This is a genomic window from Pontivivens nitratireducens (genome assembly GCF_014235845.1).
Lineage (GTDB): Bacteria > Pseudomonadota > Alphaproteobacteria > Rhodobacterales > Rhodobacteraceae > Pontivivens > Pontivivens nitratireducens.
In genome coordinates, this window is the sequence record NZ_JACJUQ010000009.1 from 1 (window position 1) to 57,671 (window position 57,671).

18 protein-coding genes and 1 pseudogene (1 of these 19 running past the window's edge) are annotated in these 57,671 nt (G+C 64.8%); 5 read left to right on the plus strand and 14 right to left on the minus strand.

Features of this window, described 5'->3' with window-relative positions; translation table 11 throughout:
• From H1S03_RS11200 to H1S03_RS11210, 3 genes and pseudogenes are all read right to left on the minus strand, one after another.
• Positions 1–256, minus strand: a pseudogene (locus H1S03_RS11200) (TRAP transporter small permease subunit); the annotation flags it as partial.
• Between the two features lie 9 nt (positions 257–265).
• On the minus strand, positions 266–1,579 hold the full coding sequence (locus H1S03_RS11205) for a TRAP transporter large permease (protein WP_185804523.1): 1,314 nt from the start codon (positions 1,577–1,579) through the stop codon (positions 266–268).
• A gap of 149 nt (positions 1,580–1,728) precedes the next feature.
• Positions 1,729–2,403, minus strand: a complete 675-nt coding sequence (locus tag H1S03_RS11210) for a type 2 periplasmic-binding domain-containing protein (RefSeq protein ID WP_185804524.1) — start codon at positions 2,401–2,403, stop codon at positions 1,729–1,731.
• 14 nt (positions 2,404–2,417) lie between these two features.
• On the opposite strand from H1S03_RS11210, the gene H1S03_RS11215 reads away from it, so the two are divergent.
• Positions 2,418–2,726, plus strand: coding sequence for a hypothetical protein (locus H1S03_RS11215; protein ID WP_185804525.1), 309 nt, complete (start codon positions 2,418–2,420; stop codon positions 2,724–2,726).
• Between the two features lie 26 nt (positions 2,727–2,752).
• Here the strand turns inward: H1S03_RS11215 and H1S03_RS11220 are convergent, their stop codons facing one another.
• The 11 genes from H1S03_RS11220 to H1S03_RS11270 all read right to left on the minus strand — a co-directional run bounded on the left by H1S03_RS11220 (position 2,753) and on the right by H1S03_RS11270 (position 46,557).
• Positions 2,753–3,484 (minus strand): hypothetical protein, encoded by a 732-nt coding sequence (locus tag H1S03_RS11220; RefSeq protein WP_185804526.1) that lies wholly within the window; start codon positions 3,482–3,484, stop codon positions 2,753–2,755.
• Positions 3,484–4,272, minus strand: coding sequence for an efflux RND transporter periplasmic adaptor subunit (locus H1S03_RS11225; protein WP_166194573.1), 789 nt, complete (start codon positions 4,270–4,272; stop codon positions 3,484–3,486). The genes H1S03_RS11220 and H1S03_RS11225 overlap by 1 nt, the downstream gene beginning before the upstream one ends.
• 40 nt (positions 4,273–4,312) lie before the next feature.
• Positions 4,313–6,298: a preprotein translocase subunit SecA gene (locus H1S03_RS11230; protein WP_185804527.1), complete on the minus strand. Its 1,986-nt coding sequence runs from the start codon at positions 6,296–6,298 to the stop codon at positions 4,313–4,315.
• The gene (locus tag H1S03_RS11235) at positions 6,295–8,436 is read right to left on the minus strand and encodes a PqqD family peptide modification chaperone (RefSeq protein WP_185804528.1); all 2,142 of its coding nucleotides are present in this window, start codon (positions 8,434–8,436) and stop codon (positions 6,295–6,297) included. The genes H1S03_RS11230 and H1S03_RS11235 overlap by 4 nt, the downstream gene beginning before the upstream one ends.
• Before the next feature lie 3 nt (positions 8,437–8,439).
• The gene (locus H1S03_RS11240; protein WP_185804529.1) at positions 8,440–10,296 is read right to left on the minus strand and encodes a GAF domain-containing protein; all 1,857 of its coding nucleotides are present in this window, start codon (positions 10,294–10,296) and stop codon (positions 8,440–8,442) included.
• Positions 10,293–10,574 (minus strand): DUF3467 domain-containing protein, encoded by a 282-nt coding sequence (locus tag H1S03_RS11245; RefSeq protein ID WP_185804530.1) that lies wholly within the window; start codon positions 10,572–10,574, stop codon positions 10,293–10,295. Before H1S03_RS11245 ends, H1S03_RS11240 begins: the two co-directional genes overlap by 4 nt.
• Complete coding sequence (locus H1S03_RS11250; protein ID WP_185804531.1) at positions 10,571–42,385, minus strand: LEPR-XLL domain-containing protein; 31,815 nt, start codon at positions 42,383–42,385, stop codon at positions 10,571–10,573. Before H1S03_RS11250 ends, H1S03_RS11245 begins: the two co-directional genes overlap by 4 nt.
• Positions 42,386–42,623: 238 nt before the next feature.
• Positions 42,624–43,142: an AAA family ATPase gene (locus H1S03_RS11255; protein WP_185804532.1), complete on the minus strand. Its 519-nt coding sequence runs from the start codon at positions 43,140–43,142 to the stop codon at positions 42,624–42,626.
• A complete protein-coding gene (locus H1S03_RS11260) occupies positions 43,139–44,155 on the minus strand; it encodes a methyltransferase (RefSeq protein WP_185804533.1) in 1,017 nt (338 codons plus the stop codon). The genes H1S03_RS11255 and H1S03_RS11260 overlap by 4 nt, the downstream gene beginning before the upstream one ends.
• Before the next feature lie 204 nt (positions 44,156–44,359).
• The gene (locus H1S03_RS11265; RefSeq protein ID WP_185804534.1) at positions 44,360–45,343 is read right to left on the minus strand and encodes a ParB/RepB/Spo0J family partition protein; all 984 of its coding nucleotides are present in this window, start codon (positions 45,341–45,343) and stop codon (positions 44,360–44,362) included.
• Positions 45,340–46,557 (minus strand): AAA family ATPase, encoded by a 1,218-nt coding sequence (locus tag H1S03_RS11270; protein ID WP_185804535.1) that lies wholly within the window; start codon positions 46,555–46,557, stop codon positions 45,340–45,342. The genes H1S03_RS11265 and H1S03_RS11270 overlap by 4 nt, the downstream gene beginning before the upstream one ends.
• Before the next feature lie 611 nt (positions 46,558–47,168).
• Here H1S03_RS11270 and H1S03_RS11275 point away from each other — a divergent pair.
• From H1S03_RS11275 to H1S03_RS11290, 4 genes are all read left to right on the plus strand, one after another.
• The gene (locus H1S03_RS11275) at positions 47,169–48,170 is read left to right on the plus strand and encodes a replication initiation protein (RefSeq protein ID WP_249777891.1); all 1,002 of its coding nucleotides are present in this window, start codon (positions 47,169–47,171) and stop codon (positions 48,168–48,170) included.
• A 177-nt stretch (positions 48,171–48,347) separates the two neighbouring features.
• Positions 48,348–49,892 carry a TolC family protein gene (locus tag H1S03_RS11280; RefSeq protein WP_185804537.1) on the plus strand — a complete coding sequence of 515 codons (1,545 nt, stop codon included), beginning with the start codon at positions 48,348–48,350 and terminating at the stop codon, positions 49,890–49,892.
• On the plus strand, positions 49,889–50,713 hold the full coding sequence (locus H1S03_RS11285) for an efflux RND transporter periplasmic adaptor subunit (RefSeq protein WP_185804538.1): 825 nt from the start codon (positions 49,889–49,891) through the stop codon (positions 50,711–50,713). Before H1S03_RS11280 ends, H1S03_RS11285 begins: the two co-directional genes overlap by 4 nt.
• Positions 50,714–50,779: 66 nt before the next feature.
• A protein-coding gene (locus H1S03_RS11290) for a calcium-binding protein (protein ID WP_185804539.1) crosses the window boundary here: on the plus strand, positions 50,780–57,671 show its beginning. It continues 13,223 nt past the right edge of the window; 6,892 of the gene's 20,115 nt are visible here — the first part of the coding sequence; its start codon is at positions 50,780–50,782; its stop codon lies off the right edge, out of view.

The following is a 57,671-nucleotide window of genomic DNA, read 5'->3' on the forward strand; positions in this document are numbered from 1 at the left end:
GCGGCAGCTTCTCTGCCAGAAGCTCCAGCTTGGGGAACAGCGCATCGCGATGCGCGGCAGGCAACGCCCAGAACACCAGCAGCGGGAAAATCACCCGCTCGATGATGTTGTAAGCGCCGGGGATCAGGTCGGTGTGAAACACGTAGCGCCCCATGACACTGCCGACCGAGATCAGCATCATCAGCGTCAACGCCGTTCCCGCGCCAATGGCGGCAAGGCGGTGTTCAAAAAGACCAAGACTGGATCGGAAGCTCATATCATCCCCTCACATCAAACTCGGCAGCCATGTCACGATGCCGGGGACGAAGATCATCACCAGCCCGCAGATCACCGCGGCAAACAGGGCAAAGGGAAACGCGCTGCGAAACACCGGCCCGACCGACACCTTCTCCGCCGCGGCGGCGGCATAGACGGCCAGCCCGACCGGCGGCGTCAGCAGCCCGACCGAGATCATCAGCATCGCCATGACGCCGAACCACAGCGTGTCGATCTGCGCCGCGTCGATGATCGGCATCAGGATCGGAACCATCAGCACGATGACCGCCGCACTTTCCAGGAACATGCCCGCCACGAAGACCACCAGCAGCAGCAACGCGATCAACACGCTGGGCTGATCCATCAGCGGCTCGGCAATTTCCAGAAGCATCCGGGGCACGCGCGAAAAGGACAGGAACCGGGCGAAGATCTGCGCCCCGATCACCAGCATCATCAGCATGGCGGTGACCTTCACACTCTCCGCCAGGGCCTGCCCGAAATCCTTCACCGTTACACGTCGCATGGCGAACATGCCCACGACCGACAGGAACGCGCCGAGCGCCCCGGCCTCACCCACCGTGTCGACGCCGCCGTAAATAGTGCCAAAGACCATGACCATCAGGAAAACCACGAAACCGACCGCCGTCAGGGTGCGAAGGGTGATCCGGTCATCGGTCGTGTCGCCCGCTGCCTTCGCCCCATCGACCGCGCCCGGCTGAACCTTGGCGAACAGACGCAGGCAAAGCATGTAGACGAGGATACAGACCAGCGCCGGGCCGAGCGCCCCGATGAACATGTGCCCGATGGGAACCAGCGTAAGCGAACCATAGATGATGAACACGATGCTGGGCGGGATGATCGCGGACAGCGACCCCGAAACCGCAGCCAGCGAGATCGAGAATGTCCGGGTATATCCGACCCGCTCCAGCTCCGGCCCGGCCAACGATGACAACGCGGCGGAGGACGCGGACGCGGACCCCGATACCGCCCCCAGCATTCCGCCGGTAATCAGCGTGGCGACCCCCAGCGGATAGCGGCGATACCCCACGAGGCGGTGGCCCACGCGAAACAGGTCCAGAATGACGCCCCCGCGCACCAGCATCTGCGCCATGAGCAGATAGAGCGGGATGATTGACAACGAATAGGTGGACGCCGTGTAGAACACATCCTGACCGACGATGCCCGAAAGGGCCCGGAACCCCTCGGTCCACAGGACGATCCCGACGATCCCGGCACCCAGCAGGCAACTTGCCACCGCCTGCCCAAGGACGAGGAACGACAGGAACCACCCGAGCACGAACCATATGATGACGACGTGTGACATCGACTTCCGCTTACTTGAAATGTGAGAGATCTGGCGGGCACCTATGCGCGCCCGCCGATGGGTCAGCCTCGCTCAATCGCCAAATTCCGGCGCCAAATTCCGGCGCCAAATTCGGTGCCAAACTCAGGCACCGGACTCAGGCGGCTGGCTCAGTCGGCCAGATATTCCGCCACGCCGTCCGGCAGCGCGCCGCCCTCGGCCTGAATCAGCTCGGCATAAAGCTGGGCCGTGGCGCGCGCGGGATGACCCGCCGCCTCGGTCTTCTCGATCCAGTCGACCCAGGTCTGGCGACCCGCATCCGCGATATGATCCTGCATCGCCTGCGACAGATCGTTGATCGAGACAAAGCTGCCGCCGTCATTGGTGGCGGATTCCTCCTGCACCTTGACGCCGTTCTCGTTCCACTTGTTCGCATTGAACAGCGCGATCTCGCGGGCGGTCTGGTCGAACACCTGCTGGTTTTCCTCGCTCATGCGATCCCAGGCCTCGTCGGAAATGGCCAGATAGCTTTCCCAGTGTCCGATCGACAGATCGACGATGGAATGGCGCAGCAATTCCTGGATCGAATAGGACGGCCAGTCGGAAATCGCGATGATGATGCCGTCGATGGTCTTTCGTGACAGGGCCTCATAGGCTTGCGGCCCCGGCAAGGTCACCGGTGTTGCCCCAAGGTTTTCCAACGCAATGGTGTGCAGGGCCGAGCCTGCGCGCAGCGGCGTTCCGGTGAAATCCTCCGGCTCTGCCAGAACCTTGGACGTGGTCGAGATCGAGTAAGGCCCGGTCGCGCCAAGCGCAGGGGTTTCTGGAATTCCTGCGCGACACACCGCATCTCTTCACGATGCTGCATGAGGGCGAATTTCATACCCGCGAGGGGTTTCGCCGTCACGTCGAACTGCAAACCAACAGCTATCTCGGAGCGATGCAGCGTGAAGCGCGGCTGGGTCATTTACGCTTTGAAACCAGGGACCAGCTTCACGTGGTCTGCCGGATGCTCATGTCATCGAGGGACTACATCTCTGCCCATTACTGCATGCGCGACGGCAAGGTCGTGGCACCGCCGCCGCATGTCGTGGACAGCTATATGACCTTCGTGGTCGGGGGGTTGTTCAAGAACGCCGGGAAAATCCGCACGGGTGATCTGCGCTGAAACCCCTTGGGCGTGGGTGTTCTCGCTCACAGACTACGGTTGCCTGTCGAAAACACGACAGGTCTGGCATCATGGTAGAGGGTGTAGAACGCCTCACCCCCCCGGCCCGTACCTGCCGCGATATGCCCGATACGCCTTTCGTCGGACAGCCCGCGCAGGTCCCCGAAGGCATCGGCGAGATCCCTCATCCGCCAGCCGAAATCCGCCAGGTTCAGATCCAGTGAGCGGCGCAGGGATCCCTCTTCCTCCACCAGCAGCAGCTTTATGTCGTGCAACGGTCCGGCAGACATCGCCTGTCGCATCGTCGCGGCGAACATCTCCCTGACCGGCCCCTCCGGGATCACCGTATTCACAAGCGCGAACCGGGCCTCGGCCGGCAATTCGCTCCTGTCGAAATACAGGTTCGTGCGACAATCGGTGCCGCGCCATTTCAGGGCCATGAACCGGACGCCCCCAATCGGGGAGCGTTCAGCGAATTCCAGATAAGCCTTGCATACCGGCTGCTGTCCCGGCTCGAACCCGAAATGCACATCGGTCGCCATGCCCAGATAGGGCACCAGGGCATCGACATCCGTTGCACCCAGCTCGGAACAGATCGTCTGGAAACTGCGCTTCGCTCCCGGCAGCAGCGCCCGGCGCGGCGCGGATACCAGCAATCGGCCGTCACTGACCTGATCGCCTGATATTTTTACCGACCGCTCTATCATGCATGGGCCGTCCAGACGGGCCAGCACGCGCAGGAATCCGGCTTCGTCCATCACTCCAGATCGAGCAGGCAGCGATGGCCCGCCGGCAGCACACCCTCGGGATTCGGCAGTTCCACCCGGACGCCGAACGTGCCGGAGGCCGCGTCGAACACCCGATCGCGTACCGTGACTGTCCCCTGATAGACCCCCCCGATCGGCGGCGCGGGGCGGATGGTGACGTTCTGCCCCTCCGCCACCTCAGCGAACAGTTCGACGGGCAGAAACGCCTCGACATGCAGCGGGTCCAGTTGCACGAGGCTGGTGACATAGCCGTCGGAGGTCAGATATTCGCCGCTGGTCAGGCGCCGCTCGAACACCAGCCCGTCAATGGGCGAGCGGATGATGCGCTGGTCCAGCGCCGCGCGGGCACGATCCAGCTCCCGCGCCGCGACGTCCTGCTCCAGTTCGGCCTGTGCGACAAGCGATTGCGCGGTGACCAGCTCCGCCTCGACCTCCGCCATGGCGTCCTGCGTGGTGACGCCCCGTTCCATCAATTCGCGGGTCCGCTCATATCGCCCTTGGGTCAACTCCAGCCGGGCGCGTTGCGCGTCGAGCGCGGCGTGCGAACTGGCGCGGGCCTCCAGCAAACCGATGGTCGCGACCTCGAATTCCGACGTCAGCTCCGCAATCACGTCGCCCGCCGCGATTTGCTGCCCGCGCCGCACGTTGACCTGCGCCAGCAACCCGGCGACCGGGCTGCCGACCTGGACCAGCTCCGCCGGGTCCATCACGCAGTCGAAACTCTGCTGTGCCAGGGCGGGGGTGGCGAGGATGGTGAATGTCAAAGCGAGGTATTTCATGCGCCGACCCTACTGCGCCCGTCAGGCCGAACCAAGAGCCTCATTCCAGTTCCCCGGAAACCGCCAGCGTGCGCGACAACTGCCGGTCCTGTTCCAGCAGGTCGCGGCGGGCCTCGGCGTGCAGGGCCTCGACGTTTTTTTGCCGCAGCCGCAGCACCCATCCGGCGGAGGACGCGCCCAGCAGCCGTGACATCACCTGCCCGGCGCGGCGCAGGTTGGCGGCCCCCTTGCCGCGCATCAATTCGTCTTCGAGGCTCAGGAACGCCTCCACCCGGCCCGGTTCGCCCTGCCGGCCGCACCGCCCCTCCAACTGCCTGTCCACACGACGGCTGTCGTGCCGCTCGCTCAGGATCACGGCGAGGCCACCTGCCTCCGGCACACCTGCGCCCAATTTGATGTCGGTGCCGCGCCCGGCCATGTTGGTGGCGACCGTGATGCGGCCCGCCTGCCCCGCCTCTGCGATCACCGCGGCCTCGTCCGCATCCTGCGCGGCTGACAACACCTGATGCGGCAATCCGGCCTCAGCCAAACGGGCGCTGGCCTGCTGCGACGCGGTGACGGAGCGTGTGCCGATCAGCACGGGCATCCCGGCCTCATGAAACTCCCGCGCGCGCGCGGCGATGGCCTGCCATTTGCGACTTTCCGTCGTGAACAGGCGATCCCCGGCGAAGCGTCTGATATCGGGCTTGTTCGTGGGAATCTTCGTCACGGCCAGCCGATAGACGGACCAAAGCTCCCACGCCGCATCGCGGGCCGTGCCGGTCATGCCGCCGACATGGGCATAACGGCGGAACAGGCGCTGATAGGTGATGCGGCTCAGGGTTTCGCGGGCCTTGGTGATCTCCAACCCCTCCTTCAGCTCGACCATCTGGTGCAAGCCATCGGACCAACTGCGATCCGCCATGACGCGGCCGGTATTCTCATCCACGATCTGCACCTTGCCGTCCATCACCAGATAGGCCTCACCCGAGTGATAGATGTGCAGCGCGTTCAGGGCCTGCACCACGGCATGTTCGCGGATCACCGGAATGCCGAAGGCATCCTCGCGCCCCTCCGCGATCTCATCCAGATGGTCCAGACCGGCGGGGCGCATCTCGATCCGGCGCAAACCGCGGGGGATGCGGTAATGCTCCCCCTCGATCAAGTCCGTGGCCACCTGCATCGCCTCACGAAACAGCGCCTCGTCAAAGCCGCCTTCCTCCGTTTCTCCGCCTGAAATGATCAGCGGGGTCCGGGCCTCGTCTATCAGCACGGAATCCGCCTCGTCGATGATCGCGACATGCAGCCCGCGCAGGCGCAACGGCTCGGTTCCGGGGCGCATCAGGCGGTCGATCTTTCGGCGCAGATTGCCGGGGCTGCGGCGCAGCACGGCCCGGTCGCGCAGATAGTCGAAGGCGATCTCCTTGTTGGTGCCATAGACGATATCGCTGCGGTACAACGCCCGGCGCAGGTCGGCGTCCTGCCCCTCCTGCACCACGCCGACGCTCAGCCCGAAAAAGGCGTAGAGCGGCGACATCTCCTCCGCATCGCGGGCGGTCAGATAGTCGTTCACGCTCATCACATGCACGGGGCGACCGGCCAGCGCGGCGGTGGTCACGGCCAGCGTGGCGCACAGCGTCTTGCCCTCACCGGTGCGCATTTCCGCGATCTGGCCGCGCAGCATGGCCCAGGCACCCAGCACCTGAACGTCGTAGTGACGTTTGCCAAGGACACGGTCCGAGGCCTCGCGGATCAGGGCGAAGGCCTCCCCCGTCACGCGCAGAGGCAGGCGGTTCGGCACCTCGCGCAGTTTCAATGCGACGGCACGCCCCGACGCCTGCAATTCACCCTCATCCATCGCGGCGAAGCGGTCCTGATGCCGTCGTACCGCCCGCAGAATGCCCCGCAGGCGCCACGCCCGCAGGCGCGCACCGCGTGCCATGACGCTGGCCTGCACACCGATCAGCCAGCGCTCGACCGGGCCCTCCTGAACATCCGCACGCTCGGGGTAATCCAGCGCGGCGGGCAGGCGCAGCGGCGCATTCATACCGAGAACTGCCGCAGGAACAATTGCCGAACCGCCCGCCACAAGCGCCAGCCATAAGGCTCCGTCCCGTGGTCGAAGCGGACCAGCGCCCGTTCACCGATCCGGTGCACGGGCATGTCCTGGCTGGGCGCGACCTCGAACTGAAACACGGATTGGATGGTGCCCAGTGGGCTGCTCGCCTCGGGGTTCAGGACGAACGCGCCGCCGCCCGCCGTGGACAACCCTCGGGATGGCAATTCCGCCCGGCTTTCAGGCAGTTCCGACAGCAACCGCGCCGGAATGCTCCGCTCCAGATCGCCCTGAAACCGGATGGAGACGGACCGCGTCCGACCGCGCACCAGCTCCGCACTGTCCTGCCCGACGGCCACGCGCAGGCGCAGCGGACGGTCGTCGATCAGATAGCCGATGACGGCACCCTGCTCCAACCGTTGCCCCGGCAGATCCTCGGCCCCCGGCACGACGACCGTTCCCGCGACGGGCGCGCTCATCCGCAGCGCGTCGGAGCGCACCGCCACATCTGCAAGCTGGCTTTCCAGCAGACGCACCTGTTCGCGCATCACCCCCGCCTGCACCCGGTCGAGCACCAGAACCGATTGCAGGCGCAACCGCATCTCGGCCAATCGCGCCTCGGCCAGGGCGCGTGCATTGTCCAGCGCCGGTTCGTCCATCGTGATCAGGTGCCCGCCCGCAGGCACTAGGCCCGAGGGCGCCACATCGCGCACGACGCCAGCGGTCGCGGGCCGCAACAGCGCATCGTTGTCCAGCCAGACGATGCCATGCGCCACCGTGCCATAGGGGGCAGGAACCCAGAACAGCAGCCCCCCGATCAAGCCGAGCGTAACGGCCAGCGTCCCCCACCCCTGCCAGCGCCGCGTGCGCAGATCCGGCGTCGTCGCCAGCCATTTCAGCCCCTTCCACAGCGGCGAGACGAAGGTGTTGTACAGCGCCCACAGCGCCAGGATGATCCCGATAACGAAGAATTTCGACGCGATGAACAGCGCGATCGCGAAGCTGATGAAGATGCGGTAGATGAACGCCGCGATCGCATAGCTCAGCAGCCATTTCGCCTCACCCCGCCCCGTCACCGGGTTCTTGGCGGTGTCGATCCGCAACAGGTGACGCTGCACCAGATACCAGAAATACTTGTTGGATCGCTGCCCCAGCCCCGGAATCTCGATCAGGTCCGAGAACACGAAATAGCCGTCGAAACGCAGCAGCGGATTGCCGTTGAACAGCAGGGTGGACACGCCGCCGATCAGCATGACGTTCCACGCAAAGGCCCGCGCCAACCCCGGCTCCGCGCTCAACCAGAACATCAGGGCCAGACTGGCCAGCGCCAGTTCCACCATGATCCCCGCGCCCCCCACGACCGCCCGCCGCCATTTCGAGGCAAACGCGGCGGAGGCGGAGGCATCGACATAGGGCACCGGCATGAAGACGAGGATCATCACCCCGATCTCATGCACCTCACCCCCCCAGACCTTGGACGCATAGGCGTGCCCCAGTTCGTGCACCGCCTTGACCAGAGGATAGGCCAGCACGATCAGCAGGATGTTGTCCGCCGCCAGCACCCTGTCGCCGATACTACCAGTCAGCGCGCCCCAGTTGAGTATGGCCAGCACCAACCCGGCGGCCACCAGCATCACCCACGCGATGAAGCCCGCCACGGTAAAGAACGGGCGCGCCAGCGGCAGCGTCGCCTGCAAAAAGGCATCGGGATCGAACAGCGGCAAACGCAAGGCCAGCGGATTGCGAATCCTCTGCAACATCGAGGAGCGTTCCTGCTGCGCGTGCCGCCGGCCGATCTCCTCCACGTCCGGGGTCAGATCGCTGGCGATCAGATCCGCGCCGTGCAGCTGGCTGAGCAAGCGGATCGTCTCGCCCTGCGTGGGCGGCTCATCCCCGAAGCGGGCGCAGGCCTGCTCCCAGATCTCCTGCATCCGCCTGCGGCCGTTCATCATCGACAGCATGAAATTGGCGGCAGGCGTCACCCGGTTGTATTTCCCGGTGGTGTGATCCTGAACCACGAACCAGACCTCGCCGCGAAACTGCTGGCGGTGAATGTCCACATGCCCACGCAGCCGCGGTTTCAGCGGGGCGATCCTGTACCAGTCGGCGGAGAGGAAAGATTGCGCCATGGGCTACTCCACCAGTCCCATCTGCCACAGCTTCAGCCGCGTCCAGTCGCGGATCGGGCGCGACCAGATCGCGATCACGCGGCGGTCGGTGTCGATCAGCAGACGGCCCGCCCCCTCCATCCCCGGACGCAGGGCGCTCAGATCGCCCGAGGGGGTCGCCTTGACCTCGAACACGGTCTGGCCGTCGCGGTAGCGGGCCACGGGAGTGATGGCCGTGATCTCGAACGGAAAGGTCGTCTCGGGCAGGGCGGTGACGCGCAACTCACCGGTCTGGCCGACCTCGACGTCGCGGATCTGGCGCTCGTCCACATCCAGAATGACGCGGTATTCGCCATCGGGCGCGATGGACAGCAACGGCTCCCCCCGATCCACGGCGGAGCCTATCGACTGGCTCAGATCGCCTGACACGATCAGACCGTCGAACGGGGCGCGCATCCGCGTTCGCTCGACCTGTTCGTCGATCAGCGCGATCTGCGCGTCCGCCTGTTCGATCTGACTGGCGCGGATCCGGGTTTCGGCGCGGTCGCGCGCGGCGACGGCGCTGTCGAACTCGATCTGTTGGCGCGCCCGCGCCGTGACCAGACGCAAGCGTTCCAGCGCCAGTTCCCGATCGTCGAGCCGGACCAGCAGGTCACCCTGCGCCACACGATCCCCCGGCCTGACGGGGGCCTCCGCCACGAAGCCGTCAAAGGCCGGCGCCACGATGCGCTGCACCGCCCCCTCCACCCGCGCATCCGCGCTGATGCGGTAATCGGCGCGCAACAGCCAGAAGGTCGCGACCAGCAGAACCAGTATCGCGAGCAGCGCCTTGCGCCCCAGATAGCCCGGCCCCACCAGCCGCGCGAACTGGGTGCGCACCACCTCGCCCGCCTTGGTGATGATCCAGCGATCGGCGCGGCGCTTTTCCTCCAGCACCGGCGCGATGACCGTGGCGACGGCCTCCAGCATGTCCAGTTCGTCCTGCGCGAAGGGATTGTCGACGGGCCGCTCGAACGTGATGGCCCCGACAAAGGCATCCCGCGCCCAGAGCGGCACAGTGAAGATATGGCCCGCCCCCTCCGCCTGCCCCAGCTGGGCATGGGCGCGGGTCGCCATCACGACCTCCGTCTCATCGGGCCACAGAACGGTGGCACGCTGGTCCACCGCCTCATCCATCGCTCCGGCGAGCTGCCGGATCAGGGCCATGCGGCGGGAAAACTGGGCGGAGTGGCTGACCGCCGCGACCCGCGTGCGCCCAAACCGCCGCAGCCCGAGCGAGACCCGATCGCACCCGAACCGCGTGGCAAGGTCGGTGACCGCCGCGCGGGCCGCGGTCGGAAAGGCCTCCCGCTCCGCCACCGTGACGACAGCGTTGAGCGCATGGACCGCCTGCTCATGCCGCTTCGCATCTGCGCGCGATTGCTCGGCCCGCATCGCGTCGCGCATCCAGGCGGCACCCCATTGCAGATTGCGCATCGTGTGGGACAGGATGCCCCTGTCCGCGGGTCGCATCTCCAGCCCGACCAGCCCCAGAACGGTTCCGTCAACCTCCAGCGGAACGGCGGCGGCAACGGCCCCGGCCTGTCCCTGCTCGGGCATCCTGCCCCGCACGACCGCCCTGCCCTGATCGTGGGCAGATCTGGCGGCGGAGATCATTTCGGAACCGGGGCTGCGAGCCTCGGGCGTGGTGCCGATCAATACGGGCGATCCGTCGCGCATCAGGAAAACGCTGCAGGCGACCGGGGCGGCACCGGGCATATCCTCGACCCGGGCCAGCATCAGAGCGGTCCACGCCGTGGCCGCATCGTGCAACCCCTCCGCCGTGACCAGCGCCCGCCAGGGGCTCTCGACCCCCTCCGCGATGCGGGTCTCGGCGGTCACGGTTCGTCGGCGCTCAGCGGACCGTGCCGCGTCTCGTATTCGCGCAGCACACCGGTCAGGATCGAATTGAGCCTTTTGGCCGCATGCGGTGTCAGGATCATACGGTTGGTCAGATCGACACGCACATTCGACCCATCCCCCAGATTCCAGGTCCGATTGGTGCCAAAGAACAGCTCGATCTGTTCGCGTGTGCCCTGAATGTTGACGACATTGGCGAAATTGGTCGCCATGTCGTCATCGTTCCAGTCAACCGTGCCGGCGGAAGTGCCTTCGTTCATCGCTTCGTTCGCTCCCTGCGTTGCGACGCCACCGTAACGCCCGCCGCGACAAGGGCAACACCCCCCATCGTATCCTCGATCAGCCAGTCCGCATCGTCGAGGTCCGGGGTCTCCTCCACCGGGGGGGCATCGGCGCGGGGCGCGTCCTCACCGCTGACGATCCACAAACCACCCATGTCATCGACATAGGCAAACAAGGTGCCGTCGCTGTCAAAGAATTCCAGCGCGATCTCCGCCCCACCATTGGTCGATTGAACCGGGATCTGCGTCGCCTCGAAGCGGCCAGTCTCCTCGTTGAAGACATAGGCGGGAACCGCCCCGTCCTCCCGCGTGTCGAGGGTGATATGCGCCAGTGGACCGCGCTCGATGACGGTTTCACCGGACAGCCCGCCGATAACCTCACCACCCTCTGCACCGCAGGTCGCCATCAGACCCGGATCCGCCGCGCAGATCGCATCGCTCAGCGCATCGAGGCGCGTGCCTTCGACCTCCGGTGTGGCGTGCAGCAGGTCACGGCTAAGGCCAAGGTCCAGCGCGCCGAAGCCTGAGAGCCGCTCCAGCCCGATCTCCGCGAAGGCGGTGGCCCCCATCGCAGGCTCGACCATCGGCATCAGATCGTCATAGCGGGCCTGAATTCTGGCCGCGACCGGTGCGACTGGTTGCGTGCTTGGGCCGTTGAACGACAAACGCACCATCCCCTCGGGCAGCGGATCGACATAGTCGGTCAGAGTGCTGGCCACGAACACGAAGTCTACATCGCGCCGGTCGGCCAAACGCTCCGTGCTGTCCGCCATGAAGATGCTGTCCGCCTCGACAGCCCCGCCGAGGATCGCGCGGCCCGCGCCCATGATCAGGCCCTGACCCGCGCGTGCCCCGGCATCTGCGTCGGCTATGAACTGTCCCTCATCGCCCAGAATGATGTCCGCGCCGGTTCCCGTGTCGATCAGATCGACGCCGGTGCCGCCGACGACCAGGTCGTCACCTGCCCCGACATAGATCAGGTCACCGCCGCCCAGCCCGTTCGCCGTCACACCGGCGAAGCGGACAGCCCAGCCACCAACGGTGTCGGTCGTGCGCAGCGAGACCGTTCCGGCATCACCGATCACCAGATCGCCCAGATCGGCGGCGCTGTTGCCATGCGCCTCGATATAGTCGTCGCCCATGCCGCCGATGATGATATCCGCACCCGATCCGGTGACGATCACGTCCTTCGTACCCAGCGTCTCATCTATGCTGGAGACGAGTTGCAAGGCGATGGGCACCGCATTCGCCGCGACGACACCGCTGCCGCCCCGTGCCCGGCCGTTGTCGCCCAGGATCACGTTGTCACCACCCCCGGCGGAGATATTGTCCTCACCCAGACCACCGATAATCAGGTCCGCGCCATCCCCGGTCAGCACCTGATCGTTTCCGGCGCCGGTCGTGCCGCGCGATTGTGCGTCGGTGACAATATAGCGGCCATCCACGCCCAGTGTCCGCAGGTGCAGAATGCCGGAATCCGCCAGAACCACGTTGGAGGCATCGCCCGCCGCCGTCGCATAGAGCTGCAAGACATCCGCCCCGGCCCCGCCGATCACGATATCCGCGCCATCGCCGGCGGTGACGTAATCCGCCCCGCCCAGCGAGACCTGATCGCTGATCGCCATGCTCAACCGGATCGGTGCGTTTCCGGCACCCGGTATTCCTGTCGCCTCACCCACCAGCGCGCCGGCATCGGCAAGCGCGATGTTGTCACCCGCGCCCAGGCTGATCTCATCCCCGCCAACGCCGCCGATCACCAGATCGGAGCCGCCCATGGTCATGATGACGTCACCGCCGCCCGTCTCCGGCGCGAGGGATTGCATCAGCGTCACGATGTAATCGCCGTCTGCCTCCAACGCGCGAACCTGGATACGGCCCTCATCGCCCAGAACGATATCGGCCATGTCGGCGGCGGAATAGCCGGTGATGATCCGGTCGCCATCCGCGCCCCCGATGACGATGTCACGCCCCTCACCGGTGATGATCTGGTCCGCACCACCGATCGTGAAGTCGGTGCTGCGCGCCTCGACCAGCGCGATGGAAGCACTTCCCGAATAGACCGTATCGGTCAGGCTACCGGTCAGGACGCCGCTGTCGCCGATGGCGATGTTGTCGCCCGCGCCCAGGTCCAGCTCATCCACATCGGCGCCGCCGATCACAATGTCCGATCCGGCCCCGGTCTGGATGATATCCGCCCCGCCGCGATCCGCATTCACCGTCGCGATCTCGCTCAGGATATAACGCCCGCTCCCGGTCAGGGCGCGGAAATCGAGCACGGCATTGTCACCCACGACGATGTTCGCGCCCCCGTCCGAGACCACTTCGTCCGAGTTTGAACCGCCCACCACGATATCCGAGCCAGAGCCGGTGGTGATTGTGTCCGATCCTGCATTCGCCACATCGCCGGTCACGATCCGCACCAGCGAGATCGGAGCCGCCCCCCCTCCGAGGGTCTGTGTCAGGCTGCCGGTCAAGGTGCCGGTATCGCCCAGCACGATGTTGTCGCCCTCACCCGCCGTCACGTCGTCGGAACCCGCGCCACCGATCACGATGTCCGCGCCGCCCTTCGTCACGATCACGTCGTTGCCGCCGACCGCATCTTCGAAACTGGCCGCAACGTTCAGAATATAAACCCCGCCGACCGAGGCTTCACGCAATGTCAGCACGGCATTGTCGCCCGCGACGATATCGCCCTTGTAGCTGCCGCCACCATCGGTCGAGATGAACGCATCGTCGCCCGATCCCATGATGACGATATCCGCCCCGGCACCCGCCGTGATGATATCGTTGCCCGCCAGCGAACTGCGACGGCTTTCCGCCCGCTCCAGCCGGATCGGGGCGGCACCGGACAGCGGATCCAGCGTGGTGGAGCCCGTCAGAACGCCCGCGTCACCGATGGCGATGTTGTCGCCATCACCCAGTTGGATCGTATCCTGACGCGCGCCGCCCAGAACGATATCGCCGCCTGCGCCGGTGGTGATCTCATCCACACCACCGACGGTTTCGTCCGTGGTTTCGGCAAAGGTCAGGATCGGGCGTGCGTCCGTTGCCATGTCCGTGCGGAACACCAGACGGGCATAGTCGCCCGCGACGATATCCCCCGCATCCGAGGTTGCGCCGTCGCCATCCGTCAGGATCCGGTCGGAACCCAGACCGCCCATCACGATGTCGTAGCCGCTGCCGCCTGTCAGAACGTCCGCGCCGCCGGCGGCCACATCCGTTCCCACGATGGAGGTCAGCGCCATCGGCAAACCTGCCGTCGGGGTCACGCCCGCGGTCCCCTCGATCCGGGCATAGTCGCCGATCACGATGTTGGTGCCGTTGCCCGCCGTCACACGGTCATCGCCCGCGCCGCCCATCAGAATGTCCGCCGCACTGCCGCCGAACAGGAAGTCCTCGCCGCCGATCGTGACCGCCAGGCCACCGATCGCCACCGCGTAGGCCCCGTCGAAATCGACATAGCCGTGATCGCCGAACGCGATGTTCGCATCCGCACCGACATCGATGCGGTCCGCGCCCTTGCCACCCATGACGATATCCGCACCCTCGTTGCCCGCGACGGTATCGTCACCGCCAAAGTCAAAGGTGCGGCTTTCCACACGGCTGACATTGCCGGTCGTGCTCAACCGCAGAGTTCCGGCCAGCTGATGGATGTAGCCATAGTCGGCCAGGATGATATCCGCGCCCGTGCCGCCGTCGATGCTGTCATCACCCGGCGCGCGGGTGTCGGCGCTGTCGAATTCCGGCGTCATGTTGACGGAATTATCCACGATCAATTCGCGGCTCAGAACTTCGACGCGGAAACCTGCATCGCCGTAGATGTGGTCGTTGCCGCCCTGCCCGTCGATCCGGTCATCGCCCGAACCGCCCGCGATATGGTCGCCCCCTTGCGAACCCGTAATGGTGTCGTCCCCGACCCCGCCATAGATCGTCAGGCCCGCGCTCTGCACGCCGCTCGCATCAATGATATCCGCGAAGTCGTTGGCATCGTAGCCCACCCCGCCATTGACCGCGTCGAAGCTGAGAGCATTGCCGTTCACGGCGCCGCCCTCCCAATTATAGCGCGCGCCGTCCGTGTCGGTGTCGCCATAGACCACGAACAGCGTATCGGCGGTAATGTCGTTGACGGTGATCCGGTCGGACCCACCACCGCCGTGCAGCAGTGTGATCGCCGGTGCCGTCACCCCGTCCGCCGTGGCGTTCGAGCCGTCGACGGTGAACTGATCGTTGCCCTGACCCAGCAGAACCTCGGTCACTTCGATCTGCTGGAAGCTGACGCCGCGATCATAGGTCTTGAAGATCGGCGCATCCGGCGTGCCCTCGTTGAAGGTCAGCGTCCCCGTGCCCATGCCCAGTCCGTTGACCAGCGTGCGCGAGATTCCGTTCGCATCGACGATATTGCGCATGAAGCCGGAATCCACCGCCACCGAGGTGTCGTTGTGGATGAAGACGCGGTCGGTCTGCTGCGTCTCGTCGATCACCACGTTGATGTCGAGAGGCCCGCTGTCACGCTCCGTCGGCAGCATCACGGCATGGCGGATCTCACGCCCCGTGGTCGGCCCGCCGTCGATGATCAGCGGTCCCGCGATCTTGGAGGTGGTGTGCGGCTCGGTCGCGAACACCTTGGTCACATAGCTCAGGCTGGCGGGCACGAAGTCCGGGTCCGCCTCCAGCGTGACCGTGACCTCCTGATCCCAGTTGTCCGTGGTGAACGTCACCTGCGCGACCGTGGTGTCGAGCGTGGCGGCCCCGGTTTCCGTGGCGACGGTCATGCCGCCGGCCAGTTCGATCCGGCTGCCGTCCTGCACAATCGCGCCGATCGCATAGGCGCCGTTATTATCCGCCGTGCCCGTCACGTCGAAGTTTTGACCGATGGCAAAACCGTCGGTGCGGAAATCCCCGCCATCCGTGCGCACGATATAATCCGGCCCGTCCGTCACGTGCACGAACTGCAACGCCCCGCTGAACAGCGCCAGCTGGTTCAGCACGACACGCCCGCCCGCGACGACCCGCGTCTGGCCGTCATCCGCGATGTTGATCACGACATCCTGCGTCGGCGCCTTGGTCAGACGCAGAGTGTAGGTATCGGTCTCTCCGGCTTGATCTATGATCAGGGTGTCACCGTTGCTTTCGCGCACGATGACGCCCGCGCTGTCCCCATCCGAAACCGTCACGTCCAGGAAGCTTTCGCTCGTGGTGTCATAGACCCCGCCCGAGGTGGTCACGGCGTGGGTGATCCGAATGCCCTCGCTGTTCTCGACGATGCCGTCCGCCTTGGCCGTTACGGTGACGGTCTGTGCCTGATCCCAGTTCGACGCGTCGAAGCTGAGCACCCGCTTGGAATAGGTCAGATCGCCGGAATTGCTGTCATCGGTCAACGTGACCGTCACCACCTCACCCGGATTGGGTTGGCGTGTCAGGCGAATGTCGTAGGTGTCCGTGATTTCGGAGCCTGAGACGCCCTCGTGCAGATAGGTATCGGTGCCGGTCTGCGTGATCAGCAGTTCCGGCTTGTCATCGTCCAGCACGGTGACTTCCGCATTCTCGACCTGCGCCTGATCGAAGTTCGCGTCCTCGGACTGCACGCCATGGCTGATCTGGACCAGCTTCTGACCCTCCTGCGCCGCGTCCTGCGCCGCCTCGACCGTGACGGTCTGCGCGACGTTCCAGTTGCTGACGTCGAAGGTCAGGACGATGGCATCGGCGTAATCGCTGCCGTTCGAGGATACGCGCACGCTGTCCGCGATGCCGCCAGTGGCGGTGACATCCGCCGCCAGAACCTCATCCCCTCCGCCGAACACACCTTCGACCGTGATGGTCGTCGCCGTGATGGAGGTGATGCGATATGTGCCGTCATTGTCCAGGTCCGTGGTGCCGCCCAGCGTGATCGAGTGATGATCCGCGAAGCCGTCCGCGATCCAGCTGCCCGAGGTCCGCGTGATCGTCTGCCCGCTGATCGACAGCCCCGGTGTGCCGGTGATGGAGGGCACCGCCAGATCGCGATCCTGCAGTGAGGCGCGACCGGCCGAAACCGTCACGTAGACGGCGGCGGTCGGCGCGGCGGCCAGAACCACGGTATAAACGTCGCTCCCCCCGGCCTCATCCACGGTCAGCTCACCCGGTGTCGTGCCGGTATCGTTGGAAATCACCACCTGACCCTTGTTCGGATCCGCGATGGTCGTTCCCAGCCCGGCGATGAAGACACCGTCATAGCTATCGTCGGCCGACACGCCCTGATGGTTGATCAGTCCCGACCGCCCGTCGATGTCGGAGGAGATGATCCGCTCCGTCACGTCACCCGCGACGGTGAACGTATCCGACCCCAGACCGCCGATCACGCTGGTGACAGCAAAGGCGCTGGTGGACAGGATGAAGAAGTTGTCGTCCCCCTCCAACCCGTCGATCTCGATCGATTCCTCCGCACCCGAGACGGAGATGTTCAGCCCCGCGCCGAACACGCCCTCGGATGTGATCACGAAGTTGTCAGCTTCCTCGGTGCCCAGAACGATCACCCGGTCGAAGCCCGCGCCGCCGTCGATATCGACAGGCGCGTTGACGTTGTACTGGATGTTGTCGTCGCCGACTCCGCCGCGCACCTCGACCAGATTGTCGGCGGTACCCGACCCGTCACCCTGCAGGACGAAGGCCCGCACGATGAAGATGTCGTTGCCGTCCTCGCCCTCCAGCTTCAGCTTCGCCTTGTTGGAATAGACGGTGAACGTGTCCGCGCCCTCCCCCCCCTTGGCGTTGGTGGCGAAGCGGATGCCCTTGGACAGCCAGCCGCGTGTGGTCAGCAGCGCGTCGATATCGTCGCCCGCCGCGATGCCGTTGTCGGCAAAGAACTCATGGCTGGGCTTGTTGCCGAAGATCTGGCCGAACTGGAACTGATCATCGCCCTTGCCGCCATCCATCGTCATCATCGTGGCATTGTCGTCAGAGATGAACGTATCGTCGCCATCATGCCCGAACAACGTCAGACGCCCGTTCAGCGAGGTGTCGTAGTTGATCCGCTCCACCGTTTGCGGGCGGTCGCTGGCATTGTTGCGGATCTGATCCTCGGTCCCGTGCATCAGCGCGGCGAAGTTGCCACGGCTAAGGAAGATATCCGCCTCCGCCGTGCCGTCGATCTGCATGGTGTCGGCGCCATCGTTCGCGGCCCCGCTGTCATGCACGTCGATGATATAATCCTTCGCACCCGCCGCCCCGGTGATCGAGCCCCAGGTTTGCAGGAAGATATCGTCGGAGCCGACACCGCCGTCGATCAGCAGGCTGTCGCCATCCGCTTGCGCATCCAGACGCACGATCTCGATCCGGTCGTCGCCGGTCTCGCCCTCGATGCTGGCTATCCCGTCAAAGGCTGCGGGGTCGAGCAGCCACAGCATGTCGTCGTCTTCGCCCAGATCAATGTCGATGCGCGTGGCATCCCAGCTCGCGCTTTCAATCCGCAGCTGATCGCGGTCGTCGGTGCCTGTGACGCCCCGCTCGCCCGTGTCGATGGTCACGGCGTCCACCGCCGTCACGCTGCCCCGCAGGAAGGTCACGAAATCGCGGCCTGATGCGGTCAGCAGGACGATATCGTCACCCGCGTCCAGCGTGGCATCGGTAAAGGTGATCCGCCCCTCACCGTCCGAGGTGCGGATATCCAGATCACGCCCGGCCAGAATCCGACCGTTGCCGGTGACGTTCAGAACCGTCTTGCCCGCGCCCTGATCGTTGATCCGCACATCACGCACCGCACTGAACAGGCCATCATTGTTGACGGTATCCGTCGCGCCGTCGCCCTCACCCATGGTGATGTTCACATCACCGCTGACAGTGGTGGAGACGACGGAGTCCAGATCGAAGGTATAGGTGTCATCGCCAGCACGCCCGTCGATTTCGACATAATTGCCGCCGGTAATCGTGGCGTTCACCAGATCCAGCGTTCCAACCCCGTCGGACAGTTCCAGATTGACCCGGTCGCCCGCGCTGATCGTGCTGTTGCGCATATCTATATCTGTGGTGCCCGCATCGCGATCCCAGATCACGACCTGCGTGCCCGCACTGATCAGCGTGTGGGTCAACGCGACCGTCTCGGCCGCCCCGTCATTCACACCCAGATCGACGCGAACCTCATCCGTCACACTGCGCAGCACCGCATCGGCCTCCGCCCTGCCCGTCACCGTCAGGCTGTCGTCGCTCGCATCCAGATACATCCGCAGCGATGTCTGGGCGCTGATCGTACCGGTGTTCACCACGCTATCCGTGCCCTTGGCACCCTCGTAGAGCACGAAGCCCTCCGTCGATTGGATCGTGCCGGAATTGTCGAAGTCGGTGGTGCCGCTGCCGGTGTTCGCAATGTTCACCGAGGTCTTGCCGGTAATCACGCCCATGACGGTCAGGCTTTCGTCACCCGCATCATCCGCGCCAAAGTCGATATCGACCACCGCGTCCACGCTGCCACTATTGGTCGCGATCAGCGCGCCCGTTTGCGCAACCGTCACCGCGTCAGAGCCTTCGCCCGCGTCCAGTTCGAACCGCTCGCTGGCTGTCATCGCTCCGTCCAGCAGCACCGTATCGTCGCCATCGCCCAGGATGAACTCGATCAGGCTGCCCGAGGAGATTCCGCCGGTAATCGTATAGGTCGAGGTATCGCCCGCCCCATCATCATTGATGCTGACGGTGGTCGCGGCGCTGATCTGACCCAGAACGGTCAGGCTTTCCGCCTCACTGTCGCCCTGCCCCAGATCAATCGTGACAGAGGCCGCGACCGAGGTCACCGTTCCACTGACGGAGGTCACGTCATCCGCGCCCGCCGCACTGTGCAATGTCACCTCGTCCTGCGCCTGCAACGAGCCCTCGAACCGGATCAGATCCGCCCCGTCCGAGGTGTCGATATCCAGCACGGTGCCCGCGATCAGCGCGCCCTGCGCCGTCAGCGTGGTCCGGCCCGCGCCGGTATCGCTGATGGTCAGGCTGGTCGCTGCCTGAACGGTTCCGCCCAGCGTCACCGTTTCCGCGCCGCTGTCCGCCGCGCCCAGATCGATCAGGACCTGCGCCCCGGTGCTGGTCACGGTCGCACCCGTCACCGTCGTGACCTGATCGCCGCCGCGCGCGGTGTTGATCGTCAGAGCCGCCGCCGATTGCAGCGCCCCCTCGAACCGCAGCATGTCCGCCCCGTCCGAGGTCAGAACGCTCAACGTTCCGCCCGAGATCATGGACCCGCCGACCGTCAGGCTGCTCGAACCGGCGCCCGTATCGGTCACGGTCAGATCCGTGGCGGCGTTGATCGCACCGCCCAGCGAAACGACCTCCGCACCGCTGTCATCCGCGCCCAGATCGATCAGGACATTCGCCGTCGTGCTGGTGATTGTCGCGCCGTCGATGGAATCCACCGCGTCCGAGCCTGCATTCGTGTCGAGCGTCAGCGTGCCCGCCGCGCTCAGCGATCCGGCGAAGTCGATATCATCCGCCCCGTCCGAGGTCACAATCGTCAGGCTCGTGCCCGCGCTGACCGATCCGCCCGCGTTCAGCGTGGTCTGGCCCGCGCCGGTATCGCTGATGGTGATCGCGGTGCTCGCGGTCGTGGTGCCGCCCAGGATCAGGCTTTCCGTGCCGCTGTCCGCCGCGCCCAGATCAATGGTGATCGAACTGCCGGTGGAGGTCATGGCCCCCCCGGTCGAGACGGAATCCGAGCCTGCATTCGTGTCGATCAGGATCGCCCCGCTCGCCGTGATGCTGCCGCCCATCGTGACGGTATCGTCCCCGTCCGAAGTGGTAAGCGTGATGGTCGCCGCGCTCATGTCGCCCGTCACGCCGAAGGCCGTGCGCCCCGCGCCGGTATCGGTGACGTGCAACGCATTGCCAGCCTCCAGCGTGCCACCGAAGGTCGCGGCATCGGTCGCCGCGTCCCCGACGCCCAGATCAATGATCAGGTCGTTCTCCGCCCGCACGCGCCCGGCAATGTCGATGCTGTCCGCGCCGGTGGCCGACAGGATAGTGATATCCGTCTTGGCCCACAGCGAATAGAGCTGCGAGGTGTCCGCCACCGCGCCCGCCGTGGTCGTCGTCGCCGTGCCGCCCGCGACGGTCACGACCGCCTCACCCGCGTCCAGCGCACCGATTGCCGCCATGGTGATGGCATCATCCGCCGCGTTCGAGGTGATCTGGATCCCGCCGGTTTCCGCAATGACCTGACCGGCCATCGTGATGTCGCCGCCAAAGGCATCGGCATCGTCGTAATCCGCCTCGATCGTGATGGACGCGCCGGTGATCAGCGATCCCGCCTCCGTCACCACATCGTCGCCCGCACGGATCAGAACCGTGCCCGTGACGTCGATATGAACCCCCGACTTCAACGTGAAGGTATCGTTGCCGTCCGACGCGGTTTCCGTGGCGAGGAATTGCGCGTTTCCGGCGACGGATACGTCCGCGCTGATCGTTACCGGGCTTTCGGTGGTGATCACCGCATCGCCCGCCGTCTGCAACGCAAAGCCGGAGTTGATGACGTCAACCGACAGCGCGCCGTCATTGGTCAGCCAGACGCCGCCATTGACCGACAGGCCCTGCAAGGTGCCGACCTTGGTATACAGCGCCTTGGACGCCGATCCGATATGCCCGGTGGCCGAAAGGTAAGCCCGCCCGCCCTTGACGTTGGACACGCCGACCCCGGCCGCGTTCAGGATCGCACCGGAGGTCGCAACGATGAAGGCGGTCTTGCCCAGATCGGTTTCCAGGGTGGCCACGTTGATGTCGCCCACCGTCTCCCGGATGTACTGGTTCTGGCCGGATTTGGTCGTCACGGTCCCGGTTCCCGCCGCATTGCCGCGGTTGGAGTCGATCTCGATATCGTTGCCCGCCAGACCGATGAAGCCCAGCGTCGATTCCAGCAGGATCGAGCCGCCCGCGCTGACATCGACCGCCGCCAGACCGCCCGCATCCGCGCTGTCCGGATCGGACACATCCACCAGATCGACCGCATCCGCAATCGAGCCTGCGGCCCTGATCTCGATATTGCCGGTCGCGTAGGCATTGCGCAGGTTCAGCGTGCTCTCCGTCTCCAACACCACGATGTCGCCGCCGCCCGCGTGCAACGTCACGAGGCCGTCACTCGTCGCGTAGAATTCCAGCGCATTGGCGACCGAGCCGATGGCCCCGCCAGCCTCGATGCTGATGTTTCCGGCCTGGATGTTCGCGAACTCCGTCCCGACGCCGTCAATGACGGATCCATCCACCACCAGATCGAAATCGCCGGAGCGTGAATAGATCGTGCCGAGGCTCAGATCGCCGTCCACTTCCGTGATCGCGATATCATTCGCCGCGCGCGCCGTCAGGCTGCCGATGGTGGAGGTATTGATATAGATGCGGCCCGTATCGGTGTTCGCACCGATGGCCCCGCCGCCCGATTCCAGAACGATATCATCGCCCGAAACATTGGTCGCCCCGGCCACACCCAGCGCGTTCACGATATTGCCCGCCGTCTTGACCCGCAGATCGCCGTCCACGGTGATGACGTTCAGCTTCACGTCCTTTTCCGAGCCGAGGAAAGTCTCCCCCCCCGCTGTCACCTTCAGTATGCCGCCCGCGTTGAGGTCGAAATCCTCACGCTCCTGCACCTGAACTGCGAACAGATCGACCCATTGGCCCACCACAACATCGGCGCCGCTGGCGGCCTCGTCATGCAACGGGCGGGTCGCGATATCCATCAGCGTCGTGCCGTCCACCTGCACCTGACCGAAGGTCATGGTGGAACCATCGGCGGAAATTCCACTGACGATCAGCAGGTTGTCCTTGTCCCCCACATTGGCGGAGCCGACGAAGGTCTGCTCCTCCAGCGCGGTCATGGCGACCTGATCCTGAATCAGGATCTTGTCCCCGATCTCGAAGTCGCTGAACGTGCCCGCCGCCGATTGGATCGCGGTGCCGGAATTCACCACACTGATATTCGTCTCCGCGCTGATGCCGCGCGGGTCCAGGCTGACGCCCGAGACATGTACCGACTGGGCGGATTCCGCCTGTGCGAAGGTTTCGGTGAAGGTGATCGTCTGACGATCGTCCGACACGCTGGCAATGGTGTAGAGCTTGCCATCCTCGGTCGCGTTGGCGGTCGTCCCCTCGATCTGGATACGCTGCCCGACGCGGAATGCGGCATCCCATGTGCCGCCGCTGCGGGTCATGTCAGCGCCCGCGAAATCGACCGTGGCGGCGACCCGCTCGGTCGTCAGGAAATACATGTCGTCCCGCTCCGCCGCGGCCAGCGTCAAACGGTCGTCCTCGCTCAACGCGCCCGAGGTCAGGGTGATCAGAACCTGTCCCCCGGTCCGCCCGATGGTGCCGTTCGCCACATCCAGCGTAACGGCGGCGCCGACAATGTTGTCCGCCTCAATGGTGCTCTGCGTGTCGGTGACAGGTTTCAGCAACCCGGCACCCACCGCGTTGACCAGTTCATCCTCGGTCCAGACCTTGATGGAGGCGTCGATCCGGTCGGATTCAGCCTGTGTCAGCGCGACACGGTAGGTCGTTTCATATGCCGTCGTCAGTCCACCGTAAGTGGCGTGCAGATCGCGGAACTGTTCGGTGCGGCTGGCGCGCAGGGCCGCGACACCGTCGGCGACCTTCGCCGCGACCTCCACATCCGTCAGATCGGGTTCCGCCGCGCGGATCTCATCCTCGAACTGCTGTTCCAGATAGGCTTGCTCGGACACGTTGAGCGTGATGAGCGCCGCCGCGTCGTAATTCGCCTCCCCCGGGATCAGAACGGTGTAATCGTCCTGCACCGAACGCCAGGCCCAATAGGTGGCATATTGATCCGTCTTGCTCTGGATCAGTTCATCCTTGGCGGCCTGAACCTTCTCCGCCGCGGCGGTGCCGGTCAGTGAGGCCGCGCCCCATGCGCCGCGCAGTTCCTCCATGGCACGTTCGTCACGGGTTTCCGTGCGGTTGCCGTCCAGCAGATCGCCATTGTTGACCGCAACGTAGACGTCGCCGCCCGCGCTGATCGCGTTCACACGCATGTCGCCCGCGACCTCCGTCACGTAGACGCCGTCATTCGCGGTGACGTTCAGCAGGCTGGTGACCAGATCGCCGGTATCCACATTGATCCGCGTGGCCGAGGATCCGACCGCTCCGGAGGTGGAGATCATCGTGACCGATCCGCCCGTCACCCGGTTGTTGCCGTCAAAGCCGAGGATCGAGCCTGTCGCCCGCAGCGTCACCAGACCACCGCCGGTGATCGTGCCGACTGTCATGTCGCCGGTCGCTTCCAGAACCGAGATGTCGCCCGAGGAGGTCACGTCCAGACGCGATCCCGCCACACCATCGGCGAGGCTGGTCAGAAACGCCCCGGTGGCGGACCCCACGCCCGCCGTTCCGGTCAGCGAGATCACCTTGCCATTGACCGTCGGACCGCTGCCCCCCGCCGAACCCAGCGTCGTCAGCGTTCCCGTGGTGCGCAGCGTCGTGGTGCCGGTGTCGTTGCGGATCAGGCCGCCGACGATCAGGTCGGAATTGCCCGCGTCGATGGTGATGTTCGCGGCATCGTTGTGAATGAACTCGATGGCAATGTCGCGCGAGGCGTTCACATCGTGGTTGTGCAACGTGAACTTGCCGAACAGCTCGGTCCATTCCTGATAATAGGTCTTCTTGCCGTACCAGGTGGAGGTGGTCCATTTCTTGGTCAGCTTCGCGGGAACATCCAGATCGGGATCGTCCTGAACAATGGCGGAATAAGCGTAATCCGACGCATCGCCCGCCCGCTTGAAGAAGTAGTTCGAGTTCGGCAGCAGTTCCGAGCTGAGCGTTGTCGGCCCCTCGACGATGTTGCTGGGGCTGGGATCCTGCGCCAGAAAGTCGATGCCCAGCCACCCCGATTTGCCGAAGCGATAGATGACCTTGGTCTGCTCGCTCTGCCCGATGGTGAAGCCATAGCGGTAATCCGCCGACGTGTCGAAGGTCGTGCTGTTGCCGTTGCCCAGATCGTGCACACTGGTGGCATTCGTCACCGTGTCGGTGGTGGTGTATTCCAGCGTGCCGTCGGCCAGCTTCTTGTAGATGTAGGCGTTGCGGATGATATCGCCGTCGCCCGACTGGTTGCGGGTCTTGTCCTTGATGACGATCTCACCCTGACCACGGGTCGCACCGTCGATGCCCTTGACCACGATGTCGATGGCATCGCCCAGGTTCATGTTGTTGATGACCTCGACCTGCGGATACCCCGAATAGGCGCGCAATACGCCCGATCCGGTGCTGACCACGTTGCCGCTCATCTCGATCCGGCCCCCGGCCGGTTCCAGCGCCTCGATGGACAGAACACCCGTCACGCGGTTGTACAGCAGCAGGAAGTCGGAATTGCTGCTGCGGATTTCGGTCACCACGGCCGTGGCGTTCAGGATCTGCTGGCGCTCGCTGGCCCCCAGCGTCACCTTGAAGTCCGCCTTGCCCGCCTGCACCAGACCGGCGACGTTGATGTATTCACCCGAAACGTTGATCCGCTCCGCCTGGATCGAGCCGCGGCTGCCATCGGTCAGCGTGTTGCCGATGGAGGATGCGTTGCCCGCACTCTCCCCCGTGCCGTCAGGTGTCAGGCCCACGATCTCCCCATAGGGATCGCCGCCCAGATAGGCCGCGTATTTCGCGTTGATGCTGATGGTGCCGGTCGCGACAATATCCGCGAATTGCGACAGAATATCGCCCGTCTGGCTGATCGAGGCCCCCGGCGAGCGGTCGTTGAAGATGCCGACGATGCCACGCCGGTTGACGATATCGCCCTGGATCAGAACGTCCTGCGGCGGCAGCGCATCGTCGCCGTAGAATCCGGGATAGGCTGCCTCCCGCGTCGCCTTGATCGCCCGCACGTCATTGGTGACGGAGATATAGACCCGCGGCCCCTTGTTCTCATCTATCGCGGCGTCAAAGCTGGCCCGCGTCGCCGCCGACACGTTGTCCGGCAAATCGGGCACGTCATTCGACAGGTTCAGCGTTTCCAGCGAATAGCTGAACGAAATCGCATCACCGTCCATCGTCACGTCCGAGACGTGGCGCGTCGCGGCGGTGATCTTGGCATTGATCTGCGTGGTCAGCGTGCCTTGCGTCGTGCCGGCATTGTTGGCGGTCATGTCCACACCGTTGAACAGCAGACCGCCATTGGTTTCGGGAATCTCGATCCCCTCTATGACCATGCTGGCCTCGGTGTTGTTGGTGATCAGGATCGACGCATCCTTGGGCGTGTCGAACAGACCGCTGCCCGACAACTGGTTGCCAAAGACACGGACCTGCCCGGCCTCGGCCTTCAGCGGGGCGATTGTGATCAACTGGATTTCGGGCTGCAACGGCACGATGGTATCGACCCCGTTCGCCGTCTGGATCTCGGCAAAGCCGAGCGCCAGCATCCGCTGCTCCAACGCGGTGATCGCGGCCCTGTAGCTGGCGCTCAACGCGGGGTTGTCGCCGTACTGGGCCAAGCCGGCCTGAAGCTGCTCGATCTCCAACTGCGCGCTGCTCTTGACGCTGGAGGTTCCGGCAGTGAAGGCAATGTCGCCTACATCGCTGGCCACGCGGGTGCCATAGGCCGCCATCGCACGATCCGCGATGGTATCCTTGCGCCCGTCGCCGTTCAGATCGCCCAGCACCAGGCTGGAGCCGGAGGAGTAGTATTCCAGCCGCGTATCCGCACCCGTGCCCACGATCCGGTTGTCGATGATCAACGTCTTGTGGCGGAACGCACCGGTGCGCACGATCCCGTCATTCACCACCTTGCCATAGGCCCGGACCAGCAATTCGCCGTCGTCCTGATCGGCCATCGACCCGCCGAGCAATCCGTCCACGGCATCCGTTGCCGCCGAAATCCAGCTTGTCGCCTTGGCGAAGGAATCCGTGTCGAACACCGCGTTCTGATCGGCGTTCAGCAACATGGAGCCATAGCTCTCCATCACCGCGCCCGATTTCACGTTGATCGTGTTATAGGCCACATAGGTCGCGCGCGCCGCGATATCGTCCAGCGGCACCAGCGAGCCTGCGAATGTCTCCATCGACACGGCCAGATTGTGCTGCGTCGTCACGAAATCAGCGCCCACGCCCGTGGTCAGCGTCAGATCGCCCACCGCCAGCATCGTCGATCCGCTTTCCATCGTGATCAGGTTGGACGGTGTCAGCGTGATGATCGCCGATCCCGCCGCTGCGGTCGCCAGACCCCACGTCTCCGCGCTGGTCTTGATCGAGATATCGTAGAGGCCATCGACCTCCATCGTGATCTGACCACCGGCCCGCAGGTTCGCGCCGCTGTCCAGACGGACCTCCCCTGTCACATTGCTGGCGTCGATGGTGTTGTTGCCCGCCGCGCCCGAAACCGCACCGGCGGTGAAGAAGTTCAGAATTTCCTTGTAGGTGATCAGGTTCGCGACATTCGCATCCACATCGCCCGTCGTCTCCACGTCGGAACTGGTGCCGAACACCACCCGCGTGTCGAGGTTCAGCACGCCGCGCGACAGCGCGCCCGCCGCGCTGGCCAGACCGCCGGTTTTCGCCGTCATGTTGTTGCCGCTGACCGCATTCTTGGTCACCTGGCTGGAGGCGCCGAAGCTGGCCGTCCCGGAATCCACGTCCGCATAGCTGCCGACACGCGCCAGAACGGTGGAGTCTATATCGATATTGCTGATCGCCCCCGTGATCCCGATGGCACCGCCCGCGATGGTGTCGATCTCACTGTCGGGGCGGGCATCGTGCGATGCGCTCAGGTTGAACGCCCCGCTCAGATCGATATCGGCCTGCGTGGCGAAACCGCTCGCATCCGCGACCGAGGCTGTCACATCCGCGTCGATGTCCACGTCCACGATGTTGACCGCCGCCGCGATACCGCCCGCCGCACCCACCGCAACCGCGCCCCGCGCCGCGTTCGTCCCATCGGCGGAGATCGTCAGATTGCGCCCGGACAGGGCCACGCCCGCGCCGATGGTCGCATCTATGATTGCGGTCGTATCGGCATAGCTGCCCGCGCCGCCCAGACCCACGAAACCGACGGTCGCGGCATAGCCCCGCGCGAATATATCGGAATCGCCATCCGCAATGACGGAAACGTCCCGCGCGGAAATGTCCGCATCGCTCAGGATCTCCGCCTTCACGTCGTTGGTCACGGTGATCCGCGCATCCGCGCCCTGCGCGCTCAGCAACAGCGCGCCACCGCCCGCGATGGACGTCAGGTCCGCCGTGCGGCCCCCGTCGGTGATCCCGTCAGTCCGCGCCGACACGCTGAGGTCGCGGACATCCAGCACGCCGCCCGCCTGCGCCAGAACATTCGCATCCAGCACCATGATGCCCGACGCGCCGCCCAATGCGGCGGTGCTGCCCACTGTCACCGAGGCGATCCGCGCCGTCGTGCTCATGCGGGAAATCGCATCGACCGCCACATCCAGCGTCGCGGTCCCACTCTCCCGATCCTGAACGCGCACGCCGCTCAATGTCGCGCGAACGTCGGGCCGTGCGATCAAAGTCGCGTTCACGCCCGATGCCGCCACACCGTAAAACCCAGCCGCAGCCGAGGCCCCCAGCGTTTCGGACAGCATGCTGGAGCGCGAGGTCGCCCCGACATTCAGCGCGCTCGACAAGCTCAACACGTCGCCCGTATCGCCCGTGATCTGCGCCGTGACATCCGTGGTATAGGTCAACGTCGCCTGCGCACCGCCGCCCGCCACCGCAGCCCCGATCCCCGCCGCCACCGCAGCGGAGGATGCAGCCGAGATCACCCGGTTGTTCATGTCGTCCGCCGCCGTCACGCTCAGGTTGCTGGCGGTGACGTCCGTGCCGGAAACCTCGGCGGTGACACGGTTGTCGATCACCCCCGAAGCCACGCTGACCGCGACCGACACCGCGACCGCGACAACACCGACCGCCGCCGCGACGGAGGTCGCGCCGACAATGCTGAGCATCGTGCCGCTATCCTCGGCGTTCACACTGACCGTACCGCCCGCAGTGATGGTGGACTCACTGACAGATGCGTCTACCGCATAGGCCAGCGTCGCGTTCGACAGCGTCACCGCGCCAGAGACTCCGACCCCGACGCCGCCGCCCGCGAAGGCCGCCGACACCGCCTGAACGATGGTGTTGATCGTTGTCGTTTGCAAAGCCTCGACCGTGACGTCGCCGCCAGCGGTCATCGTGGCCCCGGTCACCTCCGCGAAGGAGCCGTCCGTGCTATTGTTCACCCCGATGATGTTGACCGCCACCGATCCACCGACCGCGACGCCCACACCGACTTTCCCCCCTGCGAGAGAGGCCGCCGCCGTCAGAACCGCTGCATTGATCTGCGCATTGCCCTGCGCCCGCACGATGATATTGCCCGCCGCATTCAGCGTCGCGCCATCGACCCGTGCGGCGACCGTGCTTCCGATCCGGTTCGTTGCACCCGCCCCGGCCCCAGCGACCGCCACACCGACAACGCCCGCCGCCAGCGCGATTGCCGCGGCCCCCGTGGCGGAGTTGATCTGCCCGCTGTCCTGCGCCGTGACCGAAATGTCACCGACCGTGGACGTGACCGAGGCACTGCCGGCCACTTCGTCGATCTGCGCCGTGATCGTGTTATCGATATCGTTGATCGCCACCGCACCCGCAATCGACACGCCGACACCAACGCCGCCCGCCGCGATCGTCAGCGCCACCGCCGCGACCGCCGCGTCAATCCGGCTGGCATCCTGCGCCGCGACACTGACCGTCGCACCCGAAACGGCGGTGGTGGTGTTGCTGACGATCTGTGCCGTCTCCGTCATGCGAATGACGTTCTGCGCCGCCGCGCCGCCGACCGCGACACCCACGCCGACACTGCCACCCGCAGCCGCTGCGGTCCCGGCAAACACCACGGTCGAAATCCGCTGGTTGCCGCTGGCCGAAACGATGACATCGCCCGAGGCTACGATACCGGAATCGACGATCTGCGCCACGACGGACCCGTCGGTCGGATTGTCCGAGAACAGGCTGGTCGCCCCGATGAAGTTACGGGCGAAGGACGCCCCCACCGAAACCCCGACGCCAACACCGCCAACCGCCACGGACAGAGCCGCCGACATCACCGCCGCATTGATCCGAGAGGCATTCTGCGCCTCGACAATCACATCGCCCGCATTCGTCGTGGCGATATCGCTGAGGGTAATCTCCGCCTTGGTGGAACTCAGAACCGTGTTCACCGCCAGTGAGCCTGCGCCCGCCACCGACACCGCGACACCGCCGGCGGCGGTGATCGCGACAGCCGCCGCAACGGCTGCGGAATTGATCGTGGTGCGCAGCGCGCTCAACGAACCGCCCGAGGTCATGGTCAGCGACCAGGCGTTGCCCTCGGCATCCTGCAACTGCCAGACCGTCGATCCATCGTCTGAGGTGGCAATCAGATTGCCGTCGGAATCGCGCTGATCCGCATCCGCAGGCTGCTTGACCAGACCCAGACGCAGTTCGCCCATGGCATATTCGCCCACGGCGGCCAGCTTGGCCCGCAGGCTTTCCAGAATGGCCGCATCGCCGGTGACATCTGCCGCGACCGGGCGATCGCGCCCCTCGCTGTCCTCATATTGATCGTAGGAGACCGCATCGTTCAACTGCGCGGCACTCAACCCCGTCAAGGCGGAGGCCGGCTGCGTATCGCCGGTGATCGCCCGCACGGCCACATCGCCGCCCGCATTGATCTGGTCGATGGCGGTAATGCCCGCATAAACGTCATTCTCGACCTGATTGATCGAGGCCGCCAGCGCCACGGACACACCGACCCCGACGCCCCCGAACGCGGCGGAGATCGCAGCCGCACCCGTGAACACGTTCATCAGGCTTTGATCTGCGGCCTTCACGTTCAGGCTGCCGACATTCATCGTCTCGGCCCCGGTGCCGGTGATGCGCGCGTTCACATCCGTCTCGACCCGGTTTTCCGTCGCGACACCTGCACCGGCGACGCTGACGCCAACCGACCCGGCGGAGGCCGCGGCCGATGCCGCCAGCGAGACCGCATCGACCTTCTGCTTCGACGTGGCCAGAACCTCCACCGCGCCGCCGGTGGTGACGTCGGAATTGACGATCTCCGCCGTGACGACGACAGGGGTGCCGCTGACATTGTGCAGCAGCCAGTTTTCAGCATCCGCGAAATCGACGGTATCCAGCGCCAGCGCCTGCTCCGGGGTGATGGTCTCACCGATATATTCGTAGACGTCGCCCTCACGCACGCCGCCCAGAACCTCGACCCGGGTGCCCTTGGTCAGGGTGGTGACGGTATCCGCCGTGGTCTTGTCGCCCGCGCCTGCGGTGAACGGAACCAGCCCCGTTCCGATCAGGTTACGCGCCAGCGCCACACCGATCGACACGCCCACACCCGTGGCCCCTGCCGCCACCGCCAGCGAGGCCGCCGCGTTGAGCGATCGGATCGTGCCGGCGCTGTCTGCCTGCACCGTCAACTTGCCCGTCGTGACGGTCGTGTCGGAATTGAGAATCCGGGCGGTTGCCCCGCTGGTGATGCGGTTCGTAATCAGCGCCCCGGCACCCGAAACCGCCACCCCGACGGAACCGAAGCCCGCCGCCAGTGCCGCCGCCGCGCCCACCGCGTTGATCGTCGCCGTATCCGATGCCGCGACGATCATGTCGCCGGTGGAGCGCACGCCCTGATCCGCGTCGGTGATGTGGGCGGAGGTATCGCCCGTGATCTCATTATGAACCGCTGTGATCCCGATGGAAACGGCAACCCCGGTCGCCCCCGCAGCGAAGGCCACGGACACCGCCGCCGCCGCCGCGTTGATCTCACCGCTGCCATCCGCCTCAACCGTGACGGTCGCGCCGGAAATGCCGGGCAACGAACCGCTCGCCGCGCCGTCGCCCTGGATATGGGCGGCCGTGTCGATATCGACCCAGTTCTGCACCACCACGCCCGAGCCGGAGACAGCAACCCCGGTGGACCCCGCCGCAATCGCCACCGCCCCCGCGAAGGCCAGCGCGTTGATCTGCGCCTCATTCGTGGCGGTGATGACCAGCGCATCGCCCGCCTGCAAGCGGCTATCTTGCGCATATGCCGCGACCGCGCCGCCATCGCTCAACCCGGCGAAACCCTTGCCGACATAGTTGAACGCCAGCGCCGCGCCCACGGACACGCCCACACCCGTGGACCCGAACCCGGCGGAGATCGCAGCCGCCAGAACCGCCGAGTTGATGCCAGACTTCATGCTGGCGTCGATGCCGATATCGCCAGCGGACACGACGATGGAATCCACCACCCGCGCCCGCACATTCGTGGTGACGAAGTTCAGCGACAACGCCCCTGCCCCGGCGACCGCGATGCCCGTCGATCCGCCCGCAATGGCCAGCGATGCCGCAGCCGAGATCGCGTTGATCGTCATGACCTCGAATTGCAACTCACCGCCCGATCCCAGCTTGATCGAGAACGCCTTGCCCGCCTCGTCCACCAGCGTCCAGCCACCGGCCTGGTTGTTCTTGGTCAGACGCACGGTGCCGTCGGTATAGCTGCCCTGAACCGCATCGACCGCGGCCATCTGGTCGTTCATCAACTCGGTGATCTTGTCGATGGTGGCCTTGTCCGCTGCCGCATCGGTCGGATCGACCGCGTCGCCGTCGTCATTCGTCGCGACCTCGGTTGCGTCGTTCAGACGATCCACCGTGATCAGCGGATCTGCCGCCGCGGTGAAGCTGGGCGGCGGGGCGCTGCCCGCGGTGACGAAGACACCGTCATCGTCCGCCGTGCCGCTGCCGGTGACGTTCGCGCCGACAATCTCCGCGACGGTGTCGCCCGAAACCTCGTTATACGCGACCGACAACCCGATGGAGATCGCAACCCCAGTGGAGCCGAATCCCGCGCTGACCGCCGCCGCCGCCGTGGCCGCATTGATGATGCTGGTATCCGTGGCATCGACCGTGATGGTCGATCCGCTGATCCCCGAATCCATGTCGCCCGAAATCGCCGCATAGGCCCCGCCGCGAATGTTGTTCACCGCGACCGACCCCGCGATTCCCACCGCGACCCCCGTCTTGCCAGCCGACAGCGCGACCGCCGCCGCCACGACAGTGGAGCTGATGCTCTGCGCCGCATCGGCCACGATCTTTACGTCGCCGGTGCCCGCCAGATCGGAGCCGCGCACCTGCGCGACCGCCCCGACATCGGTGCCCGCCGCCATATCCTTGCGCAACCACAGATCGCGGTTGGTGAAATCGGCCAGGCTCAGATCGATCAGCGTCGTCACGCCGTCCACGACCTGACCCACCTGGGATTCCGAGCCGACATATTCAAAGACCGCGCCCGACAGCTGATCGCCATCCGCGACCCGCACGATGTCGCCCGCGTCGATGCGCGCGACACCCCCATCGGACAGGCGGAATTCCTCACGCCACAATGCCGTGTTCGTGTAATCCGTCGTGCCCAGATCCACCGTGCCGGGCGTACCGACAAAGCTGTATCCGGTCGAGGCGAGCCTGCCGCCCGCCGCCGTGCCGCCCTGTGCGACGACCAGGGCATTGTCGCGCAGCGTCACCTCACCATCGGCGCTGGTCGCGGTGATCTGATCCTGGAATCGCTGCGCCACCTTGCCATAGCCGATCCAGTTGACCGCCAGCGAGGATCCGACCGCCACCGCAGGCGTCGTCGCGCCGGAGATCGAGACCGACGCCGCCACCGACGCCATCGTCGCGTTGATCGCGGAACCGGACGTGCCGCTGACCGTCGTATCGCCGCCGACCGTGATGTTCGACGTGTCGATCAGCGCATCCGCCGTGCCGCCGATCACGTTCGCGGCCAGCGCGCCGGCACCCGATACCGCGACCGAGTTGCTGGACCCCGCCGAGATCGACACCGCGACCGAGGCCGCAAGCCCCGTCGCATTGATCTGCGCCGCGCGCTTCGCCGTCACGTTCAGATCATTCGTGACCGCCGCCGCCGTGGCGGAGGTGCCAATGCGAACCGCGCGTGCCTGCGCCTCGCTGTCGATGTCGTTGCGGGTGAAGCTGGCACCCACCGCCACGGATTTCGATCCGCTGGTGCTGGCCGAAATCGCCGCCGTGGCCGAGAGGACGACCGCGTTGATGACGGATGTATCCAGTGCCGTGACATTGACGTTGCCGCCGATCGTCAGCGTTGAGATATCCTCCAGCACCGCGACCGCCTGACCGGCCACGCGGTTCATCGACAGGATCGGCGCGACCGAAACGGAGGTCGTGGCCTCCTTCGAGATCGCCACCGATAGCGCGGAGGAACTGATCGTCGCGTCCAGCGTCAGCGCGTTGTCCGCCGACACGTCCAGATCCCCGCCCGAGGTGATGGTCGCATCCGACAGGGTCGCCGTCGCCTGCGCCCGGTCCAGACCCAGCAGAGAGGTGCCCGCGAACATGTCCACGATGTTGGTAAAGATCAGGCTGCTGGCATAGCCGATCTGGTTGAACGCCACCGTCACGCCAACCGCGATTGCCTGCGATCCGCCGGTGGCGGCCGTGCTCATGTCAACCGTGGCGTTCATCGTGGCGGCGTTCTGCGCCGTGACGCTGACCTTGCCGCCCGCATCCAGCGTGACGTGCCGCGCCAGCGTCTCCGCCTCCGCGTTCTGGGCATTGGTCGCGATGATCGCATTGACGGCGGAGGTCTTGCCCCCCTTGAAGACGGACCCGCCATCCGCCGACACCGTGCCGGTGTTGAGCACGGTAAAGCTCGACGTCTCATCCGCCGCGATGGTGATCGCGCCACCCGCGTTGATGTCCGCGCCCTGCACAGTGGTCAGCGCATGGCTGCGCAGGTCGTTGAACGCAATCGCCGCCCCCACCGCCTTCGCGTCGGAGGTGGAAACATTGCCCAGCCCGGCCACGCCCGTGACCGCCTGAATGAACCCTGCGATCTGCTCCGGCGAGACCGGGATCTTCAGCCACAGATCCGTGTCGGAGAAGTCGGTCGTCGCCAGGTCGATCGGGTTCAGATAATCCGGCCCGATGATCGGGTTGCCATTCGCGTCAACCTGCTGCACGGCGGCATACATGTCGCCCGCACTCAGCCCGCCCACGCCGTCGCGGTTCGAGCCGATGCGCACCATGTCGCCGCTGCTCAACGCGCGGGTGCCCGACAGGGTGGTATAGCCGTAATCGTCCGACAGATTGGTCGCGATGTTCAGAACGATGCTCAACCCGCCATCATTGGTGACGGTGACCTGCGTCTTGCTGTCATTGGTGGCGTCCAGCGTCGCGTCGTCAGTCGCGCTGACCGTAACATCGCCGCCCGCGACCAGAGCGTTCACATCGCCGCGCGTCGCCGCAGACCAGCCCGCCGTGGTGCCAAAACCCGTATCCGCCGGGATCGCGACACTGCCCGCCGCGCCGGTCCATTTCCAGACATTGCCATCCGCCGCGATCACGAAATCGCCCGTTTTCAGATCCGCGCTGCCCGAAGGCTCGACAAAGGCGCCGGTGATCCAGGCCCGCGCCCCCGCGCTCAGCTTGTTGGAGGCGATGATGCCGCCCACACCCTTGCCCGTCGCACCGGTCAGGGCGCTGGCCGCGCTGGTCGTCTCGTTCCCGGTTTTCGCCGTGACGGTCGCGGTATTGTCCGCCGTGACGGAGATATCGCCATCCGCCGTTGCCTGCACACGCTCCATATAGGCGCGCGCCTCCGCCGGTTCCTCCCCGTCGAAGGCCTCGGAAATCGGGCTGGAGCCGATCAGCGTCTCAACCGCGTTGAACAGCACGTTGGACGGTTTCCAGCCCATCGTGTTGAACGCCGCCAGCACGCCATAGGCAGTATCGCCGGTCGCCGTGATCGCCTGCATGTTCGCGGACATCACCATGTCGTTGATCGCCGTGACGATCACATTGCCGGTATCCGTCGCACCCCCCGCCGCATCGCCGGCGTTCAGCGTGCTGTCGATGACCGCAGCCTCCGCCGCGCCCAGCATCACGTTGGTGCCGACCGTGCCGCTGATCGCCTTGCTGACCCCGTCGCCGGTCGCGGACCCGCCCGAGGAAGAGGTGGCGTTGTTCACGTCCACATGCATTTCCGCCGCCAGATCGGCGCGCACCGTAATGTCGCCATCCGTGGTGTTCAGCGTGGCGTTCCTGACGATCGCGCTGGCGCCGGAGCGGTGATCGTTCAGCACGAAGACCACGCCGGTCGCCTTGCTGTCAGAGCCGCTCTTGTCCGGGTCGCTGTCGGGGATGTTGTATCCCTGCGGAATGATCGAGCTTTCCGACGCCTGACGCCACAGGTCCAGATCGAGGAAGTTCGCCGTGCTCAGATCGACCAGAATCGGATTGCCCGAGGCATCCACATCGTTGCCGAGGTAATAATAGATATTGCCGGCCGGATCGATTTCCCCCTCGCCCGCTGCGGGCACGTTGGTGAAATCATCCGCAACCCGCACGCGATCCTGAAAGCCGAGCGCGACAGCCCCGCTGACCAGACCTGTATCGAAATCCACCGGGAACACATCGTTCAGCGTTTCCTGCAACACGTCCACACCGCCGGTATTCGACGTGGTGGAGGAGGTCACGAATTTCGTGTTCGAGAAGAACTTCGAGCGGTCCTCGGCCGAGATCGTCAGATCGTTGCCCGCGCTCAGCTTCTCACCCGTTGCTGCATCGGCATTGTCCACCAGAATCTGCGCCTTGGCCTGCGCCTTGTTCGAGGTGATCAGCGCGCCGGTGCTTTCGCCGCCCGCATCCTTGATCGCGCCCGCCTCTGACATCGTGGCGTTCGTCACCGTCGCGTTCATCAACGCGGTGGTGTACGCCGCCGCGTTCAGATCGCCACCAGCCAGGATATTGCTCGCCGTGATGGTGACCGATCCGCCGCTCTCGACCTTGCCATCCAGCAGATCGTCCGAAATGAACGGATCCCCGATGATCGCCTCGAACGTGTTGAACAGGATGTTCTGCGCCGCCCAGCCCAGTGTGTTGAAGGCCAGCGTCAGGCTTTCCGCCGTGTCGCCGGTCATGGCGTTGGAATCGATGGTGCTGTCCATCACGGTCGCCTGATCGGCAATGATCGTGACGTCGCCCACGGTCGCGCGCAGGTCCGCATCGTGCACCACCGTCGCCGCCGCGCCCAGCAACATGTTGGTCGCCACCATGCCCTGCTTGGCCACCACGGTGCCCGAACCCCAGGTCGATCCGCCCGAAACACTGACGGAGGTCGTTACGTTCGACAGCAATGTCGCGTTGCCCGTCGCCGCGATCACGATATCGCCCGTCGTGGCGGTGATGGCGACCTCGCGCACATCCACCTGGGTGGCACCGTCCACCTGGTTCGTCACCACGGTCGCGCCGGTCGCGGTCGCGTTGGAATCCGCCAGATTCCCGAGGTTCGGAGACAGCAGATCCTGCACATCCGGCACGACGGACAAATCCGCCCACAACGCGGACTCGCTCGTGTCGGTCAGATCCGCCGCCTTCAACGCGCCCATGTCCAGCGTCGCGTCCGGCCCGAGATAGATAAACACCCGCCCCGTCAGGGCGTTGAGCGCCTGCGCGTCGATCAGCGCCTGACCGGTCAGCCCGGTCGTGTCCACGCTGCCCATCCGCATCATGTCCGAGGAGGTGACGAACTGCGATCCGGAATGGTTGGTAAAGCGGTACTCGTTGGCGGCGGCCTTGGCCATGTATTCGCCAACAATGTCCATGTTGTTGATCGCGGTCGCGTCCACCAGCAGCGATGTGCCCGCGCGCATGTTCGCGCTGTCCTGCGCCGTGACGCTCAGCCCGGCGGCGGTCACGTCGCGTTGCGCATCCGCCCCGATATCCACCCAGTCCGCATTCGTGGCAAAGCCTTGCACCGCATCGCTCAATTCGACCGATGGCGGCGTCGCGACGATGGTCCAGTCGTCGGAATTATCCTCGATCAGCGTCTTGAGCTTGTCACCTGTGGTATTCGTGATCGAACTGCCGTCATAGCGCAGATAGACCCCGATATCGTCCGCGAAGCCCGGAACCAGCCCCAGCAGACGCACGGTCGTGCCGGTGGACAGGCTGGAGGGTACGGATTCCAGGCCCAGCCCGTCATCCGCGTCGATCACGCTGGGCGCGCCGGTCCAGACATAGACCCGCCCGCCGGACACGACCCGGTCGCCGGTGGCCAGATCGGTGATGGTGGCGTTCAGGTCGTGGGTCTTGGCCGCGCCGGAGATCCAGGCCTTCGTTTCGCTCGCCACCCGGTTGGTGGCCAGAACGCCGCCGGTCGCCGAGGCGTTCGCGCCGTATTTCAGGTCCTTGTAGCTCTTGCCCTTGTTGACCTCTTCACCCTTGTCATTGGTCTTGGTGGATTCAGCGAAGGCATCGACCAGCACCCGGTCGTTCTTGGCCTTGGTCTTCGTGTCCGCACCGACCGTGGCGTTCAGAATGCTGACCTCGGCCAGTTCCATCCCTGCGGTGCTGCTGTCCTTGATCTGCCAGATGCGGCCTTGGGAGTCCGTGACGTACCATTGCGCCCCGGCGGCCAGGATTTCGACCGTCAGATCGCCCTCATACCCCACGCCGAGCGTGGTGAACGCCGTCTCAAGCGCGGTGGTGATCGCCGCATCCGCAGTCGCGTCCGCCGCGTCGTCTGGCTTGGCCACCGCCACGTTGTCCAGATCCGCCGCCGTGACCGCGTTGGACAGGATGTCGGTGGGGTCCGAGATCACGTTGCGGCTGGCCGCGCTGACGTCCAGATCGCCCGCGACGGTGGCGCTGACGTAATCCATGAACGCCTCGGCCCCCGTCGGGTCCGTCTCGATGAAATAATCCGAGCCCAGAAACGCATCCAGCGCCGCGAACAGGATGTTGCCGGTGTCATAACCGACCGTGTTAAACGCGAAGGTGAAGGCCATCGCCTTGGACTTCGCGCTGGTGTTCATGTTCAGGAACGCATCCATCGTCGTGACGTTCAGCGCCTTGACGGTCACGTCCCCGCCCGCCGTGGTGGTCACGCTGCCATTGGACATGCCTGCCGTGGCCTTGGAAAACAGGGCGTTGGTCGCGACCACGCCGCCACTGGTTTCCTTCGCCTCAATGGTGGAGGAGTTGTGTGCCTTCAGCGAAGCCCGCTCCCGCGCGATGACGGACACATCGCCATCCGCGATCAGCGTGCTTTGCGTGACCAGCGCCACTGCACCGCCATGCGCCTCGTTTCGGGTCAGCATCGCGGATTGCGCGCTGGAGGCGCCGCCCGCGCCCTTGATCGCGAACCCCTTGAAAATCGCCTTGGCCAGCGATCCGGTCAGCAGATTGCCGGTATCCTTGAGCTGCCACAGGTTCAGGTCCGTAAAATCGACATCCGCCCAGTCCGCCACGGTCAGCGGCGTGCCGCCCAGATATTCGTAGAGTTCATCCGTCGGATCCGCACCGCCGACGCCTGGCACCTGATGCAGCACACGCTGCCCGAACGCGATGGTCTGATCCGCGCTCCTGGTGGTGTAGGCGTAATCGTTCTGCGCCTTGTCGATGATATTGTTGACGATGCCGAAGCCCAGATCGTTATCCGCCCCGGCTGCGGTAATCATCGCGGTGGTCGCATCCATCACCGTGCTGTCATCCGCCAGGATCGCGATGCCCGCCCCGGTGATCGTGCTGGTGATGACAGTCGCGCGCGCGGCACCCGACAGCATGTTCTGCGTGACGACCGCCCCCGCCGACGCCCCGTCCGCCCCGCGAAAGGCCGAGGCCGCCGTGGTCGCATTCATATCCGTCAGCGCCGTCAACGTGGCGGAGTTCACCGCGCTGACGCTCAACGCATCCACGCCCGCCGGTGTCGCGGTCGCCGTCACGGTCGATCCCGTGACCAGCGCCGTCGCGCCCGCCGGACGCTGCGCGCCGATATCGCTGGCCAGCAAGGTGTCGAGCGCCATGAACAGCAGGTTCTGCGCCTCGTACCCGACCGTGTTGAACGCGATCATCAGCGCCTTGGTATCCGCCCCGCCGGCAAAGGCACCGTGCAGCGTCGCATCCATCGCGGTGGCGTTGGTGGCACCGACCAGCGCACCGCCATTGGTCATCGTGACGGTACTGTCGCGCAGGGTCGCAGTGGACCCGCCGTTCAGGATATTGAGGATCAGCGCCCCGCCCACGGCGTTGCTGTCGCCGTCGCCGGTCAGGGAACTGCCGCTCGACACCGTGACGCCGATATCGCCCAGCGAGGTCAGGTTGCCGGTTCCCGCCGCCTCGACCTTCATGTCGCTGGCCGCCGCGATATCCGTCTGCTGCACCAGCGCCGCAGCACCCGAGTCGACCTCGTTACGCACCACGACACCGCCCAGCCCGATGGCGTCCGTCTCCTCGAAGGAATTGCCGGTGGGCACCAGATCGGTTTCGGTCGCGACCTTCCACAGGGTGGTGTCGGTGAAATCGGTCGAGCGCAGGTCCACCTCGGTGCCGTCAGCCCCCATGAACTTGTAGATATCGCCCGCCGTGCCGGTGGCCGTACCGGTCGAGCCGGCCAGATCGGCGTAAAGCTGCACCCGGTCGCCGAAGTCCAGCGACGGGTCCGACCCCAGTGTCGCGGGCGTCAACAGATCGCCATCCGTCTGGATCGTGCCATTAGTCCGGTAATCCACCGGGCTGATGCCGCCGATCAGCGAATCCACATTGGACGCCCCGCCGTCGGTCGCCGCTGTCGCGTTCGCCACCAGCTTGACATTGGCATTGATGCTGGCGCCGTCATCGGCCTTGACGCTTACATTTCGGGTGGAGGTGATGGTGGAGCGTGTGCTCCCATCATTCTGCACACTCGCACGGGTCGCGGAGGTCACCATGTTGGTGGCCAGCACGATGCCCGCGGCATAGGACTTGGTCTTGCGGCTCGCCGCGATGGACTCGTTCTTCGCCACGTTGGTGGCGGTCGCGTCCAGCAGCATCTGCTCTGTCGTGGCCAGAACGCTGACATCGCGCCCGCTCAGCGTGGATCCGCTGACAAGGGCCACAGTCTCGAACCCGGTATAGGTCACGTCCAGACCCAGGCCCAGGATCGTGTCGATCCCCTCCTCGAAATCGGTGTAATCCACATCCCGGCCAAGGTTGTTATACGCCACCGCCAGTGCAATCGCCGCCCCGTCGCCGCCGACGGTCTGCGCAGTCGCCTCCGTCTTGGAATCCAGCAAGGCGTTGCTGGTCGCGGTGATATCCACATCGCCCGCCGCCGTAATCGCCGCCCCTGTCACGCTGGCCGTGGTGCCGCCCAGCAATTCGTTCACCGCCAGCGTCCCCGCGATGTTCAGCGCGAAGCCCGTCGGGTTCACATATCCTGTCGGCACGTTGAGCTGCTGCGCGCCGGAATAGGACACCAAAACCATCGCATTCGTGGCGGTAACGTCGATGTCGCCGGTGGTGGCGGTCACGCTGCCGCCCGAGACGACCGTCGACACCGAGCGCGTCACCTCGTTCAAAGCCAGCCCGAATGGCAGGCTGATCGAGGTGAAGCCCGCCAGCCCGATATCGAAATCCTTCGCCTGCACGATGACGTTGGACGTATCGTTCGCGGACAGAATGACCGCGCTGCCCGAAACCGTGGCACCCGTCAGCGACACGCCAGTCGTGCCTGTCACCGTGTTGCTGGCAACGATCGCCTCGGAGGAGACGGTGGATTTGTTCTTTGCCGTTGCGGCAACCACACCCGTGCTCGTCACCGAAGCCGATCCAATGGTCACCGTCGCGGTATCGTCCACCACCTGCGCCGCCAGCCCGAACAGAGTGCTTTCGATAGCCGAGGTCACATCGCCCGAGATCTCACCACTGATCGAGACGTAGCTGCCCGAAACATCGGCACCATCCGCAATCGTCACCGTCGCGGCACGCGTGGCATTCAGCGTAGAGGCCAGCGCATCGAAGCCGATCGTCGCACCGTCCTGCGTGCCAAAGACAGCATCGGTCGCCGTATACGCGGCCGAGGTCAGCGTAACGGTCAGGTCGGTGCTGTTGAGCGCGTTCAGCTTGACGCTGTTGCCGGTCAACGTGCCCGCAACATCAACCATCGCACGGTCGCGCAACGTGACATCCGCGACGAAGGCCAGCGTGTTGTTCGCCTCAACCTCGATAGTGCCGCGCGTCCAGGCCTGTATGTCGATTGCGGTCGCGTCGATGACCGATGCGGCGGCCACGTCGATGGTCGCATCCGCGCCCGCGACGAAACTCTCCGCCACGCCAGTCAGGGTCGCCGTACCCGTGGTCGCAGCCGTCGCGAAGATATCCACCGTCGAGGAGGACCGGATCGAGCCATCGACATCAATCAGATAACTCGGATTGTCGTCCACACTGGCCGATCCGCCGGTCCTGCCGCTGTTGGTGCCTGACGCGTTGAACGTGACCTTGCCGACCTTGGACGCTGCGGTTCCCAGACTAACCCCATCCGCCACACGGATCGATTCCGCATAGGCCGCGATCTGGCCCTGATACCCCTCGTCGAAACCGATGAAATCGACGGAATCCGCGCCGCTTTGGCCGACGATCTTCAACTCGAACGAGGAGTCCAGCGTCGAGGCGTCGAAATCCACCGCGAAATGATCGTCGCCCTGATCGCCGTTTATCGTCAGGGTGCTGATGCCCGTCAGGTCCCCGCGATAGATCTCAACGTCGCCATTGTGCCGGTCGGTGATGATGACTTCCTGCGCCGTTGCCCCGGTCGCAATCCGTACTCCAATCTCCGTTCCCGCATTCAGATCGTCGTCGATCCTGACGGTCAGCGTCGAACCCGATACCGCCCCGGACGCCATCACATCCGTATCGTAGGTTCCGGCGGCCAGTCCGAATGGATCGGCCGACAGCAGAACCCGCGGTTCCATCGGGTCGAGCATCAGCCGCCATGCCGCGCGCCGCAACCGCTCAAAACGGTCACGGTCACGATGCTTCAAACGGGCGCGAAACCCACGGTTGATCGGGAGGTGGGGCAAACTACCGACAACACGGCGGCCAAACGGCATGGACACGGGCAAGTCTCCTGCAAAAAAACATTCACTTCAACACGTTAGCGCCACCCTACCCCCGCAGGTGGCGAAACCGCATCTCCGCAGTTTCCTTGTAGTCCAAAAGGCCCGTTTCAATCCAGCCTTTTCTAGCGAAACTCATCAAAAGCGATCCGCAGAACGCCCTTTAATCACTAGAAAAGAATCGCTTTTCAATAAAGTTTAACGAAGGCCGCAACGTTGATGAAGCGTCAAGCAAAAAACTACACAGTGGCGGGACTCTCTCTTGTTGCAGAACCAACGCAGGTGCAGCAAAACGTGGATAAGCTTCAAGATATTGAGCAATCCAGCGCCTGTCCGCGATTTTTAACATTTGCGCCACCTTGCGGGCCAAAGCGATATCCGGCGGGCAATCCAGCCAGATCGAGGCCGAAATCAGCGGCGCAACCGGGGGCCATGCCGGGCCAAGCAGACCGTCGAGGATCACTCGCTCGCCCCCATCGCGCAAACGCTCCACCAAACCCGGAGCGGTGATTTCATCGAACGGGGCGCCACGCCGCAGCCAGCATTCGATTTCATCAGGCGATCTGCCGGTCATCGTCTCATGATCGTCCCATGCCACGACTTCCGCCCCGACGCGGCACGCGAGGGCATGTGCGAGTGTGGACTTGCCCGATCCCGGCAATCCGCAGATCGCAAGGATCATGTCTTGACCCCCACCGTGATATGGAACGGCAATCCCAGATCGGGCGTGAATTGCCTCACCTCGCATCCCCGCGCGCGCAATGCCGCCGCATACCAGTCGCCCGAGCGATAGAACGGCGCGAAGACCAGATCCGCGCTGAGCCAGTACGGCAATGGCCCCGCAGCTTCCAACGGCCCCCGCTCCGCGATGATCACCTGACCGCCCGGCCCCAGCGCGACCAGCGCGTGATCCAGCAGGGTTCCGCGTTGATCCTCAGGCCAATCATGCAGAACGCTCTTGAACAGAACGGCATCCCAGGGCGCGCCGGGCAGTTCATCCCACTCACCCTGCCGCGCATCCCCCGCCACGAATGTCGGCCGCGCGCCCGATGCCCGCTCCGCGTTGCGCCGCTTGCCCAATTCGCAAACACCGGGAAGGTCGAGCACCGTCACCTCCGCCCCGAACGCGGTCATGATCGCGGAGGCCAGAACACCGACATTCCCGCCGACCTCCAGCACACGCGCACCGGGGTCGAGGTCGATTGCGGCGGTGATTTCCGGGGCTTCGGTCTCCGTCAGGACGGCCACGTAATCGCACCAGATCTGCGTGCGGGCGAGGGCATCCGCATCGGTTTTCAGCGCGTGGGAATAGTCGAAGATGTCGAAGGTATGCGCCTGTTTCATGAAGGTCGGCAGATCGCCCACCAGATCCGACATGCCCATCGCCAGATCGACGCTGACCGCCTTGAGAAACCGAAGCTTGTGCGCCAGCGCGGTCCGCCTTGCAGGCCACACACGCGCGAACGCGTCGGTCAGCGAAAGCGTATCGCCCGTCCGCACCACCACGCCCGCCCGTTCCAGCAAAACGGGAAAGAACGCCGCCTCCGCGGGCAGGTTCAGCGCATCCACGGGCACCGCCCCATCCAGCGCGATACGGTCGATCAGACCGCGACGCATCCCCAGATCGAGCGCCATGGCGCCGGGAAAGGTTTCGAGAAAGGCGTCTTCGGGTGCGTGGGGATTTGCATATGTCATGGGCGGAGGGTGGCCGCAGGCGCAGGGCCGGTCAATACAGGAGTTTTCCAGCGCGCAAGCCCTTGAAATTTCGTCCGTTTTGCGAAGTTGCCCATGGGCAATTCCACCCGACTTTCTTACGCTTGTAAAATGGGCGGCTCATCCGAGGCCGCCCAGGTCTTTGTGAACATTGATCTTTCCGAAAGTTGCCCGTGGGCAATCGCACTATCGTCGCTTGGCGGGATAATGCTCGGCCATGAATTGCGAGAAGCACTCCTTGACCGCCTCGCGGCTTAGGCCTTCGTCGAATTCGAGGCGTATGGTGCGCCCGGATTTGCGCATCGTGATGCCCTCACGCTCCCCTGCCCGCTTGAAGCTCTGCGTTTCCTTCGGTGCACGCGGAGCCTTCGGCGGTGTGTTGAGGTAGTTGAAAATCGCCTGCCCATCGGTCAGCGGGTTGCCTGCCTCACGCCGTCGGATCAGTTCGCTGCACCGGTCGAACAACGCCCGCTCCTCCTCAGGTGTGGCCATCCATCGTCGAAGCGCGCGGGCGTGTCGCTCCTTGATCAGCGTCTTGTCGCCATAGGCCAGCACGATCTGTCCGGGCAGTTTGGCCAGTTGCAGATAACGGCTCAGCCACGCCGGGGAAACCTCGAGCCGCGCGGCCATCTCCTTTTGCGAGCCGCCGTAATACATCATGCAGGCCATCGAATAATCCACCGCTCGTTCGTAATCGGAGATGTCGCGGCGGTCGCGGTTCTCGATATCCGCGAGGCGAAACGCCTCCTCATCCGTCAGGTCGCGCACGTCGATCAGGAACTTGAATTTCGGATAGTTGTTCGCCCGCAGCCAGCTGACCGTCCAGTGACGGCGCGCGCCGCAGATCACCTCGTATTCGAAGCCGTCCTCAGCATCCACCCGGCGCACGATGGCGGGAAATTCCTGCTGACCCTGCGCGCGCATACCCTCGATCAGATCGGCGCAGTTTTCCTCGTTCAGCATGTCGTAATCGCGGTTGTGCTGCATCCACATGCGGCAGATCGCGGGATCGACCCAGCGCAGGGTCTTCTCCTCGGTATCGGCACGATCGCTCAGCCCTGTGCGCCGTTTGAGGAACCGGGTGCCGGATTGGCGGTCGGTTTCATGGGTCTTCGCGGTGTCCAGACCGGACAGAACATCGTTGAATACGTCATCGTGGCGTTTGCTCATAGCAGGCCCTCCTTTCGCAGACCGGCATGGTGGCTCGGCCAGGATTTGCGGATCAATAGTTCGACCTCACGACCGACGGCGTCGAGATAGGCCCGGCACCGGCGGTGGGTCTCGGTTCGGGTCTGGGCCCCGGTCAGTTCGTAGACCGTGTGCAGGTTCGCCGTCGCGTTGTCGATTTCGGCGCTGTCCTTCAGCACGGCCTGCAACATGTCCTGCGGAAACACCGCATCCATCATACGTTTGATGGCGACATGCGCCGATTTGTTATCGTTCATCTTTGTGGCCAAAATCTTGACGAAGCGATAATCGCGCGCGCCCCCAGCCTCAGCCAGATCGCCCAGAGTCGCGTTCATCATCTTGAGGAAATGCGCGGTCGAGGCGAAGTCGATATTGTTGGGCGGTGCTGGAATGATCAGCGCGTTGGCCGCACGCAGCACGCTGAGCGAGATCATTCCCAGTGCGGGCGGGGGGTCGAGCAGGATGATGTCGAACTGGTCCTTGATGCTGTCGATACCGTCGCGCAGACGGTCGAGCACGAATGCATCCTCACGCACCATGCGGGCCGCAAATTCGTATTCCGCATCATAGAGCCCCAGATTGGCGGGGATCATCGCGATGCCGGGCCAGTAGGTCGCCCGCAACGCATAGTGCAGGGATTTCGGGCCCCCGTGCCGAAAGAAGGGGTAGAGGGTTTCGTCCTCGTCATCGACATCGACATCGGGGTTTAGGCCGAACATCGAAGTCGTGGACGCCTGGCTGTCGCAATCTATGACGCAGACGCGGTAGCCCTTGAGCGCGAAATATTGCGCCATGTGGCAGACGACGGTGGATTTGCCGACGCCGCCCTTGAAGCTTTGCACCGCGATCACGGCGGCCTCGTCCGTATCGGCGCGATGGGGCAGGGTGCCGAAGACCTGCCGCATTCGGTTGATGTCGGACAGGGCGTAGCCGGTGCGGCGCCCGGTCTCGGCGTCCTTCTCGGCGACGGGCAGGCGGCCATCGTCCTCGGCCTCGCGGATGGTCTTCTCGGTTCGACCGACCATTTGCGCAGCCTTGCGAACGGTGAAGCTGAGTTGCAGACGTTTCGAGGTGCCGGGCGCGAACACACGGTCGCGCAGGCGTTCGATTACCGTGGCCGCACGGGAGGAGAGCAACTCCAGCTCCGTTTCTCCGACGGGAGGCAGCACGGATGGGGGCAGGGGGGACTGCGACATGGATCGCTCCGCTGTGAAGAAAGGTTGCGCCAAGCTTGCCGGTTTCGGGATTCCGCGACAAGTGCGGTTTTTGAAGGTGAACCCCTCAAAAACCGGAAATTCCGGTAAAATGATCCGATGGTCGGAGCTGACATGCTGCTGAGTCGCAAAAATCACCCGATTGGTAAGGCTCGATTCGGTGTGAGAGGTGGCCCTTCCCCTCACCAGTAAACTCAAAATCACCTCTTCCTGGTTCAGATTCTTGTTGTTCTTTGTTCGTGAGGGCTAAATATCTGATAATCCAAGGGTATTAATGCATATTCCTTACCTATCGGGTGCGTCGCCCTACATATCGGGATGGTTTGGCTTACGAATCGGGCTGGTTGATCTTACGAATCGGGAGGCTGGCGTATCCTTACATATCGGGACGGGCGGGGCGCAGAGAATCGGGTGTCAAGGAAAGCCAATGAAAACAGGGGCAAAATTGCTGGTCGGGAGAAGCGGGCTGAGACCGTCGCTTACGTTTCGGGTGATTGCGCAGGTGGAAATGCCGGTGTAAGCTTACGTAACGAGGCTGACAAAAGTAAGAGCATAGACGTATGGCACCCGACTCGAAGCCATCATACCGCACCATGCAGGCCAGGCCCAATGCGGAATCGCTGATCAAGCCGGGCGAACTGGTCGATCTGGTCGAGGTTACGCCGCTGACCCTGGCGGATCGGCGGATCTACAACCAGTTGCTGGAAAACGCCTGGGATGACATCGACAAGCCGGTGGTCCACACGATCCCGAAGTCGCTGCTGCGCGGGTCGCACAACTCGAACGACAGGGTGGGGGAAAGCGTTGAACGTCTGATGTCCTCCATCGTGCGGGTGGCGGTGAAATGGGACGGGGAACCTGCTGTTGAGCGTGTGCAGCTTCTGGGTGGCAATATCGAACACACTCGGGCGGACGGAATGCTGCACTACGAGATTCCGGCGCGCCTGCGCAAGATCATCGGAAACTCGACCATCTTTGCCAGATTGCAACGTGACGTGATGTTCGCGCTCAGCTCGAAATACGCGCTGACCCTGTATGAGATGGTGCAAAAGCGCGGAAATCTGAAACATCGCTCGGAGGAGCAGTTCACCCTGGACCAGTTGCGCGGGGTTCTGGGCGTGCCGCGCGGCAAGTTGATGGAGTGGGCGAACCTCAACAATCGGGCGATCAAGCCGGCGGTGGCCGAGGTCTCGGCCTTGTCGGATTACATCGTTGAGATGGAGCCGGTGAAAACGGGGCGGCGCGTGACCGGCGTCAAGCTGCGTTGGTGGCGCAAGGACGGGCAGGGGGAGGCGGAACGCGCGCGGGCGATGGCGTTTTCCTCCGTCGGGAGGCGGGCCAGGGCGGAGGGGCGCACCGAACCGGTGGTGGATCCCGTGGGAAAACCGCGCGCGCGGCCCGCACGGCTGGACCGGCAGGGCCCCGCGCTGGCCACCGAGACATATGAGACCGCCCGCCTGCGGTTCCCCGGATACGATATCTATCACGTGGAATCCGAGTGGCGAACCTGGTCCGCGGGCAAGGACGCCGTGCGCGATCCTGACAAGGCGTTCCTGGCTTTCTTTCGCAGATTTGCCGAAGGGCAGCCTCTTTAGACACACGTTTAACGTGTATTTGGAAGATAATTGCCTTTTCGAGGATAGGCGGACTGCTTGTGGGTAACGATTATCACCGTTTTCATGCTTTAATAAGGTAGAGAACTATACGTGGGATCGTTATCCTGCCCTTGCGTCGCCTTGCACCGGGTGGCGCTGTCTAGGACTGGACCCCGTATGATCCCGAATGGGTATATATTCCTGAAGCTCACGCTTGCGGCACATTTGCTGGCGGGCTGTTTTCCTGTTTCGCAGGTCGCGCTGGATGAGATCGACGTGCCGGTCTACGCCGACGAAGGCGTGGCGGATGAAACGGTGGAGGGGCTGCGGCAGGCGGAACTGATCGCGCAAGGCTCCCCCATCTATCAGGCGCAGACGGGCCGTTTTGAGGGAACCGCCGTTCTGATGCCGGGTCGGGCGCTGTCGGAGCTGCGCGATTTCGGAACGGATCTGACTGCGGCCGCGCCCCGCGACGTGCCTGCCGGAACCGATCTGAGGACGCTGGCCTTTCTGGCCCGGACGCAGAACCTGCGCGTGGCCCAGGCGGCGGAGGGGGTGCGCCGCGCGGATATCGAGCGTGACAATGCCGGCATGGCGCTGTCCCCGCGCATCGGCGGCGACATAGATTTCGGTCGGGTCGAGGAGCGGATCGGCCGGTCGGGCGGCCTGGGTGGAGCAGAGGGGAATTTCGATCGCACCATCCTGCGGGTGGAGGCCGTGCAGCCGATCTATGATGCGGCGGCGCTGGCGGCGCGGGATGCGGCGGATCGGGCGCAGGGTGTCGCCCGCGCGGCCTTCGCGGCGGAGGCACAGGCCGCCGTGTTCGAGGTTACGGATACGTATCTGCGCGGCATGACGGCCAAGGCGCGCCGCGATCTGACGGAAAAGCGGCTGGGCAGGGTGCGCGACCAGCTTTCCGCCGAGGGGCGGTTGCGCGCGGCGGGCCGCTCGGTCGCGGCGGCGGCGCTGGTGCTGGATGTGGAGCGGGGCGCGGCGGAGGGCGACATCGCCCTGTTCGATCAGGAACTGGACACCGCGCTGGCCGATCTGGCCCGGCTGACGGGACGCCCTGTTACGGATATCGAGGTCATCCGCGCCTCTGCCAGCGCCTACGAACTGCCGGGGCCTGTCACCGGCTATCTGGCCGAGGCGCTGGAGGCCAATCCCTTGATGCAGCAGCGGCGGCTGGAAACGGTGCGGCGGCGGGATCTGTACCGTGAGGCGGTGGCCCGTGATTTCGCGCCCCGGGTCGAGGGCTATGCCCGCGCCGATTACGAGGGGGAAAGCGGCTCCGCCTCGCGCATCGGAACAGACACGGAGGAATATGCGGTCGGCGTGCGTATCAGCGTTCCAATTTATAACCGCACCGGAACGGGCTATGCGCACCGGGTCGCTGAAAGCGCCTATCGCGATGCCACCCTGTCCGAGGTCGCCTTGCGACGGCAGTTGGAGGCTGAAATCGTGACCTTGATCGCCCGCGTGGATCAGGGGTTGAGAGCGTTGTCCGGGGCCGAACGTGCGCTGGCTGCGGCACAGGCGCTGGTGCGGTCGGAACGGGCGGCGGTCGCGTCGGGGGTCGCGGCGCCTGTTGCGGTGCTGGCGCGGGAAATCCAGTTGATCCGGGCCGAGGAAAGCCTGCTGCTGCGCCGCTACGAGATCCTGCGGGCGCGCGCGCGTCTGGCCTTTCTGACCGGCAATGATCCGGTGGAGGTGCTGATATGAGGATGCTGGGCGTCGCGCTGTTATATGCGGGGTTGAGCCTCGCCGGGCCGTTGGCGGCGCAGGCGATCAATCCCGGTGCGATTCAGGCCCGTCCGCAAGGGGCGCTGGATTGTGCCATCCTGCCCGCGCGGATCATCGAGATCGCCCAGCCGATCCCCGGCATTCTGGCGGAGGTCCGCGTTCGCCCCGGCCAGATGGTCGAGGAGGGGGACATCCTCGCCCGTGTCGATACCGACATCCTGCGCGCCGAACTGGCACAGGCGGAATTGCGCGCCGCGGGCGTGGCGACGTTGCAGGCCGCGCAGGCCCGGTCCGAGGTGGCGACCCGGCTCTATACTTCGGCGCGACGGGCCTATGATGGCGGCGTCATCAGTGCCGCCGCGCATGAGGAAGCCCTGCGTGACAAGCTGACCGCGCAATTCGATCTGGAGCGGGAGCGCGAAGCCCGCGCCCTGGCCGAGGCGGAGGCGGAACGTCTGCGCATCCAGATCGCCAAAGGCGACATTCGCGCGCCCGCCAGCGGCATCATCGGCGAAGGGTTGCTGTCACCGGGTGAGGTCGCCAGCGGCGATCCGGTCGCGACACTGGTTCAGGTGGATCCCATGCGGATCGAGGTCTTCGTTCCCGTCGGGCAGCTACAGCAATTGAGAGAGGCCCCCGAACAGACGATCCGGGCGGGGGACAGGGGCGATGTGCGGGCGCAGGTGCGGCTGGAATACATCTCGCCGCTGGCGGATCAGGGCTCGCGCACGATCCGGGCCTACTACACGACCAATAGTGACGAGATCGCACCGGGCTATCGCTGCGTGATGGTGCCATGACACAATTTTGCTGGATTCAAGGTGCAGATTGCGCGCTCGGACTGGCCGTTATCAGGATGATGCGACATGGGTAAGCTGGAAAAAATCGGTGCACAGGCACGGCTCGGCGAAGAGACGCTGGCGCAGATGAAGGCTCAGATGGTTCCGATGGAACCGCGCATCATGCTGGATGCATCGCTCGACCTGGACACAGGCGGTGCGGCGGGGCTGGATATCTTCCACGCGGTCGTCGGCACGCTGGATGCCCAGACCGAGGAATTGCAGTCGATTTTCGCGGATTATCAGAACACGTTGCAGCAGGCGGTCGCGGTGGCGGGCACGCTGATCGACGCGGGCGGCGATTTTGATGCACGCGGATTTGACAGTGCCACGGGCGGCGCGACCGATCTGGCCCGCGCGCAGGAGACCGCGCAAATCCTGATGTCCGACATCCGTGACACGGTGGAGGCCGCGAAGGCCGCGTTCGAGGCGAATCTCGATACCTTCGTGCAGGCGAACAAGGCGACGATTGCAGCCAATGTCGGCACGTTCCAGACCGCCGGTGCGAACGGCATCAGCGGCGATGGCGACGATGTGGGCATCACGCTGACCGGCGCGGATGTGGAAGCGCTGCTGACCTTCGACAATCTGGTGAACAATTCCGATTTCGACGATGCGATCGAGGCGTTGATCGACGGCAAGGTCACAGCGGCCGTCACGAACGACGATATCGAGGGGCTGGGCAGCGCGGTCGGCAATGCCGCGGCGGATGAGGTGACGGCGGCGTTCTTCACCCTGAACCTGACGGATGTGCAGCGCGATGGTGCGGATGTCGTCACCTTCGCGAATGAGACGGCGGACAAGATCAATGTCGTGGTGGACATGGCGGCCCTCGGGCTGGATCTGGATGTGCTGCTGGGCGCGGTCGATTTCGGGTTGGACAGCACCGCGATCACCGATGCGCTGTTCGCGGATACGACCAGCGAATTCAGCTTCGACATCACCAAGACCTCCTCCGCCAGCAGCATCGGTCTGATCGCGGACAATTTCGAACTGCCCGATCTGGTGGCGGGCGGCGCGGTCTATGACGGTGCGGGAAGCGGGCCTTCGACCTCGCTCGGTTTCGTGTCGGGCACGTTGGAGCAGATCGACACGGCGCAGGTGCGTCTGGCGACGACGGGGGTGGACTCCATCTCTCTGTCGAGCACGTACAATTTTGGCGGGGCGCTCAACAATACGTTCACCGCTGACCCGATCAGCGTTGCCGCCGAAATCAACGAAGTGGGTGGCGCGGGTTTTGTCAGCATCGTGGACGATACGACCTATCGCCTGATCGAAGTGACCATCGCCGGAGCGCTGGACACGCAAGCCACGTCCGCCGTGCTGAATGCGGCGGCCTTCGAAGCCGCGAACCAGACGGAGCGGACGTTCGCGCTGGTGGTGGGGCTGGAAAGCGTTCTGGGCACTGCCTCGGACGATGCGGTCGCGGCCTTTGTCGATGCGGCGACGCTGGATGTGGCCAGCGATTTCAGCGGCTCCATCGCGGATGCAAATGTGCGCGCGGCGGTCGAGGGGGCGGTTGACGCCTTCGCGGCCTATGGCGTGGCGCAGATGAAGGATGTGCTGTCGCAGGCCGTCACCCAGATCCAGAATTTCCTGGGGCAAAGCCTGTTCGACGTGGACCTGCCGTTCACCGACCTGTCGCTGCGCGATGCGCTGGCCCCGATTCAAAGCGTGGTGGACGCGCTGGAATCCACGTTCGAGATCGACCTGAACGCCGCCGGTCTGGCCGCCGGGGCCGCCTTGCAACCGCCGCTGACCAGCGTGACCGCGGGCGCGCCCGATGTCGGCGCGATCGTGGCGCAGGGGACCTTCGACATTGCGCTGACCGATGGCGGTGTGGACAGCACGATCACCGTCAGCGGCCCGTTCACCGATATTGCCAGCATTGCGGCGGCGATGGATGCCGCGCTGAATGCGGCGGGCGTCGGTGTCAGCGTCGATGCGGCGGGGCGTCTGGTCTTTACCGCCGATGTTGCGGGCGACGACGTGCTGGTTGATTTCGTGGAAACCGACGATCTGGCGATCGGGGATTTCGGGTTGATCGGCGCGGTGTCGTTCGCGGCGGCGACCTCCGTCACGACGGAGGAGGATATCGACGTCGGCGAACTGGCCGGGATGGAGGCGCTGGTCCTCAACGTGACCGACGGCGCGGGCACCCAGCGTGAGGTGCGCGTCGCCTCGGATGGCGGGTTCGCCAGCGTGGCCGATCTGGCGGCGAAGATGGATGCCGCCCTGACTGATTTCAACGTGTCTGTCACGGAGGTCGCGGGCAAGCTGCAATATGCGCTGGACGATCCGGCGGGCGCGGCGGCGAAAATCCAGCTTCCGACCGAAAATGCGGTACGGGCGCAGACCTTCGACGGGCTGCTGGCCTGGGCGAATGCGCAGTTGAACGACGCGATTCCGGGGGTGAAGATCACGCTGGGCGAAGATGGTCGCCTGCTGTTCCTGCTGCCCGAATTGCAGGTCATGGCGATGACCGGGGGGTCGTTCAACCTGGACGAGATCGGCTTCGGTGACATCGCCGGGCTGGAACTGAACGCCGCGCTGACCGCGCTGTTGCGGGGTGAGTTGAGCACGGCGCTGGCCATTGATCTGGCCGGGCTGATCGGGGACGCGGACGACGCGCTGACCGCGCGCGCTGAAAATGACGGCACGCTGGTCACGACCGGTTTCGCGGATCACGTCTATGTTCAGGACACGTCGATCTTCGCGTCGATCAGTGCGGCGACGACCAGTCTGACGGCGACCGCCGATCTGGGGCTGGTCAAGGCGGCCATCGGGCACGACACGCCGACGGACAACTTCATCGTGCTGGACGCGCAGATGTTCGCCACCCTGACGGGGGAGGATGGCGGAACGGGCGATTTCGATCAGGCCGTCTCGCTCAGCACGCTGGCAGACAAGATCACCGCCGGACGGGCGCTGGATCTGCTGGGCCGGTTCGAGCTGGGCGGCGGCGCGATCACGACCGAGGATGGCGACGTCGTGCTGGACGGCGCGAACCTCAAGATCAACAACGACATCTATGCAAACGCCTTTGACGCGGGTGAGGTCGGCAACGTGGCCGTCGTGCATTTCGGGGATGTCAGCATCGAGGTGGCGGGTCTGGCCGGGCTGGGCACGGATGCTGTCAACGCCGTCACCGTGGGCGCGCGCGATCTGTTCGATACGGACAGCTGGAGCGTCATCATCGACAGCCCCGTGGCCGAGGCGCTGACCGGGCTTCAGACGGGCGATACCCTCGATACGCTGACCAATATTGCCGGGCTTCTGGTGGATATCGGTGCGGCATTGGCGGAGGATCTGCCGTTCCTCGATCAGGACATCCCGATCCTGAATTTCTCACTGCTCGATGTGGCGAGCTTCTCCGAAGATTTCCTGGCCGCGGTTCAGGACGCGCGCAACAACCCGCAGGGCACGCTCGACACGCTCGACGCGAAGCTGGAGGAGGTGTTCGGGCCCGACACGGTGGTGCTGGCCTGGGATGCGACGGGCAGCGTACTGACCTTCGATCTGAATCTGGTTTACGGCACCACGGGAACGACGCCGCTGGCGATAGATCTGGTCGGTATGCTGGGGGATCAGCTGGAAACGCTGGTGGGTGCCAGCGTTGCGGATGTCGTGACCGGACTGGTCGATGCACGGGGCGACGCGGAGCTGACGCTGACAACCGATCTGATCCTGGACCTGAGCTTCGGCATTGATCTGAGCGGATTGCTGGCGGAGCCGGTGGATTTTGCCAGCAACACGACTGCTCTGGGTCTGCTGGCCAGCGTCGGCTCGATTGTCGGTGCGAATGGCAACGACCTGCGCGTCACGCGGACCGATCGCGACACGGGTGCGCGCAGTGTGGTGGAGATCGACCTGAACGGGGCGGAGACGGTGGACGATGTCGTCGGCCTGATCGACGCGGCGGTCGGCACGGGCTTTGGCACTGCGACGCTGGGCGACGGAACCGGCGACAATGTGTCGTTCAGCTATGACGCGGCGACGGGTGAGTTCACCTTTGGCGATCAGGATGCCACCGCGCGGGATAGCGACGACGTGATCGCGCTGTTCGGTGCCGCCTCGCAGGACAGCGCCGATGATGGCGGCGTGCAGGTCGTCACGGCGAGCGGTGCCCCGGGCACGCCTGCCCTGGCCTATGCGTTCGACGTGATCGTCAACGGTGAAAGTGTGACGGTGAACGTGCCCGGCGACGGCGCGCGCGCCACGGTTGCGGATCTTGCCGAGGCGATCAATGCGGCGATGCAGGATGCGGATATCCTGCGCTCGGCCATTGATGCCTCCGCCGTGCCGGGCATGACCGTGGCGTTGAGCCAGCTGATGCGGGCAAGCGAGGTCGGCGGCGTTCTGGTGATGACCGCGACCGATTTCGCCGAGACGCAGGGCTACGACCCGATCAGCTTCACCCTGACCGGTCAGGATGTCAGCCACGAGGTAACGTTCGAGATCAAGGAGCTGGACGGCGCGAACGCGGCGCGGATGCTCGGCTTCGAAAACGGGCAGGAGCTGGACGGCGCGGAGGCGACCTCCGCCGCGGTGTATGAGAGTGCGGGCGATGGCAAGGTGCGGACCTTCATCGACACCGACAACACCTCGATCCGGTTCGAACTGCGCGCCGGATCGGAGGGGTCTATCAATGCGGTTCTGGGTCTGGGCCCGGTGGAGGCGACGGTGGTCGGCGGCACGGCCCTGATCGACGCGGGCGACGGATCGGGCGACGCGGCCCGGATCGGCGTGGAACTGAACGATGCGGACGGGGATGCGCATGACGGCCAGCTGGACCTGTCGCTGATCGGTGATATCGCCAATCCGCTGGACCTGTTCATTCCCGAGGTGCAGCTGGGCGTCAGCATCGACCTGCCGTTGACGGACAATCTGGGCGTTCTGGGTGACGATGCGGGATTCCAGTACATCGCGCCGTTGATCCAGACAAAGGCGGGGATCACCGCCGCGAATTTCGACACCAGCGACATTGCCGGGAATTTCGAGGGCGATCTGATCGACTTCTTCGAAAACCCGTCGGCGGGCTTTCCCACGACCAATGTGGTGCTGAATCTGGATGGGTTGGAGGATGCGTTCGCCGATATCAACGTTCTGGGGCTGCTCAACGATCCGCGTCTGGTGCTCAACGGTCTGGATCTGATCCTCAGGCAGACGGACAACCTGATCGGCGGGTTCCTGGACACCGTGAACCTGCCGGTGATCGGCGACGGTCTGGGCGCGGGTCTGTCGGTGATCGACGACATGCGCTACGAGGTGATCGCGCCTGCGCTGGAATATGCCAGCCAGCCCAAGGCCGACGGCTCTCTGCCCACGACGGTGGATCTGCTGACCGGATTCCTGAACGACCAGATGAACGATCTGTTCGGCACCAGCGGCGTCGTCTACATGCAGGCGTTTCTGGATACGTCGGGCGGCACCAATGACAGCTATCTGTACGGCAACTTCAATTTCTCGGGCAACCTGTTCGCGGCATCGCTGGATGCGGGCTTTGACATCGGGATTCCGGGGTTCGAACTGGAATTCGAGGACGGCACCGCAATCGACCTGTCGGTGGATTACGACGCCAATATCGCGTTCGGCATCGACAGGAGCGGGTTCTTCCTGCTCAACGATGAGGACGAGGCGGAAATCAGCATTGATTTCACCGTCGATGCGGGCAACTTCGCCGGCAGCTTTACCATGGCGAACCTGTTGCGGTTGTCGGCCGTGGGTGTCGATACCGCGAACACCAACGGCAGTGGCTATGCCGCCGCGCCGGGTGAGGCAGGCTATGACGGCGGTCGCATCGGGGTGGAGGCTTCGCTGAGCGCCGACCTCTATGGCGAACAGGGCACGGATATGACCCGCGATCTGTCCGGCATCAGCGTCGAGAAGGGCGGCACCGCGCTGGACTGGGAAAAGGAAGTCCGGCTGTCGGGATTGCGGTTGAGCGATCTGGTCGCGGTGGCCTTCACCGCCGAGGCCTTCGCGGAGATTCAGCTGACCGCCGGGGTCATCAACCCGGTAACGGGCGAGTCCGTCCAGATCGGCGGCATCGACGCCTTGCCCCCGGTCACGACCGAACTGATCGTCGAGGCCAGCTTCGACACCTCGCGCAGTGGCGAGATGTTCAGCCTGGACGCCCTGCGGTTCGAGGATGTCCGGCTGGATGCGAGCGATCTGTACGAGGCCTTCCTCGCGCCGATCATCGACCCGCTGGCGCCGATCATCGATCCGCTGGCCGAACTGGGCCGCGCGCTGAACACGCCACCGCTGAGTTTCGCGTTCGGTGCGCTGACGACCGTGTTCCCGGTTCTGGGCATCGTGGATACGATCGCGGACATCATCGTCTTTGTGGACGATATCAAGGATTCCGGCGGGATCGTCCTGTTCGGAACGTTCGATTTCGTCAACCAGTTGGACGATCTTGCCGATGGGTCCGCCCGTGCGGGCAATCTGGATTCGGACGATCTGGTGCGCACGGAGGCGGGTGCGGCAATCACCGGCACGTTCGGCGGCACCGGTCTGTCCATCGACCTGCCGATCATCTCGGACCCGTCGAACGTGATCGCGTTGCTGCTGGGCAATTTCGAGGATGTGACGCTGGTCAGGGCGACCTACACCCTGATCGATTTCGCGTTCGACGTAGATGTCGTCGGATCGCTGGTCGCGGCTTCGGGCCTGCCGTCCAAGGTGGTTTCGCCCATCACCGGCGCGTTGGACGCGCGGGTTCACGGCCATGGCTTTGCGGGCTTCACCGTGGGCTACGATCTGTCGGGTGTGGTCAACTTCATTGACACGATGCAGCCCGAGCGCCTGTTCGACGGCATCTTCATCGACAGTTCCGACGGCGGGCTGGTCGATTTCGGCATCGGGTTCGAGGCCGAAGCCTCCATCAGTATCGCGATCGCGTCCGCGTTCCTGC

Coding starts and splice junctions, on each gene's coding strand:
- H1S03_RS11265 (WP_185804534.1), bottom strand. CDS start 45,343: ATGAGCAAACGCCACGATGACGTATTCAACGATGTTCTGTCCGGTCTG.
- H1S03_RS11205 (WP_185804523.1), bottom strand. CDS start 1,579: ATGTCACACGTCGTCATCATATGGTTCGTGCTCGGGTGGTTCCTGTCG.
- H1S03_RS11245 (WP_185804530.1), bottom strand. CDS start 10,574: ATGAACGAAGGCACTTCCGCCGGCACGGTTGACTGGAACGATGACGAC.
- H1S03_RS11225 (WP_166194573.1), bottom strand. CDS start 4,272: ATGAAATACCTCGCTTTGACATTCACCATCCTCGCCACCCCCGCCCTG.
- H1S03_RS11285 (WP_185804538.1), top strand. CDS start 49,889: ATGAGGATGCTGGGCGTCGCGCTGTTATATGCGGGGTTGAGCCTCGCC.
- H1S03_RS11230 (WP_185804527.1), bottom strand. CDS start 6,298: ATGAATGCGCCGCTGCGCCTGCCCGCCGCGCTGGATTACCCCGAGCGT.
- H1S03_RS11270 (WP_185804535.1), bottom strand. CDS start 46,557: ATGTCGCAGTCCCCCCTGCCCCCATCCGTGCTGCCTCCCGTCGGAGAA.
- H1S03_RS11280 (WP_185804537.1), top strand. CDS start 48,348: ATGATCCCGAATGGGTATATATTCCTGAAGCTCACGCTTGCGGCACAT.
- H1S03_RS11255 (WP_185804532.1), bottom strand. CDS start 43,142: ATGATCCTTGCGATCTGCGGATTGCCGGGATCGGGCAAGTCCACACTC.
- H1S03_RS11235 (WP_185804528.1), bottom strand. CDS start 8,436: ATGGCGCAATCTTTCCTCTCCGCCGACTGGTACAGGATCGCCCCGCTG.
- H1S03_RS11220 (WP_185804526.1), bottom strand. CDS start 3,484: ATGGACGAAGCCGGATTCCTGCGCGTGCTGGCCCGTCTGGACGGCCCA.
- H1S03_RS11260 (WP_185804533.1), bottom strand. CDS start 44,155: ATGACATATGCAAATCCCCACGCACCCGAAGACGCCTTTCTCGAAACC.
- H1S03_RS11275 (WP_249777891.1), top strand. CDS start 47,169: ATGCAGGCCAGGCCCAATGCGGAATCGCTGATCAAGCCGGGCGAACTG.
- H1S03_RS11215 (WP_185804525.1), top strand. CDS start 2,418: ATGCTGCATGAGGGCGAATTTCATACCCGCGAGGGGTTTCGCCGTCAC.